Here is a 57671-nt window from a genome sequence, read left to right as displayed (position 1 = left end):
TTTTCGTCCAATCTTGGTGGTAGTAGCCGTGATAAGCGTAGTGTGGAAAATCGCCTTTTTCACCGCCACCCACCCAGCCGTGAATTTGCTCAAGTGGCGAGCTGATCCAAATCGCATTCACACCGAGTTGTTGTAAATAATCCAATTTGGCGGTTAAGCCTTTGAGATCTCCGCCGTGGAATGTGCCGATTTCATCTTTCCCGTCTTTTTTACGTCCGTAGCTGTTGTCGTTACTTGGATCGCCGTTGTGGAAACGGTCGGTCAGCACGAAATAGACAGTCGCATTTTTCCAGGTAAAAATCGGCTCGGAATTGACCGCTTGTGCCGATTCCAGCAACATCAAGCCGTTTGATTCCACAGCTGGCATCATCGTGACTTTGCCATTTTGCACTTTGGCAGTATTGCCCGAATAGAAATCACGCACGGTTTCGCCCTCTTTGAAAAGGCTGGAAACATCAATTTCAAGCGGTTTTTGATCCCATTTCGGACAAACTTGCACTAATTCATTGCTACTTTTGGTTGCTTCAACGGTCAATTTTGCTGTTGGTGTACCACTTCGCATATCAATTTCTACGCTGTATTTTCCATCACGAAACAAGCGGGTCGATTCAGCAGGATCTTTGCAAGGCACAAGGCTGACGACTTGATTTAATTTCAGTGCGGTTTGCGGTTGGTAACATTGTTGATTGAGCGAGAATTGGAAAGGATAGTTACCTTTTTTCAGCTGGGCGTGAGCTTGGTAGAGCAGTTTTTCACTTGATTCAAAAGTCGGGAAATGTTCGCTTTGCCATTGATTTGCCGACACATTGGCACAAGCAAAAAGTGAAAGCCAAAGTAGTGATTTTTTCATTTGGGTTTCCTTGTGTGTGATGAAGTGGGGATTTAGTAAAGCAGGATAGTTAAATTTTGTTGTAGGGACACACCGCGTGTGTCCGAATACGATAAATTCAAATGAAATTTAAATAATCGGACACACTCAGTGTGTCCCTACCGATAATAATCGACTACTTCGCCGAAACGTGTTTAATAAAAATCTGGCGGGGTTGTTTTAAGCCGAGTTGTTCGGCTTCATTAACCAAGTTCATCGCTTTATTCACATCGTTATTTTTTAACGCTTTTAAGACCGCTTGGTTGAAATAATCTTCGGTGCTTTGCTCAACAGGTTGTGCTGATTTTGTTGCTTTAGGCGTTGTTGCCACTGTGCCGACTTGTGTTGGTGTTGGGGTTTTAGCTTCAAATAAAGGACCGTTTAAACCGATAAATTGACTAGATTGAATACCATCTACTTCTACATTTACTTTACCTTGATTGGTATGCACTACGCTGATATCTGCAATCGCAGGCGGTTGATTGCCTTTGGCTTTCGCTAATAATTTTGCAGGGTGAGTCATTGTAGTTTTACCTTGTAGATTTTGCTCGGTGGTATAAACGAGAAGATAGATAAAATCTTGATTTGCTGTTGGCGTAAGGTTTAACTCCGCTTCGTATTGTGCTGGGTTTAACCCCCGCTCTTCACTGAATTTGAATTGTGAAGATGGATAGCTCATCGCTGGGTTAAATTGTGCATCTAAAATTAAGGCGTTTGGTACAAAAACAGTGTTATCTTTTTGTACTGGACTGGTGATATTTAACTTGATTGTACCTTGATTAGCAGGGATTTTATAAGCCACCACAGAACCGCTTGCTCCCGCTAATTTATTTGCAAGTGTGGCAACATTGGTTTCATTTTTTTGTGAAAGGGCAACATCTTGCCATTGAATCTTAGCAAGCTCTGCTTTGGTTGGTTGTAATGTGGTTGCAGAAAGTTGAGCCGCAAAAAATAAGCTAGAAAGAATAAGGGTTAGTTTTGTTTTCATAGGGTCTCCGAGTTTTAAGATTGATTTCTCTCTTATCTTTCTCTCGCCCGTTTACGGGAGAGAGACAGCCGAAGGATTCGTTCAGAATCCGTAGGCAGAGAGAGAGCAACAAGCAGTCATTTTCTATGAAAAATTTGCAAAGCCCTCTCTCTCCGAAAATCCTACGGATTTTCTCCACCATTTCCCGTAAACGGGAGAGAGAAGTGAAGAAAGGGAGTTATTAAATAAAACGCCCTTGATTAAAGGGCGTTTGATTTTATGCTTGATTACCACCAAGCTTCAAATTGAACACCACCGATGAATTCACCATCTTTCGCTTTATAACCAGAGTTTGTACGGTTTGTCGTGTTAAATTTGTCGTTCCAGTGAGCATAAGTACCGAATACACGGATTGCAGGACGCGCCCAAATGCTTGAGCCTGCTTGCCATTGTTGTGCAATGGTATATTTCGTTAAGCTATTTTTCTTACCTGTTGCTTGGTCTTTGATTACATCATAGCCTACTTCAGCAAGGGTACTCATTGTATCATTCCATTTATACATTGGACGGATACCTGCTGAGTACCATGTTTTACCTTGTTTGTTTTTCAGGTCTGTTTTTTCGTAGATTAATGCATACATTACTTCAACTTTATCGCTTGCTTGAACCACACCTTGGTTGATTAAGCGGAGCATATGACCACGGTTGCTAGATAAAGAGCCTTGAGCATGACCGTTATTCCAAGATGTCATAGAATCTTTTGCATATTGCACGGTAAATTTATTGAAGCCACCGAAGAAGTTACCTTGAGTATATTCTGCCGTTGCCATATAGCCATTTTTGGTTGCATCGCTATTAGCATAGGCTGAATCATCTTTTTTGTGTGCATTCGCATAGTCAAAACCTAGCTCTAATGAACCATCTTTCCAAAGTTCAATACCAGCTAAACGAACGTCAAAAATATCGTTATATACATCTTTATCTACAGAACGATCGCTCTTATAGCTTTTGGTTGCATAATCGTAGTAATAAGAGAATGCACCACCTGCTTCCGTATCACGAGTTACTGCTAAAGAAAGTTTACCAAAGCCTAAATCAATGTTTTCAACCCCCGCACCAGGACCTGAAATATCCCAGTAGTAGAAGTCGTTCATATGCACATCGTGACGTTGGTAGAAGCGTTTACCTGCCCATAATGTTGCACCCGGTAAGCTGTCTGCAAAGTTTTTGAATTGGACATTTAATTCACGTAGAGCAGGGCTAGTTGCAGTCCAGTCATTGTTATGTAAGGTACCGCCGTAAGCTACGTTGGTGTCGAAATAAATGGTTTTACCCCCCCCATTGTATAATTCTTGACCAAGCTTAAGTTCGGCGTAAGTATCTGATTCGTTTCCTAAACGGTATTTTGAACCACCACCATTCACAGTAAATGCAGATTGTTCACCACCACCTGATGTCCAGCCGATACCTGAACGTGCATAACCGTGGAAATCGACTGCAAAAGCTGATGTAGAAAGTACAGCTCCTGATACTAAAGTCGCGAGTAAGCTTTTATTGATATTCATAGAGAACTCCTTTGGTTTATCCTTAAGATTGACATTATGAAAAAAATCGTTAAACACCCAACTCTTTAAACAAGCGTCTGCAAGCCGTACCATCTTCTTTAAATAAGTGGCAACGGTTTGGGTTAATGCCGACAGACATTTCATCCCCTTCTTCAACAAGAACGATATCGTTTTGGCGATAAACTAAACTCTGTTTGATTGGTGGCATTTCAACGTGAACTTGGGTTTCATTACCGAGCTGCTCAACGACTTTAACTGTCCCTTTAATGCAGATTTCGCTCTGTTCACAAGGTAACAGATGTTCTGGACGGATACCTAATGATAGATTTTCGCCTATATTTACGCCTGTGCTATCGACAGGGATCCAGAAATTGAGATGCGTTGAGTCAGGTAATTCCACTTTTACCCCACCTTCTTTCACATCAATGACCTTCACGGGTAGGAAATTCATTTTTGGTGAGCCAATAAAGCCCGCAACAAAGCGGTTGGCAGGGTAGTGGTAAAGTTCAAGCGGTTTACCGACTTGTGCTACGTTGGTGGTGATTTGCGTATTATTGCCAAGGGCTTGTAATACCACGATTTTATCCGCCAAAGTCATGGCTTCAACTTGGTCGTGGGTAACATAAATCATGGTTCTGCCCAATTTTTTATGTAGTTTGGAAATTTCGACACGCATTTGCACACGAAGCGCAGCATCAAGGTTAGAGAGTGGTTCATCTAATAAGAACACTTCAGGTTGGGAAACAAGCGTACGACCAATGGCAACACGTTGACGCTGACCGCCCGAAAGCTCTTTCGGTTTACGTTGAAGCAGGTGAGCAAGTTGTAAAATTTCAGCAACGTGATTAACTCGTTGTTCAATTTCTTCTTTTGCTTTACCTGCAAGTTTTAGACCGAAAGACATATTTTCTGCAACGTTTAAATGAGGGTAAAGTGCGTAAGATTGGAAGACCATTCCAATATTACGTTTAGCAGGGGGAACATCATTCATTCGTGTTTCGCCAATAAAAAGATCACCAGAAGTGATATCTTCAAGGCCTGCAATCATACGTAATAGGGTAGATTTACCACATCCAGATGGACCAACGAATACTACAAATTCACCTTCTTTGATATCAAGGTTAATATTTCGTGAGATATGTACATCGCCGTATGATTTATTTACACCAATGATTTTTACATCTGCCATTGTTTCATCCTCAAAGTTACTGCTTGTTTAATGGGTGCCAAGCTTACTCATTTGCTTAAGCATTGAAATCATACTTTATAAAAAATTTTTTTCTTGGTATTGAAAAATTTTTTTCGTTAAAAATCAGATTTTTTGTGATTAAGATCACAAAATTAAATGCTTTTTTTGTGATGGCTTTCACACTTATTTTAAAAAATAAGAAAAATGTGATACAGATCACTAAAAGGATGAGGGGGGATGATAAGGGGGTATGATGAAGTATGAGAGAAAATCGTCCACTATTCGACCGCAAATTTCATTTCACTAAAATGAGGAAAAACCTATGAAAAAATTAACCACAGCAGCTTTAACCGTATTAGCTGGATTATGTATTGCTCAAGGCGTACAAGCTAAATTAGTTGAAGGTCAATTAAACATTTGGATTAACGCTGATAAAGGCTATAACGGCTTGGCCGAAGTAGGTAAAAAATTTGAAGCGGAAACAGGTGTGAAAGTCGTTGTTGAGCATCCAAGTAAATTAGAAGAATTATTCCCACAAGTAGCTTCAACAGGCGATGGTCCTGACATCATTATTTTTGCTCACGACCGTATGGGTGGTTATGCGCAATCAGGTTTACTTGCAGAAGTTCACCCAAGTGCTGATTTCAAAGCAAAATTGTCTGACATCGGTTGGGAAGCAACCAAATATAACGGCAAACAAATTGCCTATCCAATTGCCGTTGAGTCACTTTCTTTAATTTATAACAAAGATTTAGTGCCAGAAGCACCAAAAACATGGGAAGAAATTGAGAAGTTAGATAAAGATCTCAAAGCCAAAGGCAAAAATGCGATTATGTGGAACTTAGCAGAACCGTATTTCACATGGCCAATTATCTCATCTCAAGGCGCTTATGCATTCAAAGTAACGGCAAACGGCTATGATGCGAAAGACATCGGTGTAAACAACGAAGCAGCACAAAAAGGCTTACAATTTGTAGTTGATTTAGTGAAGAAAAAAGTGATCAACGCAGATACCGACTACTCAGTAGCTGAAGCTTCATTTAACAAAGGCGAAACTGCAATGACTATCAATGGTCCATGGGCGTGGGCGAACATTGAGAAAAGCGGTATCAAATACGGCGTGGCGGTATTACCAACTTTAAACGGCAAAGCAGGTAAACCTTTCGTGGGCGTATTAAGTGCAGCGGTCAATGCGTCAAGCCCGAACCAAGACTTAGCGAAAGAGTTCTTAGAAAACCACTTATTAACAGACGCTGGTTTAGAAACTGTGAACAAAGACACCCCGTTAGGTGCGGTTGCGCTTAAGAGCTACCAAGCGAAGTTAGCGGCAGATCCTCGCATTGCTGCAACCATGGCAAATGCGGAAAATGGCGAAATTATGCCAAACATTCCACAAATGAGCCGCTTCTGGTACTCAGAAAAAGCAGCTATCGACAGTGCAATCAATGGTCGTCAGTCTGTTAAAGCAGCCCTTGATGAAGCACAGGCGAAGATTGAGAAAGAGTAATCACGACTCTTATTGATACGTAATCAAATGTAGGGACACACTGTGTGTGTCCGTCACATCCCATTTTATGCAAAAGCGAGATTAGTCGGACACACGCAGTGTGTCCCTACAAATGTTAAAAAGAGTATATACAAGCGATCACATTCTCACAATTTTTTGCCATTTCCCTTAGCAGTTCAAAACAAGGAAAATAAAATGCTAACTTCAACTTATTCTTCTCTTTCACCCGCTCAACTTTGGGGCAAACGGGTTTTTGTCGGACTTCTTTACCTGATTGCTTTTTATTTAGTCTTTACCATTTACCTGCAAGGTGAAATTTTATTTGCCCTACTGACCTTAGTCGTGGTGGCTTCAGGTATTTTTGTTTTTAGTTCTGAGCGTGCTTACCGCTGGCGTTACCTTTTTCCTGGTATTTCGGCTATCGGTATTTTCGTGGTGTTCCCACTGGTTTGTACGGTAGTAATTGCCTTTACCAACTATAGCGGATCTAACCAACTTGCCTTTGAACGAGTGGTGAGCCAATTACAGAGCCAACGTTATTTTTCAGGCGAGCGTTACGATTTCAAACTGCTTGAGAATGCAGACAATCAATATCAATTAATGCTAGAAAACAAAGCATTGCAAAAAAATTACCTTTCCGCACCGCTTGCATTAGCTGATTTAAAAGGCGATGTGAAACTGGAAGAAGTGGTGAGTTTGCCTGAAAGCAAAGTTGCTCCCCTTAAAACCATTACTCAAAATCGCCAACAGCTACAAACGATCAATGCGATTTTGCCAAGTGAAGAAATGCTCTCAATGAGTTCACTTCGCCAATTTTCACAACAAAGTAACCGCTTTAGTTTCGATGTGGATAGCCAAGTTTTGACTAACCACGAAACCAACGAACGTTATAAACCGAATGATGATGTCGGTTTCTTTGAGCAGATTGATGAGCAAGGCAACTTTACCGGTAAACGTGTTGAACCTGGTTATACGGTCACAATCGGCTGGCAAAATTTCGTGAAAATTTTAACGGACGAAGGCGTACAAAAACCGTTTATTCAAATCTTTATTTGGACAGTCACTTTTGCGTTCTTAACCGTGGTATTTACTACCTTACTCGGTATGATCTTTGCATCATTGGTGCAATGGGATGCATTGAAAGGTAAAGCTGTTTATCGTTTATTGTTAATCTTACCTTACGCTGTACCAGGTTTTATCTCAATCCTTGTGTTTAAAGGCTTGTTCAACCAAAGTTTTGGTGAAATCAACCTGATTTTAAACAGCTTATTCGGTATTCGCCCAGAATGGTTTAACGATCCATTCCTTGCCAAAGTGATGATCTTAATTGTGAACGTGTGGTTAGGTTATCCTTATATGATGATCGTTTGTATGGGCTTGCTCAAAGCGATCCCAACGGATTTATATGAAGCTTCAGCGATTGACGGTGCAACGGTGTGGCAAAACTTCACAAAAATCACAATGCCACTGTTAATTAAACCGTTAATGCCGTTGATGATTGCGAGTTTCGCCTTTAACTTCAACAACTTCGTGTTAATCCAATTATTAACGCAAGGTCGTCCGTCAATGATCGGTACAAGTACCCCAGCAGGACATACGGATTTATTAGTTAGCTACACCTACCGTATCGCCTTTGAAGGTAGTGGTACACAAGACTTTGGTTTAGCCGCAGCCATTGCAGTAATTATCTTCTTACTCGTCAGTGGATTAGCGTTGTTCCAAATTCGTTTGACTAAGTTACAGCAGGATTAATCATTGGGACACGAAGCGTCGTGTCCCTACAATCACTCCGTAGATATTTAAGTAGGGACGCCACGCTTGGCGTCCAAATAAGAAAATTATCAAATACATAGGAATTAATACTATGGCTATCGTTCAACCTAAATCAATGAAAGCACGCTTATTTGCAACGCATTTCTTTCTCATCACATTCTGTGCATTGATTATGTTCCCCCTATTGATGATTTTAGGGATCTCACTTCGCCCGGGGAACTTAGCACTCGGGGAAATTATCCCAAGCCAAATTTCCCTTGAACACTGGAAATTAGCGTTAGGCTTTAGCGTAACCAATGCAGACGGAACCGTAACACCACCGCCATTCCCTGTTTTATTATGGTTATGGAACTCAGTGAAAGTGGCGGGCGTAACGGCAATCATCACCCTTGCCCTTTCCACCACTGCGGCTTATGCCTTTGCACGCTTACGTTTTGCAGGTAAATCAATGTTGTTACAAAGTATGTTGATTTTCCAAATGTTCCCAGCGGTGCTTTCACTCGTGGCGTTATATGCATTATTTGACCGCTTGGGGCAATATGTACCATTCTTAGGCTTAAACACCCACGGTGGCGTGATCTTCGCTTACCTTGGTGGTATCGCAATGCACGTTTGGACAATCAAAGGCTACTTTGAAACTATCGACAAATCGCTCGAAGAAGCCGCAGCCCTTGACGGTGCAACCCCGTGGCAAACTTTCCGCTTAATTTTATTACCGTTATCGGTGCCGATTTTAGCGGTGGTATTTATCCTTGCCTTTATCTCCGCAATTATCGAAGTACCAGTCGCTTCTCTCTTATTGCGTGATGTGGAAAACTACACCTTAGCAGTCGGTATGCAACAATATCTCCACCCACAAAACTATTTATGGGGCGACTTTGCAGCAGCCGCAATTTTATCTGCAATCCCAATTACCCTTGTCTTTATCATTGCACAACGTTGGTTAGTTGGCGGATTAACGGCTGGGGGTGTGAAAGGATAATTTTATGGGACACGAAGCGTCGTGTCCCTACATTCACTCCGTATAAATTAAGTAGGGACGCCACGCTTGGCGTCCATAAGATAAATTTTATTCGAGAACAATAACAATGAAACAAAACCACCCATTTTTAAACCCTTATTTCTTTGACGAACACGGTCGCCGTATCTATGCTCAACCGTCCGTTTACGGCAAAGTGGCTAAACTACTCGGTTCGCCAAAAAGTCGCAAAATCCTACCGCTTGTGAAAGTCGTGAAACAAGGTGAGCAAGTTTTTATTCCCCTTTTCGTGGCAGACAAAACCCAACGTGTGCAAGCAAACTGGACACTAACCCTTGAAAGCGGTGAGATTTTGACAGGAAAATGCAAACGCAACAGCATTGAACTACCACGTGATTTACCGCTTGGCTATCATCAGCTCCGTTTAGACGGTAAAACCGCTGAATGTCGCCTGATTATTACCCCTGAACGAGCCTTCCAGCCGCAAGAATTGGCGGAGAAAAAGAAATTATGGGGAGCGATTTTACAGCTTTATACCTTGCGTTCTGAACAGAACTGGGGGATTGGCGATTTTGGTGATTTAGCGGAATTTTTAACAAAACTTGCTGAAAAAGGCGGTGATTTTGTTGGTTTAAACCCAATTCACTCGTTGTTCCCCGCCAATCCTGAAGGGGCAAGCCCATATAGTCCGTCTTCTCGCTTGTGGCAAAATATCGTTTATATCAACGTGGGGGCGATTGACGCTTTCCAACAAAGTCGCGAAGCACAAGCGTGGTTTAACTCGGCGGAAATTCAACGGCAATTACACGAAGCTCGCCAAAAGGATTATGTCGATTACTCACAGGTTATGTGGCTGAAATTACAAGGTTTACGTTTAGCCTTTGAGCAATTTAAACAGCAAGATCAGACAGCCTTTGAACAATTTATTGCCGATAATGGCGAAGCCTTAAAAGTACAGGGGACTTTTGATGCGTTGCACCAATGGCTTTCATCGCAATTTAGCGAGCAGTGGGGCTGGAACAACTGGGACGCAAAATATCAAGATTATCACACCGCTTCGGTACAACAGTTCCAACAAGAGCAGAGCGATTTAGTCCGTTTCTATATGTGGTTACAATTTGTGGCACAGCAACAGCTCAAAGCCTGCAACGAATTAGCCAAACAGCTTGGAATGCCGATTGGTTTCTACCGTGATTTAGCGGTGGGCGTGGCGGATAACGGGGCGGAAACGTGGGCAGATAAAGATCTGTTCGTGCTTGGGGCTTCTGTCGGCGCACCACCTGATATTATGGCACCACAAGGGCAAAACTGGGGCTTATCGCCAATGCACCCTGAAGTGTTGCAAGCGCGTGGCTACCAGCCGTTTATCGACCTACTGCGTGCCAATATGAAAGATTGCGGTGCGTTACGTATTGACCATATTCTCGGCTTTGCTCGCTTGTGGTGGGTATCGAAAGGCGATTCGGCGAAAAACGGCGCTTATGTGAAATATCCGTTGGAAGATCTGTTGTCGATTTTGGCACTCGAAAGCCAACGCCACCAATGTTTAATCATTGCCGAAGCGTTGGGAACTGTGCCGAAAGGAATGTTGAAAACCCTTGAAAATAAAGGCATTTTAGCCTACAACATTTTCTATTTTGAGTACGATCATCAAGGCAGTAAACCGCTTGCTCACTATCCATATCAAGCGATGACCACACTCAGCACCCACGATTTACCAACGGTGCAAGGCTACTGGAAAGGCTATGATTTTGAGTTGGGGCAAAAATATGGCGTTTACCCAAATGAAAAAGTGTTGAACATCTTAAAAAATGCACGTCACTCAAACAAAGAAGCGATCCGCCGTGCTGTTGAAGCGGTACAAGCCTTAGAGCCAGACAGTGCGGGCGTAACGCAAACTTTCAACCACCAGTTACAAAGCTATGTGGCAGATACCAACAGCGTGCTATTCGGCTCACAACCTGAAGACTGGCTCAATATGCTCGATCCAGTGAATATCCCGGGGACGAGTACCGAGTTTCCGAACTGGAGGAGAAAATTGAGTAAAACGACCCAAGAGATTTTCTCTGATTGGTCTGTTTCTCAATTATTAGATACGATTGAAGCAAAACGAAATCGTTAAAAAATAAAAGTGGGTAATTGATCTGCACCCCAAAAGTTGGACTAAACAACCAACTGACTAAGGTGCAGATTTTTTATTTCAATACACCTTACAAAAGCGTATAATCGCCCGCGTCTTTTTCGTACTGATAAGGAACTTGCATGAGCCAATTTTTTTACATTCACCCTGAAAATCCACAAGCTCGTTTGGTTAATCAAGCGGTAGAAATCATCAAAAATGGTGGTGTGATTGTGTATCCAACGGATTCTGGCTATGCCCTTGGCTGTGCGATAGGTGATAAACATGCAATGGACAGAATTGTGGCAATTCGCCGTTTGCCTGAAAATCATAATTTTACTTTGGTATGCAGTGATTTATCGGAGCTTTCGAGTTATGCATTAGTCACTAATCAATCTTACCGCTTGATTAAAAATAACGTACCGAATCCTTATACTTTTATTTTGCCTGCGACCAAAGATGTGCCACGTCGTTTGCTGACTAAGCGTAAAACGATTGGGATTCGTGTGCCAAATAATGCAATCGCTTTGGCATTACTTTCAGCACTTGGTGAGCCGATTCTCTCTTGCTCTCTGATGTTGCCAAATGAAGAGATAACGCAATCGGATCCCGATGAAATTCGAGAGCATTTAGAACATCAAGTGGATTTAATTATCCACGGCGGCTATTTGGGGCAATCGCCAACGACCGTGATTGATTTAACCCAAGACAGCCCTGAAATTATCCGTGTGGGATCGGGCGATCCGACACCGTTTGAATAACCCCTGACGCTTGTGAAAGCGACAAATAAGGAACTTAAATGACAACATTTCGTAAACCGACTGCAAACAAGCGGTCAGATTCTGCAAAAAATTTGCAAAAACCAACGCAACGTAATTCGCGTACTGAAGTGCAACCTCGCAAACCCCTTGTAAAAAAACCAACAAAACCGACCGCTTCCATTGAAACGGAAGAAAAAAGCAACGAGAAAATTGTCGGTGAGAAATTGCAAAAAGTGCTTGCTCGTGCAGGGCAAGGTTCTCGCCGTGAAATTGAGACGGTGATTGCAGAAGGGCGTGTGAGTGTGGACGGTAAAATTGCGACCCTTGGAGACCGTGTGCAAGTCAGCTCAAGCACCAAAATTCGTATTGACGGTAATTTGGTCAGCCTGATTCCAACGCAAAAAGAGATCTGCCGTGTGTTGATGTACTACAAGCCTGAAGGCGAACTTTGTACTCGTTCCGACCCTGAGGGGCGTGCGACAGTATTCGACCGCTTGCCACGTTTGACTGGCTCTCGTTGGATTGCCGTTGGGCGTTTAGATATTAATACGTCTGGTTTGTTACTTTTTACTACGGACGGCGAGTTGGCTAACCGCTTGATGCACCCGAGCCGTGAAGTTGAGCGTGAGTATTCTGTACGTGTGTTTGGCGAAGTCGATGATGCGATGTTGCAACGCTTACGCAAAGGCGTACAGTTGGAAGATGGCCCTGCCAATTTCAAACAAATTAAAGTCGTTGGTGGAACAGGATTGAACCAATGGTTTGATGTTACCTTAACCGAAGGACGTAACCGTGAAGTGCGTCGTTTGTGGGAGTCGCAAGGTATTCAAGTCAGTCGTTTGATCCGCATTCGCTATGGCAATATCAAGTTAGAGAAAAGCCTACCTCGTGGCGGTTGGGAAGAAATGGGATTGGAGCAAGTGAACTATCTGCGTGAACTGGTTGGCTTAAAACCTGAAACAGAAACCAAAGTGGATGTCACCAAAAACCGTCGTCGTACCAGTACCCGACAAATCCGCAAAGCCGTGAAGCAACATACGAAATATCGTAAAATGTAGAGCAATGTGATGTAGGGGCGGACCGATGTGTCCGCCCATATTATATTTATCTTTTTCGGGCGGACACATCGGTCCGCCCCTACAAGTAATTTGATTGTTATTGGAGAATAAATGACAACCTTCAATCTTCGTCTTAAAGCCAAAAGCGAACTCACCCCACATCCGACAGCACAATACTGGCGGAAATGCCAAGTGGAAGAGCTGTTTGCAATGCCGTTTATGGAGCTGGTATTCAAAGCGGCGCAGGTTCACCGAGAGCATTTCAATCCGCAAGAAATTCAGCTTTCAACGTTGTTGTCGATTAAGACTGGCGGTTGCCCTGAAGATTGCGAATACTGTCCACAATCTGCCCGTTATGACACGGGGCTAGAACGCCAAACGATATTAGAGATTGATGAGATTGTCGAAAAAGCCCGTATCGCTAAAGCACGTGGGGCAAGTCGTTTCTGTATGGGAGCAGCATGGCGTGGACCTAAGCCGAAAGATATTGAAGTGGTCAGCAAAATTATCACAGCAGTAAAAGATCTCGGTTTGGAAACTTGCGGAACTTTCGGTATGCTTGAAGACGGAATGGCGGAAGAGCTTAGAGACGCTGGGCTAGATTACTACAACCATAATTTAGACACCGATCCTGACAGCTACCACAAAATTATCCACACCCGAACCCACGATGACCGAATGGATACGCTTGGGAAAGTCCGCAATGCGGGGCTTAAAGTCTGTTGTGGTGGCATTGTAGGAATGAATGAAACTCGCCCTGAGCGAGCAGGGCTTATCGCAAGTTTAGCCAATCTAGATCCACCGCCTGAAAGTGTACCAATTAATCAACTAGTTAAAGTTGAAGGCACACCTCTTGCTGATGCGGAAGATCTTGACTGGACGGAGTTTGTCCGAACCATTGCTGTGGCTCGTATTACGATGCCCAAAAGCTATGTTCGTCTCTCCGCAGGGCGTGGCAATATGCCCGAAGCAGCTCTCTGTTTTATGGCAGGGGCAAATTCGATTTTCTATGGCGATAAATTACTTACGACAGAAAATCCTGAAGAAGATCGGGATCAACTATTAATGGAAAAATTAAATTTATATCCACTGCATTATTCATAGAAAAAGGAGCTTAATAACCTACGAAATCGGTTTAAAGTTTAATAGTACGAGACGTTAAGCTATCTTTTTTTGAAAAATGCATAAAAACTATTTATTTATCCAAATTAGCAATATTATGGGCATAGTAGATAAAAAGGTTGGTGTTTTGCAAAACTATGCCTCTATTGGACAAAAGGGTTGATTTTATTATTTTTAAATAATTATTATCAACTCTTTTTATTTAAAAAATCCTGTATAAACAATATCTTATGTCTTCTGGTTAAACCGCTATGTGGGCATAATTTGTCTTTCAGTTCTTTAAATAGTCCTTCTATTCGATTTGTTGTCTTTTCAATATTTAGCTCAGGACACTTTTCGTAAGTAAAAATAGAGTCAAAATAGCGCTTAATACTGGCTGCTGCACTTCTTACATTTCGGTGTTTATAAGGATATTTTCCTTTCTCATTAGGCTTCTCTGAACGTTCATTTAAAAATGCTTTATGTTTTATTTTCCAATGATATATTTTTAAATAAAATTCATTTTTTGAGCTCGTTTTCAAGGTTTTTATCATCGTTTTTAATTCCCTTCCTGCGTGAGATTGGTGTTTTTTTCTTAATGCTCGCATCACAATCGCCACTAAATGAAATTGGCACATTTGTGTCGGCGTATTCAATAAATCCTTTAATAAGCCTCGGCGACCATCACAGGTAATTGATTGAATTACATAGCCTTTTTCTCTTAGACGATTAAGTGCTTTCTTGTAGTAAATGTCTTTTTCCGTTTTCACAATTTGGTGATAAACCACTTTGCTTGAATAGCTATCCATAAACACCATTACGCCAAAATCACGGTGAAAAAAGGTGGTATCTATAATAAGGTTCAAATATTTATTTTGCGGGGGATTTAAATGTGATTTAGGGGCTTTTTCTAAATATCTGCGGATTGTTCTAGGGGAACAACGATATTTATCTGCAAGCTGCTGATGTGTTTGTTTTCCAACGGAATAATCAAACCAAATTTGAGCAGGATCTAATTTAGCTTTAAAGGTAAATGTTTTATTACACTGAAGACATTTATAGCGTTGAATATTATTTTGATGACCATTTTTCTTTATAGTAGATCCTTTGCAAAAAGGACAGTTTTTTGTTCATATTTCAAAAAAGTGCAGTAAAGCCCGTAATATAAGGCTTTACTACACTTTTTAGCAACCCTTTTGGCTATTAAGCCCATCTTTACTATGCTAATTTAACACCAACTTTCGCTTTGGTATTCCGAATTGTTCAAAACAAAATAAAATATCATCTTTATTCACCATAATCTCTTTGGGAACAGTAAAAGGATATGCAAGATTCTCTCTTATTATTAAGGAAATATTATTCTTTATAGCATTAATATGCCAATAATTCCATGACTCCCAATATTGTAATCTAGTTAAGGATATCCCATTAGGAGAATAGCCTGTATCTTTAGCTGTCATTAAAGAATTTTCTCGATGAGCTCCTATAGTTAATGGTTTATTTACCATAACATATTGATCTTTAAACACTAACTTCAATCGAGCATTAAACTCACTATCAGCTCCAGTTCGGACTAAATTCCATAATCCTGTTTTTTCTATTACATCTTTCTTTCTAAATAGAGCTGAAGATGGATTAAAACGAGTTAATGGACTTACAGCCCTTGCATAAAAAGTACCATCATCTTTTAATCTAATCCATTTAGAAAAAGATACAACTAATTTAGGATTTTTTAGTAAAGGATATATTTGTAACTCTATTTTTCTGGGATGAGCCCAATCATCCGAATCATTATTTGTAACAAATTCCCCCTTAGATAAAAGGGTCCCAATAGTTTTCGCAACATACGTCCCTACATTACGTTCAAGCTTTATTAGCCTAATAAAAGAATATCTTGACATCATATTTTGAATAATATCTATTGTAGCATCCTTACTATTATCATCAATGATAATAATTTCTTTATTTGGGTATGTTTGATTTACTAATGACAATAGTGTAGAGATTATATATTCTTGACTATTATATGTAGTTACAATAATAGATACTAAAGGGAGACTATCATTTACTAATTTCCTTAGTCTAAGCTCCTTATTTTTTAGATTAGTAACAAAAAGATTACCCTTTAAGTCTAATAGTTCGATCTTATCTAAATGATATGAAACTAAATACCTATTCAAATTATTCAACTTTGAGTTAGTATCTCTAGTAATAAAATTATAAAGCAAATATAATTCAGGTTTAGCTTTAAAGGCTTTCTTATCCAAGGATAACAAAAAGTCACTCAGTTCTTTTAAGTCATTTCTTTGGGACAAAATATTAGCTATTGATAAAACATCAAAACTTTTGTCTAATAAAGAATATGCAACATCTTTATCAAAAGGCAATATACTTAAAATGAAATGTACTTTATTCTTGGAGAAACTTTCTGTTTTTATATATTTATCCAAAGAAACTTTAGCCTGTTCGGAGTATCCACAAGCATATAAAGAAATAATATACGGATATGTATTCTTATATTCCGGGTTCGCTAATATTGTTCTATATAGCCCCATTTTACTAAAAATAACTGCTCGTTCACTTTTAGAATTAGTGCTCAGTAATAGTTCAATGTTATTTTTCTTTCTTAGAAAGAATTTCTTCAACACCCTTGGCATACATACCCTTATATTTTAAGCAGTTATTAAAAGTCTCCACCGAATATGTCTCTTGAGTAAACTTTTAGCAAACTATCATTTAATTCATCAGTTATTCTATTTGCAATAATAACATCTGAGTGTTTTTTAAACTCCGATAGAGAGGGAATAACCTTTATACCATTAAAACTTTCTTCTCTAATTCGAGGTTCATAAATAACAATCTCAACACCTTCCCCTCTTAATCTCCTAATAATTCCTTTTATTGCAGATGCTCTAAAATTATCTGATCCTGATTTCATGATTAAACGATATATGCCCACTTTTGTAGGCTTACGTTTCAAAATATCTTCTGCAATAAAATCTTTACGAGTTCTATTTGATTCAACAATAGCTTTAATTAAACTTTGTGGAACATCATTATAATTAGCTAATAGTTGTTTAGTATCCTTTGGTAGACAGTACCCCCCATAACCAAAACTAGGGTTATTATAGTGTGAGCCAATTCTTGGATCTAAACTAACACCTTCAATAATTTGTTTAGTGTTTAAGCCATGTACCGAAGCATAAGTATCTAATTCATTAAAATAAGCTACTCGCATCGCTAAGTAAGTATTAGAAAAAAGCTTTATTGCTTCGGCTTCCGTATTATCAACGAATAATAATGGACAATCTTTTTTGACAGCTCCTTGTTGAAGTAATTCAGCAAAAACTTTTGCTCTTTCAGAATTTTCACCAATAATAATCCGGCTAGGATATAAATTATCGTATAGAGCTTTCCCTTCCCGCAGAAACTCAGGAGAAAAAATAATATTCCCAGCACGAAACTTTTGTTTAATCTTCTCTGTAAAACCTACAGGAACTGTCGATTTAATAATCATCACTGAGTTTTTATTAATTTCTAATACTTTACTTATTACATTCTCAACACTCGAAGTGTCAAAAAAATTAGTATCCGGATCATAATTCGTCGGTGTTGCAATAACAACAAAATCACAAGAACTATATGCAACTTCTGGCTCTATTGTTGCAGTTAAATTTAATCTTTTGTCTGATAAATATTCTTCTAAAAGATCATCCGAAATTGGAGACTCAAAGTTATTTATTTTTTCTACTCTAGATTCATCAATATCTATAAGTACTACTTCATTATGTTGTGCAAGTAATACAGCGTTGGATAAACCAACATAGCCAGCACCTGCTATTGCTATTCTTTTCATAAAATTATTACTCTCTATGTAATTTTTATCTTACTTAATCAAAACGCATAATATCATCATCTTTTAAATAGCTACCAACTTGTACTTCGATTAACTCCAAATCTACTCTACCAGGATTTTCAAGAAAATGACTTACGCCAATCGGAATATAAATGGATTGATTCTCGGTCAATAAACTTTCTATACCATTGATATTAACTTTTGCAGTTCCTGCAACCACAATCCAATGTTCAGAACGATGATAGTGCATCTGCATAGACAAGCGTTCATTAGGTCTAACCGTAATACGTTTTACTTGATAACGTTCTCCAACATCAACGGCATCTTGTTTACCCCAACGACGGAAAACTTCTCTATGTTGTTTCGTTTCTTTACGCTTATCTGCCTGTAACTGCTTAACAATCAATTTTACATCTTGAGAATACTCTTTGGTGGTAACTAATACCGCATCTTTCGTTTGAACAACAACCGTATTCTCAATGCCTACTGCTGCGACTAATCCCATTTCTGAGAAGAGATAGTTATTGCAACTATTGATACACAACACATCGCCTTGCTTCACATTACCTTGTTCATCTTTAGACGAAACATCCCATAATGACGCCCAAGCTCCTACATCATTCCAACCTGCATCCATCGGTACAACAACAGCATCAGTGGTTTTTTCCATTACTGCATAATCAATAGAATCTTCAGGGCAATTCCTGAAAATATCGACTTTAATACGAATAAAATCAAGATCTTGCTCTAAATGTGCTGTCGAATTTGCACAATTTTCATAAATATCTGGACGATATTTTTTAAGTTCTTCCAAATAAACGCGAGCTTTAAAAGCGAACATTCCACTATTCCAGAGATAATTGCCAGTTTCTAAATAGCGTTGTGCCGTTTCTAAATTTGGTTTTTCAACAAACTGCTTTACCGAAAAGCCTGCTTTCTCAAGCTTTTCTCCGCATTGAATATAACCATACCCCGTTTCTGGAGTCTTTGGGACAACGCCAAAAGTAACCAATTTATTAGTTTCTACATAAGGAATCGCTTGGCGAATTGACTCTTGAAATGCATTCACATCCATAATGACGTGATCTGCCGCAAGAATAAGAAAATGAGCATCCTGTTGCTGACGAGTAGCAATAAAGGCAGCAATAGCAATAGCTGGAGCCGTATTTCTTCCAATAGGTTCAAGAATAATATTGTGAGCTAATTGATCTATTTGGCGTAGTTGCTCTGCAACAATAAAACGATGTTCTTCATTACAAATAACAAGCGGTGGAAAACAATCCAAACCTTGCAAACGTTGAATCGTTGCTTGGAGCATACTGACATCTCCATACAATTTTTGAAATTGTTTTGGGTATGATTCACGAGAAATCGGCCACAGACGGCTACCTGTACCACCCGCGATAATAATAGGCTGAATCACAATATATCCCTCCCACTATTAGGAAGTAGCTTCATTTGAAATTTCTCCCAATCTTTTATATGCTCTTTACCAAAATCAATTATTTTTTTAGGGGTTGCCGTAGCATGAAATATACCGTTAGAAATCACAAAAAAGTTAGATATTTTCTTATAAAATAAGAATGGCTGCATTTTATAATTTCCTAAACTATAGAAATCCATAGTACTCATCAAAGAAAATTGCTTATTCCCAATGTCAATTAAAGGAATAAAAGTATTATTATCTTCAAAAACACCAAGAATCCCTGCATCATAATGGAATCTCAAAGGGATAAGAAACATATTAGACTTAATTTCACTATCTTCACATAAAACTAATTTTTTATTAAGTAAATCAAAGCATAAGAAATTTTCATGTGCTGTATATATGACTGGGTAAGTTAAAGAACGATTCATTATGAACTTATAGATATTCTCAAAGCTCACTTGCTTAAACTTTGTTATTATTCTTAACAATCTATTGACATCCCCAATTTTTGACAAAAGATATTTTATTTCTTCAACAAACAAAGCATTATTAAAAATAACATGATCATTTGGCAACCGTTCAATCACGCCTACTAATAAACTGATATGTCTCTTAAAAGCATTTCTCATGATACCTTGATATTTCATCGGGTGATTTCGAACTTTATTTCGCACAAGGTGTATTAATTCATTTTTATCTTTTTTAAGAACAGTATGGCATAATTTTAAGAAAAACTCAGACCCAATCAATATATGGCCTAATGTATGCCCTACAAAAGGCGTATGAGTTACAAAAACATTATGGTAAATATCAATAATTTTATTTACTTGTAGGCTATCTTCCTTATGGTAATTATCATAAAATACATATAAATCTCCTGATATATCTTCTGATTTAATAGCCATATTATCAAGTTCATTTGCCAATGAAGAATATTCTTTATAATATCTTCTATCATCTATATCATTTATATTAATAGACCATTGTGGCATCATAGCAATAATATGAGTCGCCCCCAATCTTCTAGAATACTTTATAGCTGCATATCCTCCCATAGATACGCCATATATAATAATGTGTTGAAAACTTCTCGAAATATTATTAATTAATCCTAGAATATCCTTCATATAGTTCTCCGGATACCAATGACTTTTCAACGCCATAATAGATATGGCGTTTATTTTATTATTTTTCACAATTCCTTTCCCATAAAAGTCATCTATAGACTTCATTGAAAAATTCATAGGAGAAAACATTATTAATAATTTATCTTTATCTGTTATATCATTTTCACTAAATATAACTCTTATATTTTCATTTTCAAATAGTACTTTTTCCATATGGGACTTTACTTATTTAATTCAGAAAAAAAACTGATATAGTTGCTAATCATATTTTTCATTTTATATCTATTTAAAAAATGATCAATCTGCTGATTTTTAATTCCGTTATTAGCAATATAATTAATTGCATTTGCACAACTAGTTGTATCACCGACATTGAATATGAAAAATGGAGAATTATTTCCAAATAATGAATTAAGCTCATTATAATAATTAGCATATGGTTTCACATTTGAATTAAGTACTACTGTACCTGAGACTAATGCTTCTTGAACTGTTAAATCAAATCCAGAATAACGAAATGTAGGGTTAACATATATATCCATCAGAGAATATAAGTATGGCATATTCTCCCTTTTTTCTGACACAAAATGAATATTCATTTTACAGTCTTTGAACAAATCTTTGTTTGTATTACCACTTATAACTATAAGTTCATATTTATTAGGATCTAATTTATTTATTACTTCTATAAAGAAATCATGCCCTTTCATCGGAACTGAACGCCCAACCAAGCCTAATAAAACCTTATCTTTTGGCTTTTGAAAACCAATACTTTTCTTTTCTTCTAAGAAGAAATATTCAGGTAAAGAATTTTGGATGACAGCTACCTTTGATTCAGGAACACCATATGACAGGATACATTCTTTCATAAAAGAAGAAATAGCTATATGTCCATCAAAACTTTGGAAATCCTGAGATAACTTATAATTATTGCAAGTTTTCAGTAATAAATCGGCACAATGACTAGGTAAAAGAGTTTTTTTATCCAAATAAACATATGACATCATCCTATCTAAATCTTGTTCAATATTTGTCCCATGCCAACTAGCTACTACTGGAATTCCATATTGATTTTTCGTCAATGCTGCTGCTGCGCCAGATGCTGAATGAATAACTAAAGGTCTTTTCCCCTGAGAAATTTTATATTCCAAATAATCTTTATTATATTGATGTAACTCTTGACTATACATACCCTTGGGAGAATTAGGTGCAAATAAATATTTTACGCCATCTATATCAACCTGCTGCGTACTATCATCTATAGAAGAAGTTACAACTTCTACTTCAAAGCCTTCTAAAACTAATCCTTTATATAAATCATGAGTTACAGCTTCCATACCACCGGTAGGATTGTGAGCAACTGATTGCCGAATACTGCCTAATATATAAAAACTCATTTATTATTTTCCTATATATTTATATAAATCAAAATAATCAAATACTGCTCTCATTTGCTTTTCATTCTGATTTAAGCCATGATTATCATGTCTCAGCGCTACTTGTTGTGTTCCAACTAAACTATGATGCACCGGATTAATTCCTAAATTAGTCACAATTACAGGTGTTTTATTCAGAATAGCCATTGCTTTAAACCATATATCATCTTCTTTTGGACATAGTTTTCTAAATAAATCCACATTAGTCACCTCTTTATTTAAGGATTTAGGGGGATATAATACACCTGATGTACCATAAGGGAATGCCAACATATTAGGTTTTGGACTAAACGTTGTAGCTTGTTCAATTTCTTTCTCTAATAAAATTGGAGTTAATAATTTACCTGCTCTAACCCCTCTTACTTTACCTTCAGAATCAAAACTAAGTTCTCTAGCCCAGTTAGCTACAATACAATTTGGGAAGCGAACGTGTTGATCCCATAAATATTGCAACATATTGGCTGGATATATTATGTCATCATCTACAGTAACAACTGTTTTATCTGGGTATTCAATTAAGGAATACATCAATTTTGTATGTGGACCTACATCTTTTATTTTTCTAATTTCTAATCCTCTCTCAACTAATGATTTTAGTTCAGGAGTAATCAAACTATCATTTGTAACATCCGATACCCATAAAATAACTTTCTCAGGTAAGATAGTCTGAGAAAAAATAGATTCGATTGCATAATGAACCAACGGTAATCTATGTGGTAAAGTAGTCAAGCTAACCACAAGATCTTTTTTCCCTGCTTTAGATAAATTAGTCCTATCTGATCTTATTGCAGATATTAAGTGAATTGTTGAATTGTTTATAGTATTTAATACTAGATCCAATTTTCCCTTAAGAGATTTAATCTCTATCTCTAATCTCTCAATATCTTTATTTAAAAGTGGTAAAGAATCTCTATTATTTTTTAATAAAGAATCAGTAGGATTATTTTTTACTTTCTTATCTTCAATTACATTACTCTCATTTTTCTCAGCTTGTTTATATTTTTCTGGAACTAGATTTGTATCTGCAATTTTACAAATAACCAAGTCTTTTTTTATGATATTTTCATTTTTATTGAAAATATAATTGTGTTTGTAATTCTTCCACTTCTCATTAAAGGCTTTGATAAAATCTTTTACGTCCAATTTTGACATATCCAAAATCATTGGATGAATAGTATTGTTATAACTATCTGATAAATTACTAATAATCTTCAATGAAATCTTTTTGAGAATAGTAAAACATTCTAATTTTTGCTGTTCTGTTAGATAATCAAAATGTGGAGCTATTCTATTTCTAATCGTTTCATCCGTTAAAAAAAATGATAATCTTAGCGCATTCTTTTTCCATAATCCAAATTCGTCGTAATGTCTCCAAATAGCATCATAGTGCTGTTTAATTAAAGTTGGCACAACCGAATGGTTCTTCAAATAAGAAGCAAATGTAGATCCTTCTCGTGCATGAGTATAATGAAATTTAGCAGCTTTTGTCATTCCTATGCGTGAGCAATGAGATAAAACTAAATGGCTAAATACACCATCTTGCCCACTTCTGGCATTTGGCTGAAAAATATTGAATCGTTTAACAATATCCAAACGAATGAACTGAGATTTACATGGAATACACGCTATTGCTTCCATTGGCTTTTCAAAATAATGATTTGGCACATCTGGAGAACAAATATCTAGCTGATATTGCTGTGCCGTATCAAATAGTTTTCTTAATGTCTCTGGAGTTTCTAAATAATCATCACTATCAATAAAATAAATAAACTGGGAATTTGCTAATCTTATAGCCTTATTTCTAGACTCTCCTTGTCCCAAATTGTCTTCATTTTTTAAAAGAGTAATTCTAGAATCAATTCTAGAATAATATTCTGCTATAGATAAGGAATTATCTGTTGATGCATCATCAATTAAAAAAAATTGAATACTTATATTTTTCTGAGATAAAACACTTTGAATACAGCGATGTAAATATTCTTCTGTATTAAAAAATGGAGTTACTATTGCCACATCATATTTCATAAACACAACCTTATTTGAAAGAATAAATAGAAAATAGATTTTTCCCGAAAACAAAATTATAGTAATTTTCTAGACCTTTTATAGATATATCATTGCTTCCTTTATTATTAAATTTATGGAATAATCCATTTTTATCTTTAGGATCTGATTCAGGAAAATCTAATTCAGGATTATATGCCGCTTCAGGCTCTAAAATTACTGTAGGAATACAACAAAATGCAGTAATCCATTTACACCATAAATCATCAGCTGTTGGGATAAGTAATGGCCCAATATAATTACTTATTTTATCTGGGAAAAAGCCTAATCTATATAATATCCCATTTTTTCCAGTTCCTAAGTTTAAATAATGTTTCTTATCTTTAGGAGCATAAAAAGTATTATAAGGACCAATACTATTATTATCTAAAGATATACATCTACCCCTATGAGCTACAACAGCATATTCTTTAACTTCTAGAAATCTATTAATAATATCATTTGGATAAATAACATCATCATCAATAGTAACTATAGGTGTTAATGAAGATGCATTATTTTTCTTTAACTGATAAATTATAGGTATTTGTTTTCTATAAGGACCCGTATTAGGTACAGAATATATATTTACACCTAATTTATGAAGGTTAGCTAACTCATCACTATTTCTGTTAATTCCAACATCTAATAAAAAAGGCTCTTCAGAAATATATAGATTTATACTATGTATTTCTGCAGTTTGATTCTTAATACTCTCAATTGTTTTATGCAATCTCCCCAATCTTCCACTAATTGTAGTTAATGAAATAATTACAGGTAATTTTTCTACATCTATTATATCTTTAGTATCTACAGCATAACTTAAAGGAGTTTTAGATGTTTCATATATGGGAATAGGATTATCCCAATAAGTATAAATTCTATTATGTAGTCCATGAATAATCCTATTCATATTTGATTGGATTATCGCATGTATACTTTCGAAGTTTTTATTATCCAATAATTCTTTTGATTTATTAACAACACTTAGAAAGTCATTATCTAATTCCATTGACTTAAGCATTTTGAAAATATGTTCTGCCATATACTTTTCCTATTTTTTTATTTTTCTCTTAAAATCAAATGATGTATGAATCAATTTAAATGGTAATATAAAACATTTAAATGGATTGTTAAAGTTTTGTACAAACACATCTCCTAATCTATAAGATAAATGTTTTTTGAGTTTTTCTGCATCATAAAAGTCAACATATTCTTCTAAATTATTGATATTATTAATTTCTAATTTAATTTCTCTTTTATATGTACTTGAGAGCTGTAATGGCAGTGTTAACATTCCTAAAAAACTTTTACTTTGTTTTATCATTAATGCTCCCAATTTGTATTTAATTTGGTTCCTAATTATATTGGATGCCCCTACTAAACAAGTAGTATTTCTTTTAGTATCACTATACAAATTATGTTCCATTTTCTCTTGAATAACGTATAGTTCTTCTAATAATAACTTATTGTCATCTGAAATTCTTTCTTTAGCCTTCTCTAATTCTGAATAGTCTTGCTCCAATTTCAGATTAAGCTTATTTAAATTATTTATTTCCTTATCTTTTTTACTTAACTCATCAATATAAGCTTTATCTTTTTTGGAAAAATCCAGATTTATTTTTTTTAATTTAGAATTATCCAAATAAACTTTCTCAATCTCTTCTTGGAGATTATATACCTGAGATATAAGTAATTCTTTTTCTTTATTAGAAAGATTAAGCTTAGCATCATATTTTTTATTTTGGAAATTTAGTGTTTCATTCAAACTTAATACACTATTTAATTCTCTTTCTCTAAGATTTGCATCAATCCATGCATCAATATGTTCGTCTATACTTATAGTATTTTCAGAACTACTATTATAAAAAGGAAGATGAGATATGTCTTGCAGTTTGTTATAAGTACTAGCTATCCCAGGAAAACTACTAATGATATTACTTACTATGACGGATAATGAAGAAGGTAGCTTCCTATATTCACGTTGTTCTGAATAAGATGGTATACTCATCCCATTATTCTTCCCAATATAATCTGGAATAACTCGGCTACATATTGATTTTATAGAAATTTGCTCTTGCTGATGAAGTCTCTCATTATTTACAATAATAATATTATCTGGATTTTTTTCTAAAAATAGTAGAAATTTAGAATTATATTCATTCCAATCTTTTATACTTTCTACAATTTCTTCTTTACTTGCAATTTCTTTTCTATTATTAAGTTCAAAAAATATAGACTCTGGATGATCATATGCAAATACGAACAATATAGATGGGTCAATCTCCTTCCAATATTCTAAGTGATCTATAGCATTTTTATCTGCCCATCCCCAAAATTCATTATCGACATTAGCAATGAGTAAATCCATAGGTATATAGTCCCACGTCGATTTAGGAATCATTTGAGAAGCTGTCGAAAAATTCTTATCTCTTTTACTTAATGCTTTCTTAAAACGACGCTTACTAATATTTGTTGGCAACTTCTTAGGTAAGCTTACACCATCTACATTTATACTTTTCTCTTGAGATACTTGTAACTTGATTACTTTATTTAGTAATTCTCCAATTTGGATAGGAGTAAGACCTTCTCGTCTTGAAGGTAATGCTTTATTCATTCCAAATTTTTGGAAAAGAGATTCCAAATGTTCATTATTAGCTTGATTATGCCCAATAATAAGAATTTTTTTCATTAGTTACTCACTTAACTCTTAAGTAAAAAATTTTCCATAATCCATAATGGCCTGTATTTACTATACATTACATGTTTAGCCATAAATCTAGCTAATTTTACATGATGTAACCATAAAATCCTACTATATTTAGTAATTAAATTTATTTCTTCCCCATGTTCCAGTGATTAATCCATAGTATAATTATTCATATACTGGCTATGTCCTACAATTGTTCAAAATATGGTAATATATAAAGCTAAATTAGCACCTGAATTAGGTCTTTTGAGATATAATTAAAGGAATTTAATTTGAAAAATAAGGTAACAGTTAAGATGAAAATCTCATATACTCCTTTATCAGTAATTCTTTTAGGGTTATTACTTACTGCTTGCAGCTCCTTACCCACATCAGGCCCTAGCTATAGTAAAGTAACTGAAGTCAATGAAAATCAGCAACTACCAGACGTAAACCTTGTTGAGTTGAATAACCAGATAGTTCAAGGATTATATCGTGCACAAGAGAGCCAACTGTTTTCAGGGTTTGATAGGTTACAAGGTGGAAGTGGGTATGCAGGTACAGCGAATGTAGGCGATATGCTAGAAATTTCTATTTGGGAAGCTCCTCCAGCGGTATTATTTGGTGGAACGCTATCAATAGAAGGGCAAGGTAGTGGGCATTTAACCCAACTTCCACCACAAATGGTAAGCAACAATGGCACAGTTTCTGTTCCGTTTGTTGGCAACATTTCTGTCGTAGGAAAAACACCTGAAAGTATCCAAACGCTGATAGTCGCAAGACTTGCACGTAAAGCTAATCAGCCACAAGCTTTGGTTCGTATTGTGAATAACAATTCATCAGATGTTACCGTTATCCGTCAAGGAAATACTATTCGTATGCCGCTGACGTCTGGTGGAGAAAGAGTACTAGACGCAGTATCTGCCGTTGGTGGTTCTCAGGCTGATATTCAAGACGTTACGATCCAACTTACACGCGGACATCAAGTTAAAACCTTAGCTTTTGAAACACTGATTTCAGATCCAACACAAAATATTACTCTTCGTTCTGGTGATGTAGTTTCACTCTTAACAACCCCTTATAGTTTTACTGGTTTGGGAGCTGTTGGTTCAAATCAGCAGGTGAAATTCTCTACTCGTGGTATTACCCTAGCAGAAGCCATCGGTAAAATGGGTGGTCTTATTGATGACCGCTCTGATCCACGTGGTATATTTGTATTCCGCCACATTCCATTCGGGCAACTTGATTTGGAACAACAACAAATTTGGGAAGCTAAAGGATATGGTGTAGGCATTGATGTACCAACCGTATACAGTGTCAATTTACTCGATCCAAAATCGATGTTTTTGCTACAGCGTTTCCCAATGCAGGATAAAGATATTGTGTATGTATCAAATGCACCACTGGCTGAATTCCAAAAATTCTTGAGAATGATCTTCTCTTTAACGTCACCAGTAACAAGTACAATCAGCAATGTTAAGGCATTATAGGAGTAGAGCATGACAGAGTCTGTACAAATTTCAAAACAGAAAAAAAAGAAACGTTGGTTTGCTAAACCATTATTATGGCTCACGGTAATTCTACCAACAACAGCATCTATCGTTTATTTTGGTGGATTTGCTTCAGATATTTATATTTCAGAATCAAGTTTTGTGGTTCGTTCTCCTAAAAATCAATCTTCTTTAACGGGATTTGGAGCATTGCTACAGAGTACAGGATTTTCACGTTCTCAAGATGATGCCTATACAGTTCAAGAATATATGCGTTCATTAACTGCATTAGAACAACTACAACAAACGATTCCAGTAAAAAGTTTTTATGATTCTAAAGGAGATATTTTTAGCCGTTTCAATGGGTTAGGTTTGAATGATTCCCAAGAAGCCTTTTTCCGCTATTTTAAAGATCATTTAAGTATCAATTTAGATTCAGTCTCTGGGATTTCAACATTAAAAGTCCGTGCTTTTGATGCCGCTGAAGGGCAGCTTATAAACCAAAAGCTACTTGATATGGGTGAAGAGTTGATTAACCGTTTGAATGAGCGAGCAAGAAAAGATACGCTTTCTTATGCAACACAAGCGGTTCAAGAAGCAGAAAAAAATGTAAATGATACAGCTGAAGCGCTTACTAAATATCGTGTTAAAAATAAAATTTTTGACTTACCTGCACAATCAGGTGTTCAGCTCTCATTAATCTCCTCTTTAAAAAGTGAATTAATCCGAGTAGAAACACAATTAGCACAGCTACTTTCTATTACACCTGATAATCCCCAAGTAGCTGCATTAGAAATGCGCCAAAAAAGCTTACGTAAGGAAATTGATCAACAATCTAAATCACTCTCGGGAAGTAATAACTCAATTACGACGCAAACAGCAGAATATCAACGTCTTGTGTTAGCCAACGAACTTGCACAACAACAACTTACCGCTGCAATGACATCATTACAAAACACCCGTGGAGAAGCAGATCGTCAACAGCTTTACTTAGAAGTAATTGATAAACCAAGTAAACCTGACTGGGCATTGGAACCTTATCGTTTATATAATATTTTAGCAACCTTCATTATTGGTTTAATGTTATATGGCGTTTTAGGATTATTAATTGCAAGTATTAGAGAGCATAAAAACTAATGCGATACGGTGACCGAACCACATTTAAGCGATCTTGGGTAATTCAAGGACGGGTTATTTATGCCCTACTTATGCGTGAAATTATCACTAGATATGGGCGTAAGAATATTGGTTTCTTATGGCTTTTTGTTGAGCCCTTAATGATGACGCTATTGATAACATTATTTTGGAAGTTTACCCGAGCAGATCAAATGTCTACCTTAAACATTATTGCATTTGCAATTACAGGTTACCCTCTTATGATGATGTGGCGTAATGCATCTAATAGGGCAATAGGAGCCATTTCATCAAATTTGAGTCTGCTCTACCATCGTAATGTGAGAGTACTAGATACTATCTTCGCAAGAATGCTCTTAGAAATAGCCGGTGCTACTATTGCACAAATATTAATTATGTCTGCTTTTGTTGCAATAGGCTGGATCGATATGCCACAAGATCCACTTTATATGGTGATTGCATGGCTTATTATGGCGATTTTTGCTATAGGACTCGGGCTAATTATTTGTTCTATTGCTCAAAAATTTGAAGCCTTTGGAAAGATTTGGGGAACATTAAGCTTTGTTTTTATGCCACTTTCTGGTGCTTTTTTCTTTCTACATACCTTACCCCAACAAGCAAGAGAAATGTTCCAGTGGGTACCTATGGTGAGTGGTTCAGAAATGTTCCGTCATGGCTATTTTGGTGATGCTATCCCCACCTATGAACACATAGGATTTCTTTTAGTTTGTGATTTAGCAATGCTACTAATTGGCTTAATCATGGTAAGAAACTTCAGTAAAGGAATAGAGCCACAATGATTAGTGTAAGAAATGTCAGTAAGCGTTATCATACGAGAAACGGTTGGAAAACAGTTTTACACGATATTAATTTTGAACTGAAAAAAGGTGAAAAAATTGGTATTTTAGGACGAAATGGGGCGGGAAAATCTACACTTATCCGCTTAATGAGTGGCGTAGAACCACCAACGACAGGCATAATTGATCGCCAAATGAGCATCTCATGGCCTCTTGCCTTTAGCGGCGCATTTCAAGGCAGCCTAACAGGAATGGATAATCTCCGCTTTATTAGCCGAATTTATGGGACTGATTTAGATTATATGAAATCTTTTACAGAGGAGTTTTCTGAATTAGGTGAATATCTTCATGAACCTGTAAAAAAATATTCTTCGGGAATGAAAGCACGTTTAGCTTTCGCTATCTCACTTTCTGTAGAATTTGACTGCTATCTAATCGACGAAGTCATTGCGGTTGGAGACTCCCGTTTTACAGAGAAATGTAAATATGAGTTATTCGAAAAACGTAAAGATCGTTCAATCATTTTAGTTTCTCATAGCCCTGCATCAATCAAAGAATACTGTGATAATGCAATGGTATTAAACAAAGGTCATATGCATCAATTCCCATCTATTGATGACGCTTATAAATTCTATAATGAAAATATTTAAATATACCTAAGAAGAAAAGCCTTGGAATATCAGAATTTCAAGGCTTTTTATATGAATAACGCTACATTGCTTCCACTACTATTTGATACTAGAAGCATCAAAATCAATATGTACTCCTTTTTCAGGTAACAATACTGGAATACCATTTTCTATTGGGTAAGCAACTTGTGCTTCACGGCTAATTAAGCGGTTATTCTCTTTATCCCACGCTAACTTCGCATTCGTCACTGGACAAGCAAGATTATTAAGCAGCTTTTCGTTCATATTCTTCTCTCACCAATTTAAGTACAGGATCTAATAAACAAGCGGTATCTTCCGCTGAAAATTTTGCAGAAATAGGCACATACCACCAATTTTCTTGAGCAAAAGCACGACATTTTACCGCATCTTTTTCGGTCATCAACAATGGCAAATCGCCTTTTTGTAAAGGCTCAATTATCTCTAAAGAATAAGGTTGATGATCGGCAAAGCTGTAGCAATCTTCAAGCTGAATGCCAAAACCTTGCAACATGCTAAAAAAACGTGGTGGATAGCCAATGCCTGCAAGGGCAATAACAGGTTTTTGGTAAAACTCACGGATCAACTTCTTCTCGCCTGTTTTTAAGTTAATCACCCATTCAGACTCAAGTTGCATTGCGTATTCACCTTCTTTTGCAAATTTTCCGTTACAAATCACCGCTTGTACCGACTTCAAGCGGCTAGGCAGCTCTCGCAACCCACCTGCAGGTAATACAAAACCGTTACCCAAACGGCGCTCGCCATCCACCACCACCCATTCCATATCTCGCTCAAGAGCGTAATGCTGCAAGCCATCGTCGGTAACGATTAAATCTAGTTCAAACTGACTAAGCAATAGTTCAATACTCTGCTGGCGATTCGGTGAAATGGCAACAGGAGCTTGGGTGCGTTGAGCGATCAACACAGGCTCATCGCCCATCATTTCAGGGGAACTATCCTCCGTCACCAACTGCGGAAAAACTTTATTTTTACCGCCATAGCCACGAGAAATCACACCCACTTTCACGCTATGTTGTTGTAGCTGCTCCACCAGCCACACCACCACAGGCGTTTTGCCATTTCCGCCCACAGAAATGTTACCCACCACTAACACTGGCACAGGCGAGCGGTAAGATTTCAAGATTTCTTTGCGATATAACGCTACTCGAATTTGGCTAATCAACCAAAAGATTAGCGAAAACGGGGCCAGTAGCCAAGTGATGAGAGATTTGGTTTGCCAAATTTTCATAGTATGTAGTTCAATAATACTAATGTTAAATAGATATTTCTGCCTTTTAAAATAATAAAGGACAATGGAAAGATCCATTGCCCATTTTTTACTCCACCTTCGGCTTCTCCCCTTTCTCCACACAATTTTTACCTACTGTTACCTTGCTAGCTTTGAGTGACGGTAAATCGTACATTGTGTCGAGTAAGAGATTTTCTACGATAGAACGCAAGCCCCTTGCCCCTGTTTTGCGAGAAATCGCTTTTTGAGCAATAGCAACTAAAGCATCTTTGGTGAATTTCAGCTCTACATTTTCCATTTTGAACAAGGCTTGATACTGCTTGATAATCGCATTTTTCGGTTCGGTCAAAATGTTGATTAACGCTTTTTCATCAAGTTCTTCAAGCGGTGTGATCACAGGCAAACGCCCGATCAATTCAGGGATCAAGCCAAATTTCACCAAATCTTCAGGTTCCACCTGTTTAAATAATTCCGTTAAGGCTTGGAGATCTTTGTCCTTTTTCAATTCCGCTTTAAAGCCAATGCCACCTTGCATATTAGTGCGAGACTCCACAATTTTATCTAATCCTGCAAAAGCCCCACCACAGATAAACAAGATCTTAGACGTATCGACTGGAATCGTCTCTTGTTTCGGGTGTTTGCGTCCGCCTTGTGGATTGATGTTGGCAACCGTGCCTTCAATCAGTTTAAGCAACGCCTGCTGAACGCCTTCCCCTGACACATCACGGGTGAGCGATGGGTTTTCAGATTTACGGGTGATCTTGTCGATCTCATCGATAAAGATAATGCCACGTTCCGCCTGATCTTTATCAAAATCGCATTTCATCAACAATTTTTGGATCACATTTTCCACATCTTCGCCCACATAACCTGCTTGGGTTAGCGTTGTAGCGTCCGCAACAGCAAACGGCACATTTAAACGGCGAGCCAATGTTTCTGCCAATAAGGTTTTACCGCTTCCCGTTGGACCGATTAACAAAATGTTACTTTTGCCGAGTTCAACACCTTCACTTTCTTTATTGTCAGAAAGGGCATTACGTAACCGCTTGTAGTGGTTATAAACCGCCACCGACAACACTTTTTTAGCGTGTTCTTGCCCAATCACATAATCATCTAAATGGGCGTGAATTTCGTGTGGCGTTGGCACTTTTGCCAATACGTCTTCACTTTCGGCTTGGCTTTCTTCCTCAATCGCCTCTTCGCTCTTACCATTCAATAGATTGTAAGACTCTTCAATACATTCGTTACAAATATGCCCCTCTGTCCCCTCGACTAAGGCATCAACTTCATTGCGGCGTTTGCCACAAAAACTACAGTGGGGTGTGTTCTCAAAATTTGCCATTATTTGCTCTCTCTATGCGTAACCACTTCATCAATTAAACCGTAGGCTTTCGCTTCATCGGCAGACATAAAATTATCTCGCTCTGTATCGGCTGCAACCTTATCAAACGGCTGTGAACAATGCTCTGCCATTTTACGAGTGAGCATCTCTTTGAGTTTTAAAATCTCTTGGGCGTGAATTTGAATATCTGTTGCCTGACCACGATAGCCGCCAAGTGGTTGGTGGATCATCACACGGGAATTTGGTAACGCAAAACGCTTGCCTTTCGCCCCAGCGGATAACAAAAATGCCCCCATTGAACAGGCTTGACCCATACATAATGTAGAAACATCAGGCTTGATAAAATTCATCGTATCATAAATCGCCAAACCAGCCGTCACCACGCCGCCCGGCGAGTTGATGTAGAGATAAATATCTTTTTCAGGATCTTCCGCTTCCAAAAACAGCATTTGGGCGATAATCAGCTTCGCCATTTCATCTTCCACGCCACCATTTAAGAAAATAATACGCTCTTTTAACAAGCGTGAATAAATATCGTAGGCACGTTCGCCTTTTGAGCTTTGCTCAACAACCATAGGGATAACAGACATTTTCTATTCCTTTTATAAATCGGTAAAAATTGGGGGATTTTAGCAAAAAATCGCAGTATGATATAGCCTTTTTGAACGGGAGACGATATGCCATTTAACGACATTTACGTACAATTTGCCCTTTGCAAATCGTGGGAAGAAAGATACCGCTTGTTAATTCAATTAAGCCGTCAATTACCTAAACCAACCGAGCAACAACTTGCAAGCTGGCAAGAAATTCACGGCTGCGAAAGCCGTTTATGGTTTGATTTTCAACTTGAGCCACGCAAGGTGCAAGGCTACAGTGACGCACGTTTAATGCAGGGGCTGTTGGTGATTTTAATCGCTTACCTTAATGAACAATCAGCGGAAAATTTACAACAGTTTGATATTCAACAGCTTTTTGATGAGCTACAAATCACTCGCCATTTAACGAGTACGAGATTAAACGGATTACAGCAACTCCAAAGCCTTATCAGAGCAAAATCCACACGCTCTATTTAAATAACTGGCGAAGTTTCTCAGCTCTGGATTGATCTAACTTCGCCAAGTCATCTACCGCTTTATTCTGCTTAGCTAAATCTTTTGCCATATTGGCGCACAATGCTACATTTTCTAAAGTATCTGCTTGATTATAATAGCTTTCTTGGCTCGTCAATGCGGTATCAAATTGCTGGTAGGCTTTATCAAACTGCTTTTGCTTACATAAAAACGTGCCGTAGTTATTGAGAACATCTGGACGAGCTTGTGCATTTTTACTGTGGGGTTTGCTCAGTTCGATCGCTTGTTGATAGGTATGCTCTGCTTTTGAATAATCACCAATTTGTTGGTAATAATAGGCAAGGACAGAATGTGGTAGGTAATCCTTATTATCGTGTTCAAGGGCTTTGTCGATATTCTCTTTCGCTTTAGGAAAATCAGACTGTTCAAGATAGGCAAGGGCTAAATTGATACGAGCTTTAACTGCTTCTGAACGATTGAAAGTGGTCTGTTCCGTTGGGGCTTGGCAGGCTGTGAGCCATAAAACAAGGCTAAAAGCGGTTAGTTTGGGGAGAAATTTTGCAAAATTCATAGAAATTCCTTATTTATTAGACCTAGGGGAAAACTCTAAGTAAGCATAGAGATAGGGTTATAAATGTCTTTCAAAATATGTTTCGTCAAATTGAATATGTTCTGCAATAATTAGCTCTTTTATTTCATTTGAAAAATCGGTGGTCTTATGATGTTCTTTTTGATTTTTAATATAGTTAATAATTCTTTCTTTATCTCTGCTACTATAACTTAAAGCACAATAGCCTACAGACCACTCACTGAATTCTGGAAACTTATCTTGATTATTTTTTAGAAAATGATGCGTATCTATTTTTAATTTTCGTACAAACTCAGAAATACAAATTGTTTGGTGTAATTGAACAAACAAATGAATATGATCTGGCATTCCGTTAATACGATATAAAATTGAATTATGCTTTTTGACAAAAGACCAAATATAACGGTAAAGCATCATTTCATTTTGTTCATTTATTGAAGGTATTCCATATTTTGTTCTAAAAATAATATGGTAAAGCAAATTCGTATAGCTCATTTTATCTCCGTTCTGCCTAGGGTTCACCCTAGGTTAAGCATAGGACTATCCCTTTGGGATAGATTTTGAGTATAACTTCGCATTCCAAAGGAATGCTTCTATGCTTAACCGTGGGTATTCCCACGGTACTCTCACGATATTTAGCTAGTGTATTTCCCACAGATACAAAACTACTGATTCTGCACCGCAATTCCCTCCCCAAACTTACGTTTTTCAAGGGTACGTTTGGTGCGGTCGATAACATCACCAGCCAGTTGTCCGCAGGCGGCATCAATATCATCGCCACGAGTTTTACGCACGGTAACGGTAAAGCCATATTCCATCAGCGTTTTTTGGAAACGGTCTATACGGGTGTTCGAGCTTTTCGCATAAGGTGCTTCAGGGAACGGGTTCCACGGGATCAGATTGATCTTACTTGGTGTATTTTTCAACACTTCTGCCAACTGATGTGCGTGTTCCACACCGTCATTCACTTGATTAAGCATCACATATTCAATCGTCACTTTACCATGATTCGCATTCGACACTTCTAAGTATTTATTGACCGAGTCGATCAACATTTTGATGTTATATTTTTTATTAATTGGAACAAGTTCATCACGTAACTCATCATTTGGAGCGTGTAGAGAAATCGCCAACGCCACATCAATTTGCTCACGCATTTTATCCAACGCTGGCACAACGCCAGACGTCGAAAGAGTTACACGACGTTTAGATAAACCGTAAGCAAAATCATCCAACATAATTTCCATTGCTGGAATAACATTGTTCATATTGAGCAGCGGCTCACCCATTCCCATCATTACCACGTTAGTGATTGGGCGAATCCCCGTTACACCAAAGTTGCCGATAATTTTAGATGCTCGCCACACCTGTCCGATAATCTCAGCAACGCTCAAATTACGGTTAAAACCTTGCTGTGCCGTTGAGCAGAAAGTACAGGCTAAGGCACAGCCCACTTGCGATGAAACGCACAATGTCGCCCGATCACCTTCAGGGATATACACGCTTTCGATCTGCTGATCGCCCACCCACATCGCCCATTTGATTGTGCCGTCGGCAGAACGTTGTTCTACGGCTACTTCTGGGGCTTTAATTTCAGCGATCTGCTTTAATTTTTCACGCAACACCTTGTTGATGTTGGTCATATTGTCGAAATTATCTTCGCCAAAATGGTAAATCCATTTCATCAGCTGATCAGCACGGAACGGCTTTTCACCCATCTCGGCAAACAGCTCACGCATCTGCTGACGATTTAAGTTAAGTAAGTTAATTTTTTCTGTTTTGATTGAATGGCAACCTGCATCGGTTGCTTGAATTTGTTCAGACATTATAGAAAGCCTCGTTATTACACGGTTTGTGGCAAAAGGTTAGTTTTGCTTGAATAATTTAAAGTCGGCAATTCTACTGTTGTCTGGCTATTTAGGCTAGTGATTTTTACAAGATTTGAAAAGTTGAAATTGTGCGTTTTTCGACGGAGATCACAAAAATTGAGAAAGCAAAACAAGCGGTGAGTTATGATGTCTCTTTTGAAAATGTGGAAAATAAAGAAATAAGTGGTGGGCGATACCGGTCTCGAACCAGTGACCCCCTCCTTGTAAGGGAGGTGCTCTCCCAACTGAGCTAATCGCCCGTTGTTGTGGGGTGGCATTATAGGGGGATGAAAAATTCAGTCAATCCATTTTTGCAATTTTTTACTTATTCGTTGAAAAATTCACCCAAACTGTCGATATTTCACTATGATTTCATTTCAATAGGGGTAAAATACCGAAATATTTTTGTTTATAGATTTTAGAAAAATAGGCGATAACATGAAAATTGAAACCCTTTTCCCTCTCGACCCAAACGTCAAAGTACGAACCCGTTTTGCTCCTAGCCCGACAGGTTATTTACACGTTGGCGGCGCAAGAACAGCTCTTTATTCTTGGCTTTATGCAAAACACAATAACGGCGAATTTGTCTTACGTATCGAAGATACGGACCTTGAGCGTTCAACCCCTGAAGCTACTGCGGCGATTATCGAGGGTATGGAATGGTTAAATTTAGCGTGGGAACATGGACCTTATTTCCAAACCAAACGCTTTGATCGTTACAATCAAGTAATCGACCAAATGATCGAAGAAGGCACGGCATACCGTTGCTACTGCTCAAAAGAACGTTTAGAAGAATTACGTGCAACTCAAGAAGCGAATAAAGAAAAACCACGCTACGACCGCCACTGTTTAGGCGAGCATTCACACGATCCTAGCGAGCCACACGTTGTTCGCTTTAAAAACCCAACGGAAGGTTCCGTTGTGTTTGATGACGCAGTGCGTGGACGTATTGAAATCAGCAACAGCGAATTAGACGATTTAATTATCCGCCGTACCGATGGCGCCCCAACCTACAACTTCTGTGTGGTGGTGGACGACTGGGATATGGGCATCACCCACGTTGTGCGTGGTGAAGATCACATCAACAACACTCCACGTCAAATCAACATTTTAAAAGCGTTAGGGGCAGAAATCCCGACTTACGCTCACGTTTCGATGATTAACGGCGATGACGGTCAAAAACTATCCAAACGTCACGGTGCAGTGAGCGTCATGCAATATCGCGATGACGGTTATTTGCCAGAAGCGTTAATTAACTACTTGGTACGTTTAGGCTGGGGACACGGCGATCAAGAGATTTTCACCCGTGAAGAGATGATCGAACTATTCGATATTCATTCGGTCAGCAAATCTGCTAGTGCGTTCAATACCGAAAAATTACAATGGTTGAACCAACACTATATGCGTTCATTACCAGCGGAACACGTGGCGAAATACCTTGAATGGCATATGAACGATCAAGGCATTGACACTACAAATGGTCCTGTATTAACCGAGATCATTCCAGTTTTAAGTGAACGTGCTAAAACGTTGAAAGAGCTTGCTAGCCAAAGCCGTTATTTCTATCAAGAGTTTGAAAGCTATGATGAAAAAGCCGCTGCCAAAAACTTCAAAGTCGAAGCCGTTGCTCCACTTGCAAAATTATTGGAAAAACTGACCGCTTGTAATGATTGGACAGTTGAAAATATCCACGAAGCAATGAACCAAACCGCTGCTGAACTTGAAATTGGTATGGGCAAAGTCGGTATGCCGTTCCGTTTAGCTGTAACAGGTTCAGGTCAATCACCGTCAATGGATATTACTGCCAAATTAGTGGGCAAAGAGCGAACCCTTACTCGAATCCAAAAAGCAATTGCATTTATTGAATCTCAAAGCTAGTTGTTTTTTGAACAATCAACCTTTTTACAAAATTTTGAGATTGACAGAAAAAAAGCGAGAGCATATTATCTCTCGCAATTTCGGGGATATAGCTCAGTTGGGAGAGCGCTTGAATGGCATTCAAGAGGTCGTCGGTTCGATCCCGATTATCTCCACCATCTTTATTCATCTACATTACTCAACATTCATTTTTATTACTCTAGAAGCCTTGATTTTCAAGGCTTTTTTATTATTTCATTCGTCTACATTCGTCAGCTTTCATCATAATGAGCCGAAATAATAGTACCCTATAAAGTACCCACATGATAAACTACAAAAAATTTGGGTACTAAAACAGGGGATTTTATGGCGAGAATTATCCAACCATTAACCAATACACAAGTAGAGAAAGCCAAATATATACAAGGCGGAACAAACGAGCTAAACGACGGCAAGGGGCTATTTCTTCAGCTATTCCCTACTGGGGCTAAAAAATGGCGTTACCGCTACAACCACCCGCAAACTAAAGCAAGAACAAAGATTACCATAGGCAGTTATCCAGCGGTAAGCCTTGCACAAGCAAGAGTTAAGCGGGACGAGTTCCAAGCATTACTAGCACAGCAGATAGATCCACAGCTTCACAAAACCCAGCAAGAGCAAGAAGAGAAGTTAGCAAATAGCCGAACATTCCGAGCCGTAGCGGAAAAGTGGAGAGAGAAGAAGCAAGGCGAAATTACAGATAAAACGCTTAATAAATACTGGCGTAGTCTCGAGCTTCACATTTTCCCGTTTATTGGAGAGTACCCAATAAATGAGATAGTACCCACGCTTGCCCTAATTCCTTTAAAACGAGTAGAAGAACGAAATAATATTGATATGGCCCAACGGCTGGCAATGTATATCAACGAAATTTTAAATTTTGCGGTAAATGGCGGTATTCTCTCTTTTAATCCTTGCTTGAAAATGGGCAAGAATTTAAAGCGGGTAAAGAAAAAGAATAACCCACACGTTAAAACGGAAGAAATCCCGCAATTACTGCAGGATATTGAAAACGCAAAGATACAACCACAAACAAGGGCTTTAGTTTATTTCCAGCTTTTAACAATGGTTCGACCTGGTGAAGCATCTGAAGCAGAATGGGCAGAATTTGATTTAGATAAAAAACTATGGACTATTCCAGCGGAAAGAATGAAAGCGGGAGAAGCGCATATAGTCCCACTATCTAGCCAAGTTATCGCATTGTTAGAGCAGTTACAGCAGATTACAGGGCGTTTTAAATATGTATTCCCTAAACGTGGACACATACACGAGCCAATGAGCCGCGATAGTGTTAGAAAAGCCCTAGAAAGAATGGGCTATAAAGAGCGACAAACCGCCCACGGATTGCGGGGATTGGCTAGAACCTATCTAGCAGAGCAAAGCATAACCCACGAACACGCAGAAGCGTGTTTAGCCCACAAAACAGGGGGCAATGTTAGCCTTGCATACAATCACGCAACCTATATAGAACAGCGTAAAGTTATTATGCAATTATGGGCGGATTTTATAGAACAAGCCCGCAAACCATAACCCCAAAGCCTAGCCCTTCTGCTAGGCTTTTTTATTGCCTGAACTTTTAAAAATGTTTTTATAGTGAAATATCAGCGGGACAGCGGGACAATCAAGCCTTATAAATATAAAATAACTAATAAAATCAATATCTTAAATAAAAATAACTATAAAAAATTGTCCCGCTAACCCCTTAAATTGTCCCGCAAATGCCCCATTTTGTCCCGCAAAATGCCTATTTTGTCCCGCATTATGTGGAATTTTCCCACGATAAGCGGGAAATACTTTTTTATCCCCATTCATTATAAAAAGATTAAAAAACAAGCAAACAGTTCACGTTTAAATGGCGTTTAAATGCCTTCAAAGCGTTTAAATTACTTCTTCTTAAATCGTCTAAATCCCTATTACACCGTTCAACACCGCCAAAATTTAAACGCTATTTAAACGGTATTAAACGACAATACGCAACAAATAGGCACAACTTATAGAAAAATAGCGTTTTTCTTAGTTTTAGTGGTTTTTTGTGAATTTTAGCAACAAATACCGTCAAAATTAGCGTATTTACAAGCAATTTAAAACGATCAAAGATAAATAACACAGATGAATGCTAACGCAAGGAGATGAAAAAATGATGAACCTTACACCCACTTTAGAAAAACACTACACCATTAAAGAATTGAATGAGCTTCTTGGCTTTTCACGTTCTAAAATTGATAAATTAGCCAAGGCGGGCAAGCTCCATAAAATCAAAGTGGGGCAAACCGTGCTTTTTTCTGCTAGCGAAATCAACCGCTTTTTGTTGGAGTGTTCTCAACTTAACAAAGTTTGAAGTATTTCAAATAAACAAAATAGCAAGTTTTTTTTAGTATGTTTGAAGTATTTCTAACTAATATTAAGGATTTGGCAAAATGAAAGCAGATGTACACAATTTGAAAAATGACCATTTTAAATGGCCAACGTTATTAACTGAAGTTGTAGACGTAGTAGCCCATGAATTAAAAGAACTGGGCTATGATGAAGAAGAGTCAATCAAAAAAGCAAAAAAAATTACGTTTGCTATTAGTAGTTATTTTGGAGGGAAGTCTTTTTATCTACCTGCAGGAGAACCATTAAAAAGAGCGTTAAGAGATTATGAAATTTATCGCTCTTTTGATGGCAAGAACATAGATCAGCTAATTAGAAAATTTAGGCTTAGTCAAACTACAATTTATACCATTATTCGCCAGCAGCGGAAAATTCAAAAAGAAAGTGCAAACAAAAAAAACACTTTACATCAAGGGTAAAAATGAATTATATTTTAAGCGTTGTAGCAAAATCTACAACCGAGCCTGAGAACTCGAATGATTTACTAATGGCGAACACTAGCACGCCTTTCTATTACCGTGCTTTTTTGTTCGTAGCATACGCACACCCAAAGAACGCCTAGAGCGTCTATCTATGGTAGCGTGTAATGGGAAAGGTATCGCCCTTTGCTGTGTTCCATTAGTCGCAGTTTCTCAGCCCGTTACACGTTACCGCCCAAACCCTGAGAAGTTTAGCGGTAGCCTTCATAAATCACTAATGGAGCTATCAGCGATGATCTACCTATTCAAAGCCGTAAGCCGTAGAGACTTACGCAACACATCAAAACCTATTCATACCTTCCCTTGCTATACCCTACGCATTAAAGCCGAGAGTTTAGAGCAAGCCAAATCTATTGTATGCCCTTTATTTGCGGTTATGGGGGTGGTTTATGCTTAAAAACAACCTCACACCGGAAAAGCTACTGAAAGAAATCGAGCATATCGAAGTATGGACACAATGGGCGAAAGAGCTCACGGAAGAAGGAAACCTAGAGCGTGCCTATTTAGCTTTGCAAACAATCAAGAACACGAATTTCATGTATTTAGCAGATGTAGAAGGGGGTAAAAATGCGTAATGAATTACACATTGCTTTAAACAAACATTTACAAGAACGCATTGAGCAATACGGCAAAGATAAAGAAAAACTGAACGAGTTTTACAGCCTTTTTGATGAAAATGCATTATCCACCCTAAAGGCCTTGCGAGATTTTGCCAATTTACTTTACTGGCACGGTATTAATGAAGATGGAGAACTAGAAGAAGATCAGCATATTTACCCGAGTACGCTAATTTCTACAGGCGTTTTATTAAAAAATAGCCTTGATATGTTGGATTTATCTTTATTTGCTAAAGATAAAATAGGCGATCATTTATATTTATTAGCACAAGGGGAATAATATGAAATTAAAGAAAGCCCCTTATTTAAATAAGCAAGATAATAACCCACTTAATGAATTATATATTATTGCGGGAAGTGATGCATTTAATAAAGAAAGACTGGCACAAATTATTTTATTTACGCAAGCAGAAAATAATTTACAGCCGATTATTTTAAATAGCGAAAGATTAGCCGAAATTGACCGTTTGCGGATTGCTCCCGAAAATAAAAAATATATTTCTATTTTTAAATCGGGAAAATTAAGCGAACTTGAAAAAAATGCGATCTGTTTAAATATCGCCAAGCATACAAAAGCCGAGATTGTTTCATTCGTAGATGAAGCAATGCAAACGGAAAATGTAAGCGATTATATCGCCCGCATTCGTAGCGGAGACAGTATGGCGGAAGCAGTAGCAGAAATGACGGCTAAACCAAGCCAAGACAAGAAACAGCCGTACATTGAAAAGCGTACAGTAAACGGAATAAGCGGACTGTATCGCATTATTCCGAAATACGACAACAACACAGGCGAGCTATTAAGCGAGACGGAACAATGGCTATCTGATTTTGTAGAAGTGGTGGGGATTGGAGCAAGCGAGATAGAAACCTTTATCATTTTACGCTGGATACCCGAAGGGCAATTATCCCCAATTACTGAAGCCGTTCCGCTTAAAGATTTAGGCGAGCGGGAAGGCTGGAAGCAGTTGCGACAGCAAGGGCTAAAAATTGCAAATAGTTCTTCAGCCCGCAACTACTTGGCGGATTACTTGCAGTTAAGCGGTAGCCGCCAAAAATGGACGATCACCCATACAACAGGCTGGAAAAATGGGGCGTATGTATTACCTAATGGCGAAATCATAGGAACGCCCGACACTCCAACGCTATTTAAAGGGAAATCCGCAAGCAATAACGGTTACAGCACAAAAGGCACGCTGGAAAGCTGGCAAGAGAACGTAGGCAAATATTTAAACGGTAATCCGTCTATGATGTTAGGCGTGGCATGCGCTTTATCTGCTCCCTTAATTGGCGTGATTGAGGCGGACAGTTTTGGCGTACACCTCTATGGCGACTCCACCACCGGCAAAACAACAACCGCACTTGCTTCTATTAGCCTTTATGGTAACCCTGAACTGCTTAAATTATCGTGGTTCGGTACAACACTAGGCATTTTAAATGAAGGACTGGCGCACAATGATAATTTATTACCGATGGACGAAATCGGGCAAGGGGTAAACCCTCGATACGTTTTTGAAACGTCCTACGCCTTATTTAATGGCGTGGGGAAACTCCAAGGGGCGAAAGATGGCGGAAATCGTGAGCTTTTACGATGGCGTACTGTGGTATTTTCAACAGGCGAAAAAGACATAGAAACCTATCTTAAAATGAACGGTATTCAAGTCAATGCAGGGCAATTAGTCCGCTTGTTGAATGTACCTATTACCAAGGCGAAGCAATACCACGATTTAGCAGACGGTAAGGCACACGCAGACCACATCAACACGGCAAGCCGTCAGCATTATGGCGTAATTGGGCGTTTATGGATTGAGTGGCTACTTAAAAATAAGGCGTTGGCGGTAGAAACCTATCAATGCATTAAAGAAAAATGGCTTTTCCGTTTGCCAAGTGACGCAAGCCCACAAGTTCAACGAGTAGCGAACCGGTTCGCCATACTTGAAACCGCATTACAACTAGCCCGAGATTTAACAAGTTGGAGCATAGAAAGCAACGCCGAAGCGATTTTGCATTGTTTCAATGAGTGGATCAACGAATACGGGCTACACGGGCGAGAAGATAAGCAAATCATTGACCAAGTAAACGGCTTTTTACAGCGTTTTGCGGGGCGATATATTCAAACCCCGATAAACCACGATAGACCAGAACCGCACGATGCGGCGGGATATGCGATCAGTATCAACGAAGAACCGCACTTTTACACGTTCCAACAAGTTTACTTGAACGACATCATCAAGGGATTTAATGAGAAGCAAGCCAATGAAGTGTTATTTAATGCGGGAATGCTAAAACGGAGTAAAGATAGGCGAAATACGCAAAAATTACCGCTTAAAATTGACCCTAAACGAACAAGATGTTACGTTTTAACCCTGTTTGATGAAGCAGACGACAGCGAAGAATAATAGCAAAAAGAGCGTTTTTTATACTGAAAACGCTCTTTTTTTGTATTTTGTCCCGCTGTTTTTGAAATTGTCCCGCACCTAGCGGGACAATTTTTGACTTGTAACCATTTGAAAATAAAAGAGTTTTTCAAAATTGTCCCGCTGTCCCGCTGTCCCAGCCGTTTTTCTTTAATATATTACAAAGTTAAGTTTGCTAAGTATCAAATATAAACTTCATAATTTTTTTGATTAAATGAAAGTATGAAGGACAGCAAATATAGGTAAATTAAATGCAGAAGGCAATTTTTGAAATATTTAGGGCAGGAAAGCATTCTAAAGGCGGTGGAATAGCTAAAAATATCACGTGGACTAAATCCCATTTAGCAGATTTAGTTAAATTTTATGATGAAACTACCCGCCCTGCACCTCTCACTATTGGACATCCCAAAAATGACGAGCCTAAATTAGGCGTGGTAAAGCGTCTTATTCAATATAACAATTCAATCTTTGCAGAAACTGAAGTAGCAGATGAGCTTATCCAACGAATAAAAAATAATGAGATCAGCGGTATTTCTATTGCTATTTTTGGTGAAGGACATGATGAAAATCCATTAGGGACTTTAGGAAATTATCTTAAACACGTTGGATTTTTAGAGCGAGGGAAACAAGAACCTGCAGTTGAAGGAATGTTAGATCCCAAAATTAGTGTAGATATTTTTCATTATAGCAGCAATGAAGAAATAGTAATGTTTTGTGAAAATGATCAAATACCACTAAAAGAACAGTTGGATGCAAAAATAAGTTATTTCCAATCTGTATTAGGCACAGACTATAAAACAGCCTTTAATATTGTTATTCAAACACATTAATTTAAGGAAGAATAGAATATGGCAGAACAAGAAATAGATGAGTTAAAAAAAGAGATAGCAAAACTCAAAAAAGAAAATGAAGATTTTAAAAATGTAGCGAAGTCAAATTCTGAAAAAGAATATTTATTTTCAAAAAGAGAAAATGAATATTTTATTGATGAATTATTATCAAGTAACAAATTGAGACCTGGTTCGAAAGATGCAGCATTGGAAATATTAAACTATGCTACAGAATATGATTTAGGCATTTTACAATTCAGCGAAGGGGAAAGCCTACAGCAAAAAGTAAAGGATTTTCTAAATAGTATTCCTGCTATTGAATTAACTATGCAAACTGAAAAAATAGGGGGAGTGGCACATTTTAACAAACTAACTAAAGAAAGAAGAGGCTATGGAATTTTAGACGGAGAAATAGAAACACCAGAAGAATTAGATCAACGCATACAAAGATGTATGCAACTACACAATATTAGTTATAAAGAAGCATTTCAAAAAATCATAGGAGAAGAAAACAATGAGTAATACAAAACAAGTTAGTTTACAAGATCCCGTTTTAACAAAACTAGCTCAAGGTTATTATAACAATGAATTAGTATGTGAAACATTAATGCCTATAGTTGAAATAGAGAAAGAAACAGGGGTTGTACCTAAATTCGGACGTTTATCATTTAGACAGCATTCAACGATCCGTCAATTACACGGAAAATCAAACCGACTAACACCAGAATATGTTACTACTGTAAACGTAGCACTAGAAGAACATGACATTGAATATCCTATTGATTATCGGGAAGATAATGATGCTAGCTATCCTCTTAAGCAATATGCTCTGTCTGTAACTCAAGATATTATAGCATTAGGGCGAGAGATCGAAGTGGCAGAATTAGCACAAAATACGGATAATTACGATGAAAGCAATAAAAAGACCTTAACTACTGAAGAAACTAAGCTAACAAATTTAGATGTAAACCCACTTATTTTAATTGATGAAGGTATTAACGCAATTTCAAAAAGCATAGGTTATAAACCTAATGTCTGTGTAATTGCGGGTGATGTATGGGCAAAATTAAAAGAAAATAAAGTACTATTGGAGCGCATTAAATATACTAGAACTGGAATTTTGACACCTGATATTTTTGCAGAACTTATAGGCATTGATACAGTTAAAATTGGCGAAGCTACACAAGAAGTTAGTAATGAATTAAAAGCTATTTGGACAAATTGTATTGTTTTAGCTTATGTATCCCCACGCTCTAAAGATAAAAAAGGGAATATCTACGATCCTTCTTTTGGTTATACAATCCGAAGAAACCAAGGATTAAAAGTAGATACCTATCATGAAATCGGTGGTAAAATTGAAATAGTTCGCTGTACTGATATTTATAAACCTCATTTATTAGGTAGTTCTGCTGGTTACTTGATTAACGGTTGTATAAAATAAAAACATTTATCGGCCCTGAAAAATGGGCTATTTCAAAATTTTGCAAAAATACCGTATTTACAGGGCGTTATGAGAAAATAACACGGGAAAATGCGGGATAATGTTGGAATAAGCGGGAAATTCTGCAAAATTCCCGTCTAATTCGTCTACTTTAATCTACATCAATCCACTTTGATATTTGGAAATAGTACCCAATGAAGTACCCAGTAAAATGCATTGAAAAATGAAATCTATTTATTATCAATGTGTTATGCTTTTAATGCTGTTGTGATTATCAGCCTTAACATTTATGTTAAGGCTTTTTGCTTATATGAGATATGTAAATCCTATTTCTAAACCATTTCAAAACGCTATAATGTTGAGTGTTTGTAAAACACTGTGGAAAACTAACCGCTTGTACTTTGGAGATAATGATGGAAAAACTACTTTTTATTATAAATTCAGCACCTTATGGTAACGAAAGCTTTTTTAGTGGTTTACGTTTAGCCTTACAAATTCAAGAACAACATAAAGCTGATATTAAACTCTTTTTAATGTCTGATGCTGTTACTGCAGGGCTTGCAAAACAACAACCAGCAGAAGGTTATCATGCTCAACAGATGCTGGAAATTTTAACGTCTCAAGGGGCTGTCGTGAAACTATGCAAAACCTGTACAAATGCACGTGGATTGACAGAATTAACGCTTGCAGAAGGTGTAGAAATTGGCACGCTTACGGAATTAGCCGATTGGACGATGGATGCCACTAAAGTATTAAATTTTTAATGTAGAGAATTTTATGACAACAAAATTAACCCCAGATGAAGCCATTGACATTGCCTATGACATTTTCTTAGAAATGGCGGGAGAAAACCTTGACCCTGCAGATATTTTACTTTTTAACCTACAATTTGAAGAGCGTGGTGCGGTTGAAATGGTGGAAACAAGCGATCAATGGGATCAGGAAATTGGCACACTGATTGATCCTGATGCGTTTGCGGAAGTTTGGGTCGGTTTAGTCAATGAACAAGATGAAATGGACGATATTTTTGCCCGTTTCTTAATTTCTCACGATGCAGAAAATCGTGAATATCACGTGATTTGGAAAGAGTAAATGAATACGCCTACCGTACAACAATTTAGAGACGCCATGGCTCATCTTCCCGCTGCTGTTAGCATTGTTACTAGCTGTGGTACGGCAGGTAAAGTTGGAATGACTATTTCGTCTGTTTGTTCCGTCACAGACTCGCCAGCAACCTTACTATTTTGTATAAATCAAAGCAGTGATTTACACGATATTATTCGACAAAATGGTAAAGTCTGTGTGAATGTTCTCAATGATCAGCAAACAGAGTTGGCAAAACATTTTGCTGCTATGTTAGACAGTAGTATGGAAGAACGCTTCTCTTGGGATATCTGGCAGCAAGGTAAAACAGGGCAATTTGCATTAAAAGAAGCGATTTCATCGCTTCATGGTGAAATTGTGGCGACACAAGCGGTGGGAACACATACGATTTTTATCGTGCAACTCAATGAAATACAAACTCACCCACAAACAAGCTTAGTCTATTTTGCCCGCCAGTTTAAATCACTTGCTATTTGATAAAGATCAAATAAATCAGAAAGACCGACTAAAATAGTCGGTTTTTTATTGCCTTAAAAATAGAAAATCATAAGATCAACACATGAAATTCATTTAAAGGAAAATGTATGGAAAATTTAATCTGCTATAAACAAATGCCTGTTTGGAATAAAGAAAGCCTACCGCAAATGTTCCAAGAAAAGCACAATACCAAAGAAGGTACTTGGGCAAAATTAACGATTTTGCAAGGCAAGCTCAAATTCTATGAACTTACGGAAGAAGGGCAAGTCGTCCAGACTTTTGTTTTTGATACTGAACATCAAGCACCTTTTGTTGAGCCACAAGTATGGCATAAAGTAGAAGCTTTAAGTGACGATTTGATGTGTCAACTTGCCTTTTATTGCAAACCTGAAGATTATTTTGCGAAGAAATATAATCTAACCACAACTCATTCGGAAGTGTTAAATGCAACCAATTACATCTCTTCGGGTAAAGTGTTAGATCTCGGCTGTGGACGTGGCAGAAATTCACTCTATCTGAATTTGTTAGGTTGTGATGTTACTGCGGTTGATCACAGTGAAGAGAGTATTCATTTCTTAAATACCGTGATTGAGAAAGAGCAGGCGCAGAATATTCGCACCGCGATTTATGATATTAATCAAGCTAATATTGAAGGCAAGTTTGACTTGATTGTCTCGACGGTGGTGATGATGTTCTTAGATCGTAGTCGTATCCCGGCTATCATTGAAAATATGCAAAATAATACTAATGTGGGTGGGTACAATTTGATTGTTTGTGCGATGAGTACTGATGATTACCCTTGCCCAATGCCATTTTCTTTTACCTTTAAAGAAGGGGAATTAAAAGACTATTACAAAGATTGGGAATTAGTGAAATATAACGAAGATTTAGGGCATTTACATAAAACGGATGCAAACGGCAACCGAATCCAACTACGTTTTGCGACCATGTTGGCGAAGAAGATTCACGAATAAATTAACCTACTCAAACTGGCACAAAAGACTGTGCCAGTTTTCAACATAGAGCTTATTTCCCTGCTTTCAACATCTGCTCAGCCATTTTGATACTCTTGATGATTTCTCGTCGATCTAGCGCAGGGTTGTTTTCATTGTCTAGCACACTTTCCCAATAAAAAATCGCTTGTTTAAAGTCATTGCGGAAAAACGCATCTGATGCCAATAACAATAAGCTTGCACTTTCTCGACTATCTAATTGTAAGGCGCGATCAAGCCACGCTTTTGATTGTGGGGTAAACTGTTGCTTATTCAGATAATAGTCTGCCGTTGCCATTGCCCCTAAAATTGTGGCTTTTTCACCTAACACAGTCTGTGCATTACGAAAACAAATTAATGCGCTTTCAAAATCATTGTTCAAAGAGTAAGCTTGCCCAAGCTCAAACCAACGTTCGCCATTATTGCTATCTTGTCTTAGCTGATCTTGCAAATGGGTTATGTAATGCTGGTTGCGCTGTTCACTACTCTCTTCAGCCCTTTGTTGCTTAAAGTGTTGAAATGCCGTTTGCCCATGTTGAACTACATCATAACGCCCCGTTTGCCAATAAAATAAGCCACTTAATAGAAGAATAAGAAAAAGAGCCATAATAACAAGCGGTCGTTTTAGCGTATTTTTTTGCAAATGATCTTTTGGCTGGCATTGTTCGAATTGCTGACGTGCGTTGAGTTCCGCTAAAAATTCATCACGCTCTTGCGTTGATAAATGTTGCGCCAATTGAGCAGCCTTTTGATAATAGGTTTGGTTGATGTGATCCCGATTATTCATGCTTTTTCCTATTTACTCGCCAAACAATAGCGCCAAAGATAACAAAAAGTAATACAAAAGGTGTTCCCCATAAAATCCATGTTTGTGGATTAAGTGCCGGTTTGTAATACACAAAATCGCCAAACCGTTCGGTCATTATTTGAATAATTTCCTGATCACTTTTACCCGCATTAACCATTTCATAGACTTCCAAACGCAATTTATAAGCCTGAGTTGCATTGGATTCGACTAAGTTTTGGTTTTGGCATTGCAAACAGCGTAGCGAGCGGGCAAGCTGAATGCCCCGCTGACGCTCTGCATCTGAGTGAAATTGGAAGGTATCTACCATTTCCGCATGAGCAAATACCGCCAAAAACATGGCACAAAAGAACGAAAGTAATTTCATGGCATTTCCTTTTTCAGTTCTAACCATTTCGGCATAAAGTCTTGCTCAAAATCAGGTGAATAACCTTTTTGTTGATAGCGAATAATGCCTTTATGATCGATAAGGTATGTCACTGGCGCAGAGTTTATGCGTAATGTCTCAAGTAGTTGGCTATGTTCATAATTATCTATAATAAAACTAAACGGATTACCCCATTTTGCTAAAGCTTGTCTTGCATCATCGGGTCTATCAACATAGGTTAATCCAACAATGTTCACACCTTGTTTTTGCATATTTAACAACATCGGAAACTCTTTGATGCACCAAGTACACCAACTTGCCCACACATTGAGAATAAAGGGTTCTTTGGGTAAATCTGCTTTTGTTCTCTCTTTCTGACTATCAAGAAGATCTTTTGCACGAAACTCAGGAAAAGGCTTATTTCGCCAATCTTCGCTAGGTGCAATCTGCTCAGATGTATTCAGTTGAAGCCCAAGAAATAATACAAAACCAAGCAATAAAATCAGTGGCAGTAACAATAATCCTTTTTTCATGCGCCTTTTCTCCGATACCCAATAACAGATAAAATACTTGCCATCACCATAATAAGCCCCCCTAACCATAACGCCCTGACATAAGGTTTATAGTGTAGACGGAATGCATACTCCTTATGCCCTAGTTTGTCGCCCATCACCACATAAATATCGTCTAGTCCCTTATGAGCTAAGCCGACTTCTGCCATCGTCATGGTTCTAACATCATAATAACGCCGTTCAGGGTAAACCGTATCTAAATAATGGTTTCCATCATAAAGCCGAATGGCGACTTTCTCTGCAGTGTAATTTTCCCCAATATCATGATAATGTTCGGCATATTCAAAGTAAAAGCCAGCCAACTCCGAACGTTCTTGTGGCTTTAAACGCACGCCCACTTCATCGCCATAATAGCTATTCATCATGGCGCCAATCACGCAAATGGCAAATCCTATATGCGCCAAACGCATTGCAAGCGGTCTGATTTGCCACATAAATTTCCGATAAGGAAAATGAGTGAAGATAATCCAAATAGCGAGACTATTAAATGCAATAGGTAGAAACGCAAAAGTATCTGCCGTCACTCGAGAATGCATGGAATAGCTCAACCCAATACTACATACTATGGCGACAATAAATATAATGCCCTGTTTCCATAGATAATTTGCATCAAAACGTTTCCATTTCAGTACCGTTCCAAAGCCCATCATGCTCATTAAAATAAGCGCAAGTGGCGTAAATACGGTATTAAAATAAGGTGGACCAATCGAAATAGCTCCCCATCCCATTGCACTAAAAATCATAGGATAAAAAGTGCCTAAGACCACTACGACTGTCGCCAGTGTAAAAAGCCCGTTTAAAAATAATAACGCTGTTTCTTTTGATAAAAGGTAAAAACGGACATGCCCCTGCCATAAATTCACTTTTAAGGCAAAAAGTGATAACGCAACAAAACTTAAGCTAAAAAATAAGATGAGCAATGCAAAGCCACGCTCTGCATCGACTGCAAAAGCGTGAACAGATGTGAGTACGCCAGAGCGCACAATAAAAGTCCCTAATAGACTCAGTGCAAACGCAAAAATAGCGAATAAAATAGTCCAATAGTTAAAAATACCACGTTGTTCGCTCACCACTAAACTATGGATTAATGCGGTTCCGAGTAACCATGGCATCAATGATGCGTTTTCAACTGGATCCCAAAACCACCAACCGCCCCAGCCGAGTTCATAGTATGCCCACCAAGCACCTAATATTATCCCTGCGGTTAAAAAGCCCCATGCCGTTACAGCCCAAGGTCGCATCCAACGAGCAATGGCATAATCAAAAACGCCCCCAAGTAACATGGCTATCGTCATGGCAAAAGTAATAGCAAAACCGACATAACCTAAATAGAGCAATGGTGGATGAAAAATCAAGCCAATATCCTGTAGCATAGGATTTAGATCTCTCCCTTCGGGCTGTGGTGGAAAAGTTCGTTCAAAAGGGCTTGATGCTAAAAGAATAAATAGGGCAAAACCTAAAATGATGAACGAAAGAGAAGCGAGTGTTCGATGGGCAAACAAGCGGTCAGTTTTGCCTGAAAAAATGCAAAAAACACCCGTCCAGCAAACTAATGCCGTTAGCCAAAAAAGCATGGAACCTTCATGTCCGCCCCAAGTAGCAGCAAATTTAAAAAAAGTAGGAAGCTGACTATTAGAATGTTGAGCCACATAGCTCAGGGTGAAGTCATCCGTGATAAATCCATAGGCTAAAGCCCCAAAAGAGCCCATTGCCAATAGCACTTGAAACACGCTTAATATGCGATTTGCAGATAACCATTGCGGTTGCTTACGGATCTCACCCCAAAGGGATAACAGAACTTCTAATCCCGAAACCAAAACCAGAGTAATTAAGCAGAAATAACCAAATTCAGCAACCATGTCATATCCATTATTGGTAAAAAATCACGGTATTCTAACCGCTTGTCGTAAATGAAAAAAGGGCGATATAACATCGCCCTATGATATAAAATAACATTTATGTATTTTTAATGCTTTTTTCATCAGAAAGAATAACTTCTGCCCGCTCATCTTTTTCAAGAATATCTGCCGTTTCTTCATTTAAGGCTTGAGCTTCCTGTGTTGGTTTGATAAAAGGCTCAACAGACCAATATTTTTTCTCCAATTCATCGGAGAAGCCATGCAGCACTTCTTCCTGCAAACGCTGTTGATCCAAATTTCTGACTAAGGTAATCACATCATCTGCTTCTGTTTCTGTCGCACCCAATTTTTCAAGGGCAACTTTACTTAATAATAAAGCAGATTCAAAGGTTTCTCTCACCTGATAATCGACATGGTGTTTGATTAAATCAACGGTGTTAATTCGGTCATAAGAACGCGCTAATACCGGTGTCAATGGATATTCATGTTTAATCAGCTCAACAATCTTCACGATACGATCAGGCTCTGCAATCCCGACAATCACACAATCGCATTGATCAATACCACTTGCTCTTAGCACATCAATACGCTCTCCTTCACCATAATAGACTTTAAAACCAAATTTAGCGGCAGTACGAATATTATTAAGATCAGAATCAATCACAGAGACATTGATACCACGAGCAAGTAACGCCTGGCAAATAATCTGACTGAAACGACCAAAACCGATAACCAACACACTGTTATCTAAATTTTCAGCAAATTCAATCCCTTCTAAGTTTGGTTTTGTCTCACCTTCTACTTTATTGATGTGACGGCTCATCATACGTTGAATGGCGATGACAATAAGGGGAGAAAGCAACATAGACACAATCACGGCGGCAGTAAAGGTGGCTTTATTGTCTGCAGAGAATACGCCTGCGGTTGCCGCTGCGGCAAATAACACGAAGGCAAATTCACCACCATGGGACATAATTGCCATACGCATAATTGCTTCACGGTTTGTGAGCATGGTTACACGAGCAACAATGTAGATCGATAAACCTTTACCAAATACATAGAGCAAGACAATACCCGATAACCAAAGTAAATTATTAAACACGAGTGAGAGATCTAAAGACATGCCCACCCCCATGAAAAACAGACCGAGTAATAAGCCACGGAAAGGCTCAATATCTGCCTCTAGTTGATGGCGGAAAGACGATTCTGAAAGCATAACACCCGCAACAAATGCCCCCATTGCCATCGATAAACCACTCAACTCCATAAGCAATGCGGAGCCTAATACGACTAATAGCGCAGCTGCTGTCATCATTTCACGGATATGTGCTTTAGAAATCATTTTGAAAAGCGGGTTCATTAACCACTTGCCTGATGCAACCAAAATAAGTACACCCACAAGCCCTGCACCAATAGATGTCCAATCTGTTCCTTGCTCTACATCCGCTTGGGTTGGGGCTAAAAAGGCAATAGAAGCAAGTAATGGCACAATCGCAAGATCTTCAAAAATTAAGGTTGAGACAATTCGTTGTCCTTTCGGCGTTGTACTAATGCCTTTTTCTTCTAGAACTTGCATCACAATGGCGGTGGAAGATAATGTGAAGCCCATTCCCGCAATAAATGCCACTTCTTTAGGTAATCCTAAAATAAAAACACCCGCAAAAGTGAGTAAACTTCCGCATAAGGCAACTTGGAGAAAACCACGACCAAAGATCGCTTTACGCATACTCCATAGCCGTTCGGGGTGCATTTCCAATCCAATAATAAAAAGAAACATCACCACACCCAATTCGGCCATATGAACAACCACATCAGGATCTTGGAAAAGCCCAATACCCGATGGACCAATCAAACAACCTGCCACAAGGTATCCAAGTACACTACCTAAGCCTAAACGCTTAAATAAAGGAACAATAGTGACACTGGTTGCCAATAGAGCAACCGTCTTAATAAGTTCTGGACTGAGTGCTGTAGACATAATAAACCCTATACTTACTTTTATTTTTCTAAAAAATCACGATGCTGCTTACTTTGAAAAGGAACAATAAAAATTCGTTCATTCTGTTTTAATAGTTGATAAAATTGGGGAAAATTAAAACTCCCGAAACTATCTTTCTGTTGCGTGTCATTATTCTCTGTATATAATCGACTAATCTTCTTCACTTTATTCTCTTTTTCTCCCAAACAATATCGATAGGTTTCCGTTTGATTTTTCTTATCTAACACATAAACATTAAAACTCCCATCAATATTATCTTCAAAGAAAAATTGAAGAAAACCTTCACTCGCAAAATCAAAAATTTCCTTTGGTATATGAAACTCCGTCTGTTGAGTATTTATAAGATTATCTTGATTATCATCTACTACAATATCTTTTAATTGGTTTTTCTTATCAAAAATTAACTGCCATTGCTTACCAGCCATTTTAAACGTTTGCGGTTTTTGGCGCTGAAAAATCGATCCTGTTTGAATCGTAATACAACGATTCACTAAGCTCATTACTGAGCTTTGTAGCTCATTCCTTAACTGACTACTATAGCAAACAACATTAACCGATTGTGGTGGTGCTGAACTACGATATATCTTATTAGAAATAAACTTTAAAGATTTCAATAAAGCATCATTTCCATCAAAATGCTGAGTCATGATTTCATTCCACATATTTCGATAGATAATACTCATACTACCAATCATCCCTTTCTCAGAAGATCCTAAGTTAAATAAGTCAATCTGAGCTGTATCTGTTCTAGATAGTAAAGGTAACTCTTTTGTCGGATCTTCAACCAAATTAATCGCTACAATAAGATTCCTAATTTCATTTGGATGATACAGATCTTCATCCCTTAAAATAGGCGTTGTCGCAGGAAAAGATAAACGTAAATCTGTGATAAAACGACGTAATTTCTCTAAACTAACACTCTGGCTCACTAAATGAATCTGTGTTGATGCCGTAATGACTCGATTAAAATACGCCCAAGCAATCGCCTTAATCAACGTACGTTGATACTGAACATGTCTTGTCGTTGAATCATAAGAACTCAAGGGAGCATGATTTATTAGATACCAACCTTCTTTTGTTGAAACACCTTCCGTCACTTCAATAAAAGTCACTTCATCTTCTGCAAGATTCTTTCCAATATTTTGGTTAATTAAGGAAATCTTACCTGGAACAACTTCAAAAGCAGAATAAAGTTTTCTCATCAAAATATCAGTGTCTTGCGGTAAAATACTCGGATCAATATGAAATTTTCGCGCAAATTGAATTAAATGCCGATAACTTTGTAATAATTGCTCAACAATCATTTGCTGATGAATAATTGCTTGTTTTACTTTCCAATTTTCATTGTTATTTAAGCATTGAACTTCTTTTTCACTCCAATTCCAAGCTGAAACAAGCTCTTTCAAGATTTCCTTACGTAAAGGGTCATATTGCCCATTATAAGCCTTTATATAAAAATAACTTCTCAAGCGGTTTAATCGAACAAACTCTTTACGATTTTGCAAATATGTGGTTACCTGCTCTAACATCGCTAAATAAGGATCAAAGTGATAACTCACTGCTTTATCTGACAATAATAAATGTTTAAATTTTTTGGAAATTAATGGTGTTTCAGGATAAGTCTCTGCATAACTTTCTAGTAATAGGATTTTAATAACTGCTTTGTATGGACTTTCAATTCCCTTATAAAGTTGCCATAAGCTTGCACCAAAATATTCATCAATAGCCAGTGATGAAAAATCGCCGAAATCAACCCATTCATCTGAATTTAATTTACCCGAAAGCACCGCTTGTTGAACGAAATCATCGTAATTCTGTTCCTCATTATCAATATGCAACCATAAAATACGTTTACCAGCAAGGCGAATAGAAGAACGATAAAATTCATCAAGTAGAAAAAAATGTTGAGCAGAACCATTATGTTCATCACTCACATCACTATTATATTTTTTATCTTTAAATGTATTAGGATTCATCAGATAAAAATTAACATCAATACCGTACTGCTTTGCCCATTTTTGAATTAAGCCTAATTTCTTCTGTAATAAATGACTTTCTGTTTCAGTAAAACTTTGAGAATGACACAACCATAGATCTAAATCAGAAAAACGAGTTTGTGTAATAGAACCTATACTCCCCATGACATACAAACCATCAAAAGCGATAGATTTGTTCTCTTCAACTAAAGGGAAATAGGTTGATAAATGAGCCTTTTGGGTAGATGAAAGAGAGAAATTAAAAATACCCTTAGGGGCATTTTCGACATAAGTAGGAAGTTCTGGAATATTATAATGGACTAATGCAGGTAGTACAGAGAAGACAAACTGAAAATCATCAGAATGATTTCGTAGAGCACTGTGAATTCTAAATTGATCTAAGCAATCAATACGTTTTTTCGCCATTGAGAGACGATTTTCAAACCATGAAGAAAAAGCGACATTTTGATTCATTGCGGAAAACATCAGCTCTTTCATACCATTACTCTCAATCGTTAAAAATGTGATCAATGTAACATTTTTAAGAAAAAAGTAAAGTTATCCAGTAGAAACAACATAAGAAGTAATTATACAAGCGGTCAGAAATTTTCCATCATTTGTAAAACCTTTCCCCAATCTCCCTGCTTGTCTACCCACCTTTTTGCTTTTCGTCTACTATGTTTCCCCATCCCCAAACGCAAAAAACCGCAAGCTATCTCTAACTTGCGGTTTTCTTTGGTATAAAACCCTGATGGTGCCCTACTCTCACATGGGGAAACCCCACACTACCATCGGCGTTACTGCGTTTCACTTCTGA

The 57671-nt window shown here is 37.8% G+C and carries 53 protein-coding genes, 2 tRNA genes and 1 pseudogene (1 of these 56 running past the window's edge); 28 read left to right on the top strand and 28 right to left on the bottom strand.

Annotated elements, in window-relative coordinates; all coding sequences use genetic code 11:
- The 4 genes from C5N92_RS02780 to malK form a co-directional block, all read right to left on the bottom strand.
- Positions 1–850 carry the start of an alpha-amylase gene (locus tag C5N92_RS02780; protein WP_111749354.1) on the bottom strand. The gene continues 1208 nt to the left of window position 1, outside the view, so only the first 850 of its 2058 coding nucleotides appear in the window; its start codon is at positions 848–850; the stop codon falls past the left edge of the window.
- Between the two features lie 154 nt (positions 851–1004).
- Positions 1005–1856: a maltose operon protein MalM gene (malM, locus tag C5N92_RS02775; RefSeq protein ID WP_111749353.1), complete on the bottom strand. Its 852-nt coding sequence runs from the start codon at positions 1854–1856 to the stop codon at positions 1005–1007.
- A 266-nt stretch (positions 1857–2122) separates the two neighbouring features.
- On the bottom strand, positions 2123–3400 hold the full coding sequence (locus C5N92_RS02770; RefSeq protein WP_111749352.1) for a maltoporin: 1278 nt from the start codon (positions 3398–3400) through the stop codon (positions 2123–2125).
- A 49-nt stretch (positions 3401–3449) separates the two neighbouring features.
- On the bottom strand, positions 3450–4589 hold the full coding sequence (malK, locus tag C5N92_RS02765; RefSeq protein ID WP_111749351.1) for a maltose/maltodextrin ABC transporter ATP-binding protein MalK: 1140 nt from the start codon (positions 4587–4589) through the stop codon (positions 3450–3452).
- Between the two features lie 322 nt (positions 4590–4911).
- Here malK and malE point away from each other — a divergent pair, with 322 nt between their 5' ends.
- The 7 genes from malE to bioB all read left to right on the top strand — a co-directional run bounded on the left by malE (position 4912) and on the right by bioB (position 13890).
- Positions 4912–6096, top strand: coding sequence for a maltose/maltodextrin ABC transporter substrate-binding protein MalE (gene malE / locus C5N92_RS02760; protein ID WP_111749350.1), 1185 nt, complete (start codon positions 4912–4914; stop codon positions 6094–6096).
- A gap of 195 nt (positions 6097–6291) precedes the next feature.
- Positions 6292–7848, top strand: a complete 1557-nt coding sequence (malF, locus tag C5N92_RS02755) for a maltose ABC transporter permease MalF (RefSeq protein WP_111749349.1) — start codon at positions 6292–6294, stop codon at positions 7846–7848.
- A gap of 112 nt (positions 7849–7960) precedes the next feature.
- Positions 7961–8851, top strand: a complete 891-nt coding sequence (malG, locus tag C5N92_RS02750; RefSeq protein ID WP_111749348.1) for a maltose ABC transporter permease MalG — start codon at positions 7961–7963, stop codon at positions 8849–8851.
- 106 nt (positions 8852–8957) lie between these two features.
- Positions 8958–10970: a 4-alpha-glucanotransferase gene (malQ, locus tag C5N92_RS02745; protein ID WP_111749347.1), complete on the top strand. Its 2013-nt coding sequence runs from the start codon at positions 8958–8960 to the stop codon at positions 10968–10970.
- A 140-nt stretch (positions 10971–11110) separates the two neighbouring features.
- Positions 11111–11728 (top strand): L-threonylcarbamoyladenylate synthase, encoded by a 618-nt coding sequence (locus C5N92_RS02740; RefSeq protein WP_111749346.1) that lies wholly within the window; start codon positions 11111–11113, stop codon positions 11726–11728.
- A gap of 38 nt (positions 11729–11766) precedes the next feature.
- Positions 11767–12786 (top strand): 23S rRNA pseudouridine(2605) synthase RluB, encoded by a 1020-nt coding sequence (rluB, locus tag C5N92_RS02735; RefSeq protein WP_111749345.1) that lies wholly within the window; start codon positions 11767–11769, stop codon positions 12784–12786.
- Between the two features lie 111 nt (positions 12787–12897).
- A complete protein-coding gene (gene bioB / locus C5N92_RS02730; RefSeq protein ID WP_111749344.1) occupies positions 12898–13890 on the top strand; it encodes a biotin synthase BioB in 993 nt (330 codons plus the stop codon).
- Positions 13891–14096: 206 nt separating this feature from the next.
- On the opposite strand, the pseudogene C5N92_RS02720 reads toward bioB, so the two are convergent.
- The 9 genes and pseudogenes from C5N92_RS02720 to C5N92_RS02680 all read right to left on the bottom strand — a co-directional run.
- A pseudogene (locus tag C5N92_RS02720) lies at positions 14097–14999 on the bottom strand (IS256 family transposase, variant Zn-binding type); the annotation flags it as partial.
- A 111-nt stretch (positions 15000–15110) separates the two neighbouring features.
- Positions 15111–16544, bottom strand: a complete 1434-nt coding sequence (locus C5N92_RS02715) for a glycosyltransferase family 2 protein (RefSeq protein WP_111749342.1) — start codon at positions 16542–16544, stop codon at positions 15111–15113.
- 26 nt (positions 16545–16570) lie between these two features.
- The gene (locus C5N92_RS02710; RefSeq protein WP_111749341.1) at positions 16571–17743 is read right to left on the bottom strand and encodes a nucleotide sugar dehydrogenase; all 1173 of its coding nucleotides are present in this window, start codon (positions 17741–17743) and stop codon (positions 16571–16573) included.
- Positions 17744–17777: 34 nt separating this feature from the next.
- The gene (locus C5N92_RS02705; RefSeq protein WP_281267737.1) at positions 17778–19166 is read right to left on the bottom strand and encodes a mannose-1-phosphate guanylyltransferase/mannose-6-phosphate isomerase; all 1389 of its coding nucleotides are present in this window, start codon (positions 19164–19166) and stop codon (positions 17778–17780) included.
- On the bottom strand, positions 19163–20512 hold the full coding sequence (locus C5N92_RS02700) for a hypothetical protein (RefSeq protein WP_111749339.1): 1350 nt from the start codon (positions 20510–20512) through the stop codon (positions 19163–19165). The genes C5N92_RS02705 and C5N92_RS02700 overlap by 4 nt, the downstream gene beginning before the upstream one ends.
- Before the next feature lie 8 nt (positions 20513–20520).
- Positions 20521–21696 (bottom strand): glycosyltransferase family 4 protein, encoded by a 1176-nt coding sequence (locus tag C5N92_RS02695; protein WP_111749338.1) that lies wholly within the window; start codon positions 21694–21696, stop codon positions 20521–20523.
- Between the two features lie 3 nt (positions 21697–21699).
- Positions 21700–23760, bottom strand: a complete 2061-nt coding sequence (locus C5N92_RS02690; protein ID WP_111749337.1) for a glycosyltransferase family A protein — start codon at positions 23758–23760, stop codon at positions 21700–21702.
- Positions 23761–23770: 10 nt separating this feature from the next.
- Complete coding sequence (locus C5N92_RS02685) at positions 23771–24823, bottom strand: hypothetical protein (protein ID WP_111749336.1); 1053 nt, start codon at positions 24821–24823, stop codon at positions 23771–23773.
- 9 nt (positions 24824–24832) lie between these two features.
- Positions 24833–26470, bottom strand: coding sequence for a hypothetical protein (locus C5N92_RS02680; RefSeq protein ID WP_111749335.1), 1638 nt, complete (start codon positions 26468–26470; stop codon positions 24833–24835).
- Between the two features lie 314 nt (positions 26471–26784).
- Here C5N92_RS02680 and C5N92_RS02675 point away from each other — a divergent pair, with 314 nt between their 5' ends.
- From C5N92_RS02675 to C5N92_RS02660, 4 genes are read left to right on the top strand one after another with little or no spacing between them, the layout of a single operon-like run.
- Positions 26785–27957, top strand: a complete 1173-nt coding sequence (locus C5N92_RS02675; RefSeq protein WP_111749334.1) for a polysaccharide biosynthesis/export family protein — start codon at positions 26785–26787, stop codon at positions 27955–27957.
- A 9-nt stretch (positions 27958–27966) separates the two neighbouring features.
- The gene (locus C5N92_RS02670) at positions 27967–29094 is read left to right on the top strand and encodes a capsule biosynthesis protein (RefSeq protein ID WP_111749333.1); all 1128 of its coding nucleotides are present in this window, start codon (positions 27967–27969) and stop codon (positions 29092–29094) included.
- Entirely contained in the window at positions 29094–29891 is a 798-nt protein-coding gene (locus C5N92_RS02665; protein ID WP_111749332.1) for an ABC transporter permease, read from the top strand. The genes C5N92_RS02670 and C5N92_RS02665 overlap by 1 nt, the downstream gene beginning before the upstream one ends.
- Positions 29888–30538 (top strand): ABC transporter ATP-binding protein, encoded by a 651-nt coding sequence (locus C5N92_RS02660; protein ID WP_111749331.1) that lies wholly within the window; start codon positions 29888–29890, stop codon positions 30536–30538. Before C5N92_RS02665 ends, C5N92_RS02660 begins: the two co-directional genes overlap by 4 nt.
- A 78-nt stretch (positions 30539–30616) precedes the next feature.
- Here the strand turns inward: C5N92_RS02660 and C5N92_RS02655 are convergent, their stop codons facing one another.
- The 4 genes from C5N92_RS02655 to clpP form a co-directional block, all read right to left on the bottom strand.
- Entirely contained in the window at positions 30617–30802 is a 186-nt protein-coding gene (locus C5N92_RS02655; protein ID WP_111749330.1) for a Trm112 family protein, read from the bottom strand.
- Positions 30783–31784, bottom strand: coding sequence for a tetraacyldisaccharide 4'-kinase (gene lpxK / locus C5N92_RS02650; RefSeq protein WP_111749329.1), 1002 nt, complete (start codon positions 31782–31784; stop codon positions 30783–30785). Before lpxK ends, C5N92_RS02655 begins: the two co-directional genes overlap by 20 nt.
- Positions 31785–31872: 88 nt before the next feature.
- On the bottom strand, positions 31873–33126 hold the full coding sequence (gene clpX / locus C5N92_RS02645; protein WP_111749328.1) for an ATP-dependent protease ATP-binding subunit ClpX: 1254 nt from the start codon (positions 33124–33126) through the stop codon (positions 31873–31875).
- Complete coding sequence (gene clpP / locus C5N92_RS02640) at positions 33126–33716, bottom strand: ATP-dependent Clp endopeptidase proteolytic subunit ClpP (protein ID WP_111749327.1); 591 nt, start codon at positions 33714–33716, stop codon at positions 33126–33128. Before clpP ends, clpX begins: the two co-directional genes overlap by 1 nt.
- 87 nt (positions 33717–33803) lie before the next feature.
- On the opposite strand from clpP, the gene C5N92_RS02635 reads away from it, so the two are divergent.
- Positions 33804–34199 (top strand): SufE family protein, encoded by a 396-nt coding sequence (locus tag C5N92_RS02635; RefSeq protein ID WP_111749326.1) that lies wholly within the window; start codon positions 33804–33806, stop codon positions 34197–34199.
- Here the strand turns inward: C5N92_RS02635 and pilW are convergent.
- The 4 genes from pilW to C5N92_RS02615 all read right to left on the bottom strand — a co-directional run bounded on the left by pilW (position 34192) and on the right by C5N92_RS02615 (position 36913).
- Positions 34192–34767 (bottom strand): type IV pilus biogenesis/stability protein PilW, encoded by a 576-nt coding sequence (pilW, locus tag C5N92_RS02630; protein ID WP_111749325.1) that lies wholly within the window; start codon positions 34765–34767, stop codon positions 34192–34194. The two genes, C5N92_RS02635 and pilW, sit on opposite strands and share 8 nt — an antisense overlap.
- A 57-nt stretch (positions 34768–34824) precedes the next feature.
- On the bottom strand, positions 34825–35280 hold the full coding sequence (tnpA, locus tag C5N92_RS02625; protein WP_111749324.1) for an IS200/IS605 family transposase: 456 nt from the start codon (positions 35278–35280) through the stop codon (positions 34825–34827).
- 170 nt (positions 35281–35450) lie between these two features.
- The gene (gene rlmN, locus C5N92_RS02620) at positions 35451–36611 is read right to left on the bottom strand and encodes a dual-specificity RNA methyltransferase RlmN (protein WP_111749323.1); all 1161 of its coding nucleotides are present in this window, start codon (positions 36609–36611) and stop codon (positions 35451–35453) included.
- A gap of 226 nt (positions 36612–36837) precedes the next feature.
- Positions 36838–36913, bottom strand: a tRNA-Val gene (locus C5N92_RS02615).
- Between the two features lie 178 nt (positions 36914–37091).
- On the opposite strand from C5N92_RS02615, the gene gltX reads away from it, so the two are divergent.
- From gltX to C5N92_RS02600, 3 genes are all read left to right on the top strand, one after another.
- Positions 37092–38531: a glutamate--tRNA ligase gene (gene gltX, locus C5N92_RS02610; protein ID WP_111749322.1), complete on the top strand. Its 1440-nt coding sequence runs from the start codon at positions 37092–37094 to the stop codon at positions 38529–38531.
- An 82-nt stretch (positions 38532–38613) separates the two neighbouring features.
- Positions 38614–38689, top strand: a tRNA-Ala gene (locus C5N92_RS02605).
- Between the two features lie 187 nt (positions 38690–38876).
- Complete coding sequence (locus C5N92_RS02600) at positions 38877–40079, top strand: tyrosine-type recombinase/integrase (RefSeq protein WP_111749321.1); 1203 nt, start codon at positions 38877–38879, stop codon at positions 40077–40079.
- A gap of 132 nt (positions 40080–40211) precedes the next feature.
- Here the strand turns inward: C5N92_RS02600 and C5N92_RS11200 are convergent, their stop codons facing one another.
- The gene (locus C5N92_RS11200) at positions 40212–40361 is read right to left on the bottom strand and encodes a hypothetical protein (RefSeq protein WP_161494262.1); all 150 of its coding nucleotides are present in this window, start codon (positions 40359–40361) and stop codon (positions 40212–40214) included.
- Positions 40362–40686: 325 nt separating this feature from the next.
- On the opposite strand from C5N92_RS11200, the gene C5N92_RS02595 reads away from it, so the two are divergent.
- From C5N92_RS02595 to tehB, 13 genes are all read left to right on the top strand, one after another.
- Positions 40687–40887: a helix-turn-helix domain-containing protein gene (locus C5N92_RS02595; protein WP_111749320.1), complete on the top strand. Its 201-nt coding sequence runs from the start codon at positions 40687–40689 to the stop codon at positions 40885–40887.
- Positions 40888–40966: 79 nt separating this feature from the next.
- Positions 40967–41341, top strand: a complete 375-nt coding sequence (locus tag C5N92_RS02590) for a Mor transcription activator family protein (protein WP_111749319.1) — start codon at positions 40967–40969, stop codon at positions 41339–41341.
- A gap of 154 nt (positions 41342–41495) precedes the next feature.
- A complete protein-coding gene (locus C5N92_RS11460; protein ID WP_369828915.1) occupies positions 41496–41798 on the top strand; it encodes a host cell division inhibitor Icd-like protein in 303 nt (100 codons plus the stop codon).
- Positions 41791–41976, top strand: coding sequence for a hypothetical protein (locus C5N92_RS02580; protein WP_111749318.1), 186 nt, complete (start codon positions 41791–41793; stop codon positions 41974–41976). Before C5N92_RS11460 ends, C5N92_RS02580 begins: the two co-directional genes overlap by 8 nt.
- Positions 41969–42298, top strand: a complete 330-nt coding sequence (locus C5N92_RS02575) for a hypothetical protein (protein WP_111749317.1) — start codon at positions 41969–41971, stop codon at positions 42296–42298. The genes C5N92_RS02580 and C5N92_RS02575 overlap by 8 nt, the downstream gene beginning before the upstream one ends.
- 1 nt (position 42299) lies before the next feature.
- Positions 42300–44414 carry a DUF927 domain-containing protein gene (locus tag C5N92_RS02570; protein ID WP_111749316.1) on the top strand — a complete coding sequence of 705 codons (2115 nt, stop codon included), beginning with the start codon at positions 42300–42302 and terminating at the stop codon, positions 44412–44414.
- Positions 44415–44683: 269 nt separating this feature from the next.
- Complete coding sequence (locus C5N92_RS02565) at positions 44684–45262, top strand: hypothetical protein (protein ID WP_111749315.1); 579 nt, start codon at positions 44684–44686, stop codon at positions 45260–45262.
- A gap of 18 nt (positions 45263–45280) precedes the next feature.
- A complete protein-coding gene (locus tag C5N92_RS02560; protein ID WP_111749314.1) occupies positions 45281–45784 on the top strand; it encodes a hypothetical protein in 504 nt (167 codons plus the stop codon).
- Positions 45777–46703, top strand: a complete 927-nt coding sequence (locus C5N92_RS02555; RefSeq protein WP_111749313.1) for an inorganic pyrophosphatase — start codon at positions 45777–45779, stop codon at positions 46701–46703. Before C5N92_RS02560 ends, C5N92_RS02555 begins: the two co-directional genes overlap by 8 nt.
- Before the next feature lie 413 nt (positions 46704–47116).
- Entirely contained in the window at positions 47117–47467 is a 351-nt protein-coding gene (locus tag C5N92_RS02550) for a DsrE/DsrF/TusD sulfur relay family protein (protein WP_111749312.1), read from the top strand.
- A gap of 13 nt (positions 47468–47480) precedes the next feature.
- Entirely contained in the window at positions 47481–47795 is a 315-nt protein-coding gene (locus C5N92_RS02545; RefSeq protein WP_111749311.1) for an HI1450 family dsDNA-mimic protein, read from the top strand.
- Complete coding sequence (hpaC, locus tag C5N92_RS02540; protein WP_111749310.1) at positions 47796–48284, top strand: 4-hydroxyphenylacetate 3-monooxygenase, reductase component; 489 nt, start codon at positions 47796–47798, stop codon at positions 48282–48284. It abuts the gene before it with no gap.
- A 107-nt stretch (positions 48285–48391) separates the two neighbouring features.
- Entirely contained in the window at positions 48392–49258 is an 867-nt protein-coding gene (tehB, locus tag C5N92_RS02535) for an SAM-dependent methyltransferase TehB (RefSeq protein ID WP_111749309.1), read from the top strand.
- Between the two features lie 52 nt (positions 49259–49310).
- On the opposite strand, the gene C5N92_RS02530 is transcribed toward tehB, so the two are convergent.
- The 6 genes from C5N92_RS02530 to C5N92_RS02505 form a co-directional block, all read right to left on the bottom strand.
- Positions 49311–50063: a TPR domain-containing protein gene (locus C5N92_RS02530; RefSeq protein ID WP_111749308.1), complete on the bottom strand. Its 753-nt coding sequence runs from the start codon at positions 50061–50063 to the stop codon at positions 49311–49313.
- A complete protein-coding gene (gene nrfF / locus C5N92_RS02525; protein ID WP_111749307.1) occupies positions 50056–50448 on the bottom strand; it encodes a heme lyase NrfEFG subunit NrfF in 393 nt (130 codons plus the stop codon). Before nrfF ends, C5N92_RS02530 begins: the two co-directional genes overlap by 8 nt.
- Positions 50445–50981, bottom strand: coding sequence for a redoxin family protein (locus C5N92_RS02520; RefSeq protein ID WP_111749306.1), 537 nt, complete (start codon positions 50979–50981; stop codon positions 50445–50447). Before C5N92_RS02520 ends, nrfF begins: the two co-directional genes overlap by 4 nt.
- The gene (locus tag C5N92_RS02515) at positions 50978–52879 is read right to left on the bottom strand and encodes a heme lyase CcmF/NrfE family subunit (RefSeq protein WP_111749305.1); all 1902 of its coding nucleotides are present in this window, start codon (positions 52877–52879) and stop codon (positions 50978–50980) included. The genes C5N92_RS02520 and C5N92_RS02515 overlap by 4 nt, the downstream gene beginning before the upstream one ends.
- 97 nt (positions 52880–52976) lie before the next feature.
- Complete coding sequence (locus C5N92_RS02510; protein WP_111749304.1) at positions 52977–54857, bottom strand: monovalent cation:proton antiporter-2 (CPA2) family protein; 1881 nt, start codon at positions 54855–54857, stop codon at positions 52977–52979.
- A 20-nt stretch (positions 54858–54877) separates the two neighbouring features.
- Positions 54878–57352: a class I adenylate cyclase gene (locus C5N92_RS02505; RefSeq protein ID WP_111749303.1), complete on the bottom strand. Its 2475-nt coding sequence runs from the start codon at positions 57350–57352 to the stop codon at positions 54878–54880.
- Positions 57353–57671 lie beyond the last annotated feature (319 nt).

It is taken from the genome of Glaesserella australis (assembly GCF_003260095.1).
Classification (GTDB): domain Bacteria; phylum Pseudomonadota; class Gammaproteobacteria; order Enterobacterales; family Pasteurellaceae; genus Glaesserella; species Glaesserella australis.
The sequence above is the reverse complement of the archived record's forward strand: the minus strand, read 5'-3'. Positions and strand labels throughout refer to the sequence as shown.

Bases quoted from the DNA above. Each gene is read 5' to 3' on its own strand.
- C5N92_RS02670 (WP_111749333.1), top strand. From the start codon at position 27,967: ATGACAGAGTCTGTACAAATTTCAAAACAGAAAAAAAAGAAACGTTGG.
- bioB (WP_111749344.1), top strand. From the start codon at position 12,898: ATGACAACCTTCAATCTTCGTCTTAAAGCCAAAAGCGAACTCACCCCA.
- C5N92_RS02710 (WP_111749341.1), bottom strand. From the start codon at position 17,743: ATGAAAAGAATAGCAATAGCAGGTGCTGGCTATGTTGGTTTATCCAAC.
- pilW (WP_111749325.1), bottom strand. From the start codon at position 34,767: ATGAATTTTGCAAAATTTCTCCCCAAACTAACCGCTTTTAGCCTTGTT.
- nrfF (WP_111749307.1), bottom strand. From the start codon at position 50,448: ATGAAATTACTTTCGTTCTTTTGTGCCATGTTTTTGGCGGTATTTGCT.
- C5N92_RS02635 (WP_111749326.1), top strand. From the start codon at position 33,804: ATGCCATTTAACGACATTTACGTACAATTTGCCCTTTGCAAATCGTGG.
- C5N92_RS02675 (WP_111749334.1), top strand. From the start codon at position 26,785: ATGAAAATCTCATATACTCCTTTATCAGTAATTCTTTTAGGGTTATTA.
- lpxK (WP_111749329.1), bottom strand. From the start codon at position 31,784: ATGAAAATTTGGCAAACCAAATCTCTCATCACTTGGCTACTGGCCCCG.
- C5N92_RS02505 (WP_111749303.1), bottom strand. From the start codon at position 57,352: ATGAAAGAGCTGATGTTTTCCGCAATGAATCAAAATGTCGCTTTTTCT.
- C5N92_RS02680 (WP_111749335.1), bottom strand. From the start codon at position 26,470: ATGAAAAAAATTCTTATTATTGGGCATAATCAAGCTAATAATGAACAT.
- C5N92_RS02700 (WP_111749339.1), bottom strand. From the start codon at position 20,512: ATGGAAAAAGTACTATTTGAAAATGAAAATATAAGAGTTATATTTAGT.
- C5N92_RS02570 (WP_111749316.1), top strand. From the start codon at position 42,300: ATGAAATTAAAGAAAGCCCCTTATTTAAATAAGCAAGATAATAACCCA.
- C5N92_RS02545 (WP_111749311.1), top strand. From the start codon at position 47,481: ATGACAACAAAATTAACCCCAGATGAAGCCATTGACATTGCCTATGAC.
- malF (WP_111749349.1), top strand. From the start codon at position 6,292: ATGCTAACTTCAACTTATTCTTCTCTTTCACCCGCTCAACTTTGGGGC.
- tehB (WP_111749309.1), top strand. From the start codon at position 48,392: ATGGAAAATTTAATCTGCTATAAACAAATGCCTGTTTGGAATAAAGAA.
- C5N92_RS02715 (WP_111749342.1), bottom strand. From the start codon at position 16,544: ATGCCAAGGGTGTTGAAGAAATTCTTTCTAAGAAAGAAAAATAACATT.
- tnpA (WP_111749324.1), bottom strand. From the start codon at position 35,280: ATGAGCTATACGAATTTGCTTTACCATATTATTTTTAGAACAAAATAT.
- C5N92_RS02740 (WP_111749346.1), top strand. From the start codon at position 11,111: ATGAGCCAATTTTTTTACATTCACCCTGAAAATCCACAAGCTCGTTTG.
- malG (WP_111749348.1), top strand. From the start codon at position 7,961: ATGGCTATCGTTCAACCTAAATCAATGAAAGCACGCTTATTTGCAACG.
- C5N92_RS02510 (WP_111749304.1), bottom strand. From the start codon at position 54,857: ATGTCTACAGCACTCAGTCCAGAACTTATTAAGACGGTTGCTCTATTG.
- C5N92_RS02770 (WP_111749352.1), bottom strand. From the start codon at position 3,400: ATGAATATCAATAAAAGCTTACTCGCGACTTTAGTATCAGGAGCTGTA.
- C5N92_RS02660 (WP_111749331.1), top strand. From the start codon at position 29,888: ATGATTAGTGTAAGAAATGTCAGTAAGCGTTATCATACGAGAAACGGT.
- C5N92_RS02690 (WP_111749337.1), bottom strand. From the start codon at position 23,760: ATGAAATATGATGTGGCAATAGTAACTCCATTTTTTAATACAGAAGAA.
- hpaC (WP_111749310.1), top strand. From the start codon at position 47,796: ATGAATACGCCTACCGTACAACAATTTAGAGACGCCATGGCTCATCTT.
- C5N92_RS02555 (WP_111749313.1), top strand. From the start codon at position 45,777: ATGAGTAATACAAAACAAGTTAGTTTACAAGATCCCGTTTTAACAAAA.
- clpP (WP_111749327.1), bottom strand. From the start codon at position 33,716: ATGTCTGTTATCCCTATGGTTGTTGAGCAAAGCTCAAAAGGCGAACGT.
- C5N92_RS02695 (WP_111749338.1), bottom strand. From the start codon at position 21,696: ATGAGTTTTTATATATTAGGCAGTATTCGGCAATCAGTTGCTCACAAT.
- malE (WP_111749350.1), top strand. From the start codon at position 4,912: ATGAAAAAATTAACCACAGCAGCTTTAACCGTATTAGCTGGATTATGT.
- C5N92_RS02560 (WP_111749314.1), top strand. From the start codon at position 45,281: ATGGCAGAACAAGAAATAGATGAGTTAAAAAAAGAGATAGCAAAACTC.
- rlmN (WP_111749323.1), bottom strand. From the start codon at position 36,611: ATGTCTGAACAAATTCAAGCAACCGATGCAGGTTGCCATTCAATCAAA.
- C5N92_RS02575 (WP_111749317.1), top strand. From the start codon at position 41,969: ATGCGTAATGAATTACACATTGCTTTAAACAAACATTTACAAGAACGC.
- malM (WP_111749353.1), bottom strand. From the start codon at position 1,856: ATGAAAACAAAACTAACCCTTATTCTTTCTAGCTTATTTTTTGCGGCT.
- C5N92_RS02655 (WP_111749330.1), bottom strand. From the start codon at position 30,802: ATGAACGAAAAGCTGCTTAATAATCTTGCTTGTCCAGTGACGAATGCG.
- C5N92_RS02665 (WP_111749332.1), top strand. From the start codon at position 29,094: ATGCGATACGGTGACCGAACCACATTTAAGCGATCTTGGGTAATTCAA.
- C5N92_RS02685 (WP_111749336.1), bottom strand. From the start codon at position 24,823: ATGGCAGAACATATTTTCAAAATGCTTAAGTCAATGGAATTAGATAAT.
- C5N92_RS11200 (WP_161494262.1), bottom strand. From the start codon at position 40,361: ATGAATGGGGATAAAAAAGTATTTCCCGCTTATCGTGGGAAAATTCCA.
- C5N92_RS02515 (WP_111749305.1), bottom strand. From the start codon at position 52,879: ATGGTTGCTGAATTTGGTTATTTCTGCTTAATTACTCTGGTTTTGGTT.
- clpX (WP_111749328.1), bottom strand. From the start codon at position 33,126: ATGGCAAATTTTGAGAACACACCCCACTGTAGTTTTTGTGGCAAACGC.
- C5N92_RS11460 (WP_369828915.1), top strand. From the start codon at position 41,496: ATGGTAGCGTGTAATGGGAAAGGTATCGCCCTTTGCTGTGTTCCATTA.
- C5N92_RS02565 (WP_111749315.1), top strand. From the start codon at position 44,684: ATGCAGAAGGCAATTTTTGAAATATTTAGGGCAGGAAAGCATTCTAAA.
- C5N92_RS02580 (WP_111749318.1), top strand. From the start codon at position 41,791: ATGCTTAAAAACAACCTCACACCGGAAAAGCTACTGAAAGAAATCGAG.
- C5N92_RS02590 (WP_111749319.1), top strand. From the start codon at position 40,967: ATGAAAGCAGATGTACACAATTTGAAAAATGACCATTTTAAATGGCCA.
- malQ (WP_111749347.1), top strand. From the start codon at position 8,958: ATGAAACAAAACCACCCATTTTTAAACCCTTATTTCTTTGACGAACAC.
- C5N92_RS02530 (WP_111749308.1), bottom strand. From the start codon at position 50,063: ATGAATAATCGGGATCACATCAACCAAACCTATTATCAAAAGGCTGCT.
- C5N92_RS02520 (WP_111749306.1), bottom strand. From the start codon at position 50,981: ATGAAAAAAGGATTATTGTTACTGCCACTGATTTTATTGCTTGGTTTT.
- C5N92_RS02600 (WP_111749321.1), top strand. From the start codon at position 38,877: ATGGCGAGAATTATCCAACCATTAACCAATACACAAGTAGAGAAAGCC.
- C5N92_RS02550 (WP_111749312.1), top strand. From the start codon at position 47,117: ATGGAAAAACTACTTTTTATTATAAATTCAGCACCTTATGGTAACGAA.
- malK (WP_111749351.1), bottom strand. From the start codon at position 4,589: ATGGCAGATGTAAAAATCATTGGTGTAAATAAATCATACGGCGATGTA.
- rluB (WP_111749345.1), top strand. From the start codon at position 11,767: ATGACAACATTTCGTAAACCGACTGCAAACAAGCGGTCAGATTCTGCA.
- C5N92_RS02595 (WP_111749320.1), top strand. From the start codon at position 40,687: ATGATGAACCTTACACCCACTTTAGAAAAACACTACACCATTAAAGAA.
- gltX (WP_111749322.1), top strand. From the start codon at position 37,092: ATGAAAATTGAAACCCTTTTCCCTCTCGACCCAAACGTCAAAGTACGA.